This is a genomic window from Pseudophaeobacter sp. EL27, from assembly GCF_900313025.1.
GTDB lineage: Bacteria > Pseudomonadota > Alphaproteobacteria > Rhodobacterales > Rhodobacteraceae > Pseudophaeobacter.
On sequence record NZ_OMPQ01000005.1, the window covers coordinates 168951 to 223309 of the forward strand.

The 54359-nt window shown below is 59.9% G+C and carries 63 protein-coding genes (2 of these 63 cut by a window edge); 25 read left to right on the forward strand and 38 right to left on the reverse strand.

From position 1 onward, the window contains the following. Together ED661_RS03735 and ED661_RS03740 are read right to left on the reverse strand one after the other, a co-directional pair. Positions 1 to 99, reverse strand: partial view of a metallophosphoesterase gene (locus ED661_RS03735; protein ID WP_122072605.1) — the 5' end (the start) only. It extends 501 nt beyond the left edge of the window; the window shows 99 of its 600 coding nt (coding positions 1-99); its start codon is at positions 97 to 99; its stop codon lies off the left edge, out of view. A 13-nt stretch (positions 100 to 112) separates the two neighbouring features. Then, the gene (locus ED661_RS03740) at positions 113 to 913 is read right to left on the reverse strand and encodes a uracil-DNA glycosylase family protein (protein ID WP_122072606.1); all 801 of its coding nucleotides are present in this window, start codon (positions 911 to 913) and stop codon (positions 113 to 115) included. 129 nt (positions 914 to 1042) lie between these two features. On the opposite strand from ED661_RS03740, the gene ED661_RS03745 reads away from it, so the two are divergent. Genes ED661_RS03745 through plsY form a run of 5 tightly spaced genes read left to right on the forward strand, consistent with a single transcriptional unit; the run spans position 1043 to position 4843 of the window. Then, positions 1043 to 1993 (forward strand): aspartate carbamoyltransferase catalytic subunit, encoded by a 951-nt coding sequence (locus ED661_RS03745; protein WP_174214159.1) that lies wholly within the window; start codon positions 1043 to 1045, stop codon positions 1991 to 1993. Positions 1994 to 1997: 4 nt separating this feature from the next. Next, complete coding sequence (locus ED661_RS03750) at positions 1998 to 2534, forward strand: hypothetical protein (RefSeq protein WP_122072607.1); 537 nt, start codon at positions 1998 to 2000, stop codon at positions 2532 to 2534. 1 nt (position 2535) lies between these two features. Next, positions 2536 to 2931 (forward strand): hypothetical protein, encoded by a 396-nt coding sequence (locus ED661_RS03755; RefSeq protein WP_122072698.1) that lies wholly within the window; start codon positions 2536 to 2538, stop codon positions 2929 to 2931. Further along, positions 2928 to 4238, forward strand: coding sequence for a dihydroorotase (gene pyrC / locus ED661_RS03760; RefSeq protein ID WP_122072608.1), 1311 nt, complete (start codon positions 2928 to 2930; stop codon positions 4236 to 4238). Before ED661_RS03755 ends, pyrC begins: the two co-directional genes overlap by 4 nt. Continuing rightward, complete coding sequence (gene plsY, locus ED661_RS03765; protein WP_122072609.1) at positions 4238 to 4843, forward strand: glycerol-3-phosphate 1-O-acyltransferase PlsY; 606 nt, start codon at positions 4238 to 4240, stop codon at positions 4841 to 4843. The genes pyrC and plsY overlap by 1 nt, the downstream gene beginning before the upstream one ends. Positions 4844 to 4891: 48 nt before the next feature. Here plsY and ED661_RS03770 read toward each other — a convergent pair whose 3' ends face one another. After that, complete coding sequence (locus ED661_RS03770; protein ID WP_122072610.1) at positions 4892 to 5242, reverse strand: hypothetical protein; 351 nt, start codon at positions 5240 to 5242, stop codon at positions 4892 to 4894. A 273-nt stretch (positions 5243 to 5515) separates the two neighbouring features. On the opposite strand from ED661_RS03770, the gene ED661_RS03775 reads away from it, so the two are divergent. Continuing rightward, positions 5516 to 5989: a YHS domain-containing (seleno)protein gene (locus ED661_RS03775; protein ID WP_122072611.1), complete on the forward strand. Its 474-nt coding sequence runs from the start codon at positions 5516 to 5518 to the stop codon at positions 5987 to 5989. A gap of 83 nt (positions 5990 to 6072) precedes the next feature. On the opposite strand, the gene ED661_RS03780 is transcribed toward ED661_RS03775, so the two are convergent. After that, on the reverse strand, positions 6073 to 6330 hold the full coding sequence (locus tag ED661_RS03780; protein ID WP_054459811.1) for a hypothetical protein: 258 nt from the start codon (positions 6328 to 6330) through the stop codon (positions 6073 to 6075). A gap of 126 nt (positions 6331 to 6456) precedes the next feature. Here ED661_RS03780 and ED661_RS03785 point away from each other — a divergent pair, with 126 nt between their 5' ends. The 4 genes from ED661_RS03785 to ED661_RS03800 are packed head-to-tail and all read left to right on the forward strand — an operon-like array spanning position 6457 to position 8722. Beyond that, on the forward strand, positions 6457 to 6993 hold the full coding sequence (locus tag ED661_RS03785) for a GbsR/MarR family transcriptional regulator (protein ID WP_122072612.1): 537 nt from the start codon (positions 6457 to 6459) through the stop codon (positions 6991 to 6993). A 53-nt stretch (positions 6994 to 7046) separates the two neighbouring features. Beyond that, positions 7047 to 7487, forward strand: coding sequence for a hypothetical protein (locus ED661_RS03790; RefSeq protein ID WP_122072613.1), 441 nt, complete (start codon positions 7047 to 7049; stop codon positions 7485 to 7487). A 17-nt stretch (positions 7488 to 7504) separates the two neighbouring features. Further along, entirely contained in the window at positions 7505 to 7879 is a 375-nt protein-coding gene (locus tag ED661_RS03795; protein WP_122072614.1) for a hypothetical protein, read from the forward strand. A 24-nt stretch (positions 7880 to 7903) separates the two neighbouring features. Then, a complete protein-coding gene (locus ED661_RS03800; protein ID WP_122072615.1) occupies positions 7904 to 8722 on the forward strand; it encodes a fatty acid desaturase in 819 nt (272 codons plus the stop codon). A 123-nt stretch (positions 8723 to 8845) separates the two neighbouring features. On the opposite strand, the gene ED661_RS03805 is transcribed toward ED661_RS03800, so the two are convergent. From ED661_RS03805 to ED661_RS03830, 6 genes are all read right to left on the reverse strand, one after another. Then, positions 8846 to 9313: a DUF2269 domain-containing protein gene (locus ED661_RS03805; protein WP_122072616.1), complete on the reverse strand. Its 468-nt coding sequence runs from the start codon at positions 9311 to 9313 to the stop codon at positions 8846 to 8848. Continuing rightward, the gene (locus tag ED661_RS03810) at positions 9310 to 10611 is read right to left on the reverse strand and encodes an SDR family oxidoreductase (RefSeq protein WP_122072617.1); all 1302 of its coding nucleotides are present in this window, start codon (positions 10609 to 10611) and stop codon (positions 9310 to 9312) included. Before ED661_RS03810 ends, ED661_RS03805 begins: the two co-directional genes overlap by 4 nt. A gap of 283 nt (positions 10612 to 10894) precedes the next feature. After that, on the reverse strand, positions 10895 to 12265 hold the full coding sequence (locus tag ED661_RS03815; protein WP_122072618.1) for a glutamate--cysteine ligase: 1371 nt from the start codon (positions 12263 to 12265) through the stop codon (positions 10895 to 10897). Positions 12266 to 12344: 79 nt separating this feature from the next. Further along, positions 12345 to 12872: a hypothetical protein gene (locus tag ED661_RS03820; RefSeq protein ID WP_122072619.1), complete on the reverse strand. Its 528-nt coding sequence runs from the start codon at positions 12870 to 12872 to the stop codon at positions 12345 to 12347. 14 nt (positions 12873 to 12886) lie between these two features. Next, positions 12887 to 13753 carry a GNAT family N-acetyltransferase gene (locus ED661_RS03825; RefSeq protein WP_122072620.1) on the reverse strand — a complete coding sequence of 289 codons (867 nt, stop codon included), beginning with the start codon at positions 13751 to 13753 and terminating at the stop codon, positions 12887 to 12889. Between the two features lie 2 nt (positions 13754 to 13755). Beyond that, positions 13756 to 14481, reverse strand: a complete 726-nt coding sequence (locus ED661_RS03830; protein ID WP_122072621.1) for a 16S rRNA (uracil(1498)-N(3))-methyltransferase — start codon at positions 14479 to 14481, stop codon at positions 13756 to 13758. 12 nt (positions 14482 to 14493) lie between these two features. On the opposite strand from ED661_RS03830, the gene ubiA reads away from it, so the two are divergent. The 3 genes from ubiA to ED661_RS03845 are packed head-to-tail and all read left to right on the forward strand — an operon-like array spanning position 14494 to position 17753. Then, positions 14494 to 15456: a 4-hydroxybenzoate octaprenyltransferase gene (gene ubiA, locus ED661_RS03835; RefSeq protein ID WP_122072622.1), complete on the forward strand. Its 963-nt coding sequence runs from the start codon at positions 14494 to 14496 to the stop codon at positions 15454 to 15456. A gap of 60 nt (positions 15457 to 15516) precedes the next feature. After that, positions 15517 to 17439, forward strand: coding sequence for an OmpA family protein (locus ED661_RS03840; protein ID WP_122072623.1), 1923 nt, complete (start codon positions 15517 to 15519; stop codon positions 17437 to 17439). Next, positions 17436 to 17753, forward strand: a complete 318-nt coding sequence (locus ED661_RS03845; protein WP_009809708.1) for a hypothetical protein — start codon at positions 17436 to 17438, stop codon at positions 17751 to 17753. The genes ED661_RS03840 and ED661_RS03845 overlap by 4 nt, the downstream gene beginning before the upstream one ends. Before the next feature lie 70 nt (positions 17754 to 17823). Here the strand turns inward: ED661_RS03845 and ED661_RS03850 are convergent, their stop codons facing one another. The 13 genes from ED661_RS03850 to ED661_RS03910 all read right to left on the reverse strand — a co-directional run bounded on the left by ED661_RS03850 (position 17824) and on the right by ED661_RS03910 (position 29277). Next, complete coding sequence (locus ED661_RS03850; protein WP_122072624.1) at positions 17824 to 18693, reverse strand: hypothetical protein; 870 nt, start codon at positions 18691 to 18693, stop codon at positions 17824 to 17826. Positions 18694 to 18994: 301 nt separating this feature from the next. After that, positions 18995 to 19441, reverse strand: coding sequence for a molybdenum cofactor biosynthesis protein MoaE (locus tag ED661_RS03855; RefSeq protein ID WP_122072625.1), 447 nt, complete (start codon positions 19439 to 19441; stop codon positions 18995 to 18997). A gap of 4 nt (positions 19442 to 19445) precedes the next feature. Beyond that, positions 19446 to 19691, reverse strand: a complete 246-nt coding sequence (gene moaD / locus ED661_RS03860; protein WP_122072626.1) for a molybdopterin converting factor subunit 1 — start codon at positions 19689 to 19691, stop codon at positions 19446 to 19448. Continuing rightward, the gene (pgsA, locus tag ED661_RS03865) at positions 19691 to 20362 is read right to left on the reverse strand and encodes a CDP-diacylglycerol--glycerol-3-phosphate 3-phosphatidyltransferase (protein WP_122072627.1); all 672 of its coding nucleotides are present in this window, start codon (positions 20360 to 20362) and stop codon (positions 19691 to 19693) included. The genes moaD and pgsA overlap by 1 nt, the downstream gene beginning before the upstream one ends. Before the next feature lie 272 nt (positions 20363 to 20634). After that, positions 20635 to 22578, reverse strand: a complete 1944-nt coding sequence (gene uvrC, locus ED661_RS03870; protein ID WP_254054762.1) for an excinuclease ABC subunit UvrC — start codon at positions 22576 to 22578, stop codon at positions 20635 to 20637. 302 nt (positions 22579 to 22880) lie between these two features. Further along, complete coding sequence (locus tag ED661_RS03875; protein WP_122072628.1) at positions 22881 to 23657, reverse strand: SDR family oxidoreductase; 777 nt, start codon at positions 23655 to 23657, stop codon at positions 22881 to 22883. A gap of 40 nt (positions 23658 to 23697) precedes the next feature. After that, complete coding sequence (locus ED661_RS03880; protein ID WP_122072629.1) at positions 23698 to 24657, reverse strand: calcium/sodium antiporter; 960 nt, start codon at positions 24655 to 24657, stop codon at positions 23698 to 23700. Next, the gene (locus tag ED661_RS22065) at positions 24654 to 24848 is read right to left on the reverse strand and encodes a hypothetical protein (RefSeq protein ID WP_122072630.1); all 195 of its coding nucleotides are present in this window, start codon (positions 24846 to 24848) and stop codon (positions 24654 to 24656) included. The genes ED661_RS03880 and ED661_RS22065 overlap by 4 nt, the downstream gene beginning before the upstream one ends. Then, positions 24829 to 25626 carry a S49 family peptidase gene (locus tag ED661_RS03890; RefSeq protein WP_122072700.1) on the reverse strand — a complete coding sequence of 266 codons (798 nt, stop codon included), beginning with the start codon at positions 25624 to 25626 and terminating at the stop codon, positions 24829 to 24831. Before ED661_RS03890 ends, ED661_RS22065 begins: the two co-directional genes overlap by 20 nt. Before the next feature lie 180 nt (positions 25627 to 25806). After that, positions 25807 to 26568 carry an ABC transporter permease gene (locus tag ED661_RS03895; RefSeq protein WP_122072631.1) on the reverse strand — a complete coding sequence of 254 codons (762 nt, stop codon included), beginning with the start codon at positions 26566 to 26568 and terminating at the stop codon, positions 25807 to 25809. Then, entirely contained in the window at positions 26565 to 27494 is a 930-nt protein-coding gene (locus ED661_RS03900; protein ID WP_122072632.1) for an ABC transporter ATP-binding protein, read from the reverse strand. The genes ED661_RS03895 and ED661_RS03900 overlap by 4 nt, the downstream gene beginning before the upstream one ends. A 150-nt stretch (positions 27495 to 27644) precedes the next feature. Further along, positions 27645 to 28166: a CoxG family protein gene (locus ED661_RS03905; RefSeq protein WP_122072633.1), complete on the reverse strand. Its 522-nt coding sequence runs from the start codon at positions 28164 to 28166 to the stop codon at positions 27645 to 27647. Positions 28167 to 28323: 157 nt separating this feature from the next. Further along, positions 28324 to 29277 carry an alpha/beta hydrolase gene (locus tag ED661_RS03910; RefSeq protein ID WP_122072634.1) on the reverse strand — a complete coding sequence of 318 codons (954 nt, stop codon included), beginning with the start codon at positions 29275 to 29277 and terminating at the stop codon, positions 28324 to 28326. Between the two features lie 147 nt (positions 29278 to 29424). Between ED661_RS03910 and ED661_RS03915 the strand changes: the two genes are divergently transcribed. Then, positions 29425 to 29931 carry a helix-turn-helix domain-containing protein gene (locus ED661_RS03915; RefSeq protein WP_122072635.1) on the forward strand — a complete coding sequence of 169 codons (507 nt, stop codon included), beginning with the start codon at positions 29425 to 29427 and terminating at the stop codon, positions 29929 to 29931. An 86-nt stretch (positions 29932 to 30017) separates the two neighbouring features. Here the strand turns inward: ED661_RS03915 and ED661_RS03920 are convergent, their stop codons facing one another. Next, positions 30018 to 30878: a crotonase/enoyl-CoA hydratase family protein gene (locus tag ED661_RS03920; protein WP_122072636.1), complete on the reverse strand. Its 861-nt coding sequence runs from the start codon at positions 30876 to 30878 to the stop codon at positions 30018 to 30020. Positions 30879 to 30977: 99 nt separating this feature from the next. Further along, entirely contained in the window at positions 30978 to 32159 is a 1182-nt protein-coding gene (gene pobA / locus ED661_RS03925) for a 4-hydroxybenzoate 3-monooxygenase (RefSeq protein WP_122072637.1), read from the reverse strand. 117 nt (positions 32160 to 32276) lie between these two features. Here pobA and ED661_RS03930 point away from each other — a divergent pair, with 117 nt between their 5' ends. Then, on the forward strand, positions 32277 to 33134 hold the full coding sequence (locus tag ED661_RS03930; protein ID WP_122072638.1) for a helix-turn-helix domain-containing protein: 858 nt from the start codon (positions 32277 to 32279) through the stop codon (positions 33132 to 33134). On the opposite strand, the gene ED661_RS03935 is transcribed toward ED661_RS03930, so the two are convergent. Beyond that, entirely contained in the window at positions 33131 to 33769 is a 639-nt protein-coding gene (locus tag ED661_RS03935) for a TetR/AcrR family transcriptional regulator (protein WP_122072639.1), read from the reverse strand. The two genes, ED661_RS03930 and ED661_RS03935, sit on opposite strands and share 4 nt — an antisense overlap. A 209-nt stretch (positions 33770 to 33978) precedes the next feature. Between ED661_RS03935 and ED661_RS03940 the strand changes: the two genes are divergently transcribed. The 6 genes from ED661_RS03940 to ED661_RS03965 all read left to right on the forward strand — a co-directional run bounded on the left by ED661_RS03940 (position 33979) and on the right by ED661_RS03965 (position 39375). Next, the gene (locus tag ED661_RS03940) at positions 33979 to 35163 is read left to right on the forward strand and encodes a lipid-transfer protein (protein ID WP_122072640.1); all 1185 of its coding nucleotides are present in this window, start codon (positions 33979 to 33981) and stop codon (positions 35161 to 35163) included. A gap of 12 nt (positions 35164 to 35175) precedes the next feature. Beyond that, entirely contained in the window at positions 35176 to 35622 is a 447-nt protein-coding gene (locus tag ED661_RS03945; RefSeq protein ID WP_122072641.1) for a MaoC family dehydratase N-terminal domain-containing protein, read from the forward strand. After that, positions 35619 to 36041, forward strand: a complete 423-nt coding sequence (locus tag ED661_RS03950) for a MaoC family dehydratase (RefSeq protein WP_122072642.1) — start codon at positions 35619 to 35621, stop codon at positions 36039 to 36041. The genes ED661_RS03945 and ED661_RS03950 overlap by 4 nt, the downstream gene beginning before the upstream one ends. A gap of 127 nt (positions 36042 to 36168) precedes the next feature. Further along, complete coding sequence (locus tag ED661_RS03955) at positions 36169 to 36993, forward strand: SDR family NAD(P)-dependent oxidoreductase (protein ID WP_122072643.1); 825 nt, start codon at positions 36169 to 36171, stop codon at positions 36991 to 36993. A 127-nt stretch (positions 36994 to 37120) separates the two neighbouring features. Beyond that, positions 37121 to 38212, forward strand: coding sequence for a CaiB/BaiF CoA-transferase family protein (locus ED661_RS03960; protein WP_122072644.1), 1092 nt, complete (start codon positions 37121 to 37123; stop codon positions 38210 to 38212). Positions 38213 to 38217: 5 nt separating this feature from the next. Next, on the forward strand, positions 38218 to 39375 hold the full coding sequence (locus ED661_RS03965) for an acyl-CoA dehydrogenase family protein (protein WP_122072645.1): 1158 nt from the start codon (positions 38218 to 38220) through the stop codon (positions 39373 to 39375). A 77-nt stretch (positions 39376 to 39452) separates the two neighbouring features. On the opposite strand, the gene ED661_RS21830 is transcribed toward ED661_RS03965, so the two are convergent. The 3 genes from ED661_RS21830 to hemE form a co-directional block, all read right to left on the reverse strand. Continuing rightward, positions 39453 to 39617, reverse strand: a complete 165-nt coding sequence (locus tag ED661_RS21830) for a hypothetical protein (RefSeq protein WP_162930023.1) — start codon at positions 39615 to 39617, stop codon at positions 39453 to 39455. 165 nt (positions 39618 to 39782) lie between these two features. Beyond that, the gene (locus ED661_RS03970; protein ID WP_122072646.1) at positions 39783 to 40310 is read right to left on the reverse strand and encodes a GNAT family N-acetyltransferase; all 528 of its coding nucleotides are present in this window, start codon (positions 40308 to 40310) and stop codon (positions 39783 to 39785) included. Further along, positions 40303 to 41337: a uroporphyrinogen decarboxylase gene (gene hemE / locus ED661_RS03975; RefSeq protein ID WP_122072647.1), complete on the reverse strand. Its 1035-nt coding sequence runs from the start codon at positions 41335 to 41337 to the stop codon at positions 40303 to 40305. Before hemE ends, ED661_RS03970 begins: the two co-directional genes overlap by 8 nt. Before the next feature lie 121 nt (positions 41338 to 41458). Between hemE and hemC the strand changes: the two genes are divergently transcribed. Further along, on the forward strand, positions 41459 to 42418 hold the full coding sequence (hemC, locus tag ED661_RS03980; protein ID WP_122072648.1) for a hydroxymethylbilane synthase: 960 nt from the start codon (positions 41459 to 41461) through the stop codon (positions 42416 to 42418). 60 nt (positions 42419 to 42478) lie between these two features. On the opposite strand, the gene ED661_RS03985 is transcribed toward hemC, so the two are convergent. From ED661_RS03985 to clpS, 5 genes are all read right to left on the reverse strand, one after another. Beyond that, positions 42479 to 43294 carry a GH25 family lysozyme gene (locus ED661_RS03985; protein WP_122072649.1) on the reverse strand — a complete coding sequence of 272 codons (816 nt, stop codon included), beginning with the start codon at positions 43292 to 43294 and terminating at the stop codon, positions 42479 to 42481. 144 nt (positions 43295 to 43438) lie between these two features. After that, the gene (gene hemF, locus ED661_RS03990) at positions 43439 to 44332 is read right to left on the reverse strand and encodes an oxygen-dependent coproporphyrinogen oxidase (RefSeq protein WP_122072650.1); all 894 of its coding nucleotides are present in this window, start codon (positions 44330 to 44332) and stop codon (positions 43439 to 43441) included. Positions 44333 to 44367: 35 nt separating this feature from the next. After that, on the reverse strand, positions 44368 to 45171 hold the full coding sequence (locus ED661_RS03995; protein WP_122072651.1) for an SDR family NAD(P)-dependent oxidoreductase: 804 nt from the start codon (positions 45169 to 45171) through the stop codon (positions 44368 to 44370). 95 nt (positions 45172 to 45266) lie between these two features. Then, positions 45267 to 46268: a class I SAM-dependent methyltransferase gene (locus ED661_RS04000; RefSeq protein WP_122072652.1), complete on the reverse strand. Its 1002-nt coding sequence runs from the start codon at positions 46266 to 46268 to the stop codon at positions 45267 to 45269. Positions 46269 to 46292: 24 nt separating this feature from the next. Beyond that, the gene (gene clpS, locus ED661_RS04005) at positions 46293 to 46637 is read right to left on the reverse strand and encodes an ATP-dependent Clp protease adapter ClpS (RefSeq protein ID WP_122072701.1); all 345 of its coding nucleotides are present in this window, start codon (positions 46635 to 46637) and stop codon (positions 46293 to 46295) included. Between the two features lie 99 nt (positions 46638 to 46736). On the opposite strand from clpS, the gene ED661_RS04010 reads away from it, so the two are divergent. The 3 genes from ED661_RS04010 (at position 46737) to ED661_RS04020 (ending at position 49871) form a co-directional block, all read left to right on the forward strand. Beyond that, positions 46737 to 47468, forward strand: a complete 732-nt coding sequence (locus tag ED661_RS04010) for an HAD family hydrolase (RefSeq protein WP_122072653.1) — start codon at positions 46737 to 46739, stop codon at positions 47466 to 47468. Between the two features lie 63 nt (positions 47469 to 47531). Beyond that, on the forward strand, positions 47532 to 47858 hold the full coding sequence (locus ED661_RS04015) for a hypothetical protein (protein ID WP_122072654.1): 327 nt from the start codon (positions 47532 to 47534) through the stop codon (positions 47856 to 47858). Positions 47859 to 48218: 360 nt separating this feature from the next. Beyond that, complete coding sequence (locus ED661_RS04020) at positions 48219 to 49871, forward strand: D-alanyl-D-alanine carboxypeptidase family protein (protein WP_122072655.1); 1653 nt, start codon at positions 48219 to 48221, stop codon at positions 49869 to 49871. Positions 49872 to 50425: 554 nt separating this feature from the next. Here the strand turns inward: ED661_RS04020 and ccoS are convergent. The 4 genes in view from ccoS to ccoG are tightly spaced (at most 33 nt apart) and all read right to left on the reverse strand, a layout consistent with a single transcriptional unit that may run on beyond the window. Next, the gene (gene ccoS, locus ED661_RS04025; protein ID WP_009809750.1) at positions 50426 to 50584 is read right to left on the reverse strand and encodes a cbb3-type cytochrome oxidase assembly protein CcoS; all 159 of its coding nucleotides are present in this window, start codon (positions 50582 to 50584) and stop codon (positions 50426 to 50428) included. Positions 50585 to 50617: 33 nt separating this feature from the next. Continuing rightward, complete coding sequence (locus tag ED661_RS04030; protein ID WP_122072656.1) at positions 50618 to 52798, reverse strand: heavy metal translocating P-type ATPase; 2181 nt, start codon at positions 52796 to 52798, stop codon at positions 50618 to 50620. Between the two features lie 6 nt (positions 52799 to 52804). Continuing rightward, a complete protein-coding gene (locus ED661_RS04035) occupies positions 52805 to 53269 on the reverse strand; it encodes a FixH family protein (protein WP_122072657.1) in 465 nt (154 codons plus the stop codon). A 2-nt stretch (positions 53270 to 53271) separates the two neighbouring features. Continuing rightward, positions 53272 to 54359, reverse strand: the 3' portion of a protein-coding gene (gene ccoG, locus ED661_RS04040) for a cytochrome c oxidase accessory protein CcoG (protein WP_122072658.1). It continues 358 nt past the right edge of the window; 1088 of the gene's 1446 nt are visible here — the last part of the coding sequence; its start codon lies beyond the right edge, outside the window — the gene reads right to left on this strand; its stop codon occupies positions 53272 to 53274.

Below are 54359 nucleotides of genomic sequence, written 5' to 3' on the forward strand. Positions count from 1 at the left end.
CCCGGCGCCAATCACCAGATCCGCCTGGGCACTGGCCGCAACCAGCTCTGCCGCGTGGGGGGCGCTGAGATGCAGATCAGAAAAAGCCATGATTTTCATCTGTGAAAGACCCCTAGTTTGCTGCGCCCAGCCGTGCCTTCAACTCCAGCAGATCCGCCCAGGCGGCGCGCTTTTGCTCGGGCAGGCGCAGCAGATAGGCCGGGTGGAACATCGGCAACACGGGCTTGCCCCAGGCCTCTGCCCAGGTGCCGCGCAGCCTTGTGATGCCGCGCTTGCCCAGCACCGCCTGACAGCTAATATTGCCCATCAGCACCAGGATCTCCGGCTGGGCCAGTTCCACGTGACGCTCCAGAAAGGGCAGCATCATGTCGATCTCTTCCGGGCTGGGATCGCGGTTTTGCTGCGGCCGCCAGGGCAGCACATTGGTAATATAGACGTTTTTGTCCCGTCCCAGATCAATGGCCTCGAGCATGCGGTCCAGCAATTGCCCCGCCGCGCCCACAAAGGGTTTGCCCTGCTGATCTTCTTCGCGCCCCGGTGCCTCGCCGATCACCATCACCCGTGCGCCCGGCTGGCCATCGCCAAAGACCAGATTGCGGGCGCCCATTTTCAGCTCGCAATGGCGGTATTCTGCCAGGGCGGCCCGCAATGACGGCAGCGCTGTGGCAGCAGCAGCGGCCTTGCGGGCCTCGGCCACCGGATCAACGGGCTTGGGTTTGGGAGGAATGGGCGGCGGCGTGCCCGGCTTCTGACCAGCGGCCTGCCCCGGCTGTTGCGCCTGACCTGCCTTTGGCGCAGGCGCGGCCAGCTCGTAGCGGTTGACCGGCTCTTCACACAGGGCCTCGGTGGCGCCAAGTTCCACCTGCCACTCCAACAGCGCTTTTGCGCTCCAATAATCAATTGCCGATTCCATGGCCTAAGCTACCGCGCCGCGCGGGTAAGCGAAACACCTCTAATTCAGGCCCTTTTGACGCCCCTTGCACGCCTTGCCCGCCGGGGCCAAGCTGCCTATAAGATGCGCCAAACAGAGCGGAGCCGCCCCATGTCTTTCGACCATCGTCACCTGCTTGGCATCGAGACCCTCAAACCGCATGAGATCACCGCGATTCTGGATCTCGCCGACAGCTATGTGGAGCTGAACCGCCGCCCCGAGAAACACTCGGATGCCTTGGCGGGGCTCACCCAGATTAACATGTTTTTTGAAAACTCCACCCGGACCCAGGCGAGTTTCGAGATTGCCGGCAAGCGCCTTGGGGCCGATGTGATGAATATGGCCATGCAGGCCTCATCGATCAAAAAGGGCGAGACCCTGATTGATACCGCCATGACCCTGAACGCCATGCACCCCGACCTGCTGGTGGTGCGCCACCCCCATTCCGGCGCGGTGGATCTGCTGGCACAAAAGGTCAACTGCGCGGTGCTGAACGCCGGCGACGGCAAACACGAGCACCCGACCCAAGCGCTGCTGGATGCCCTGACCATCCGCCGGGCCAAGGGGCGGCTGCACCGGCTGAATATCGCCATCTGCGGCGATGTCGCCCACTCCCGCGTGGCGCGCTCCAACCTGATCCTGCTGGGCAAGATGGAAAACCGCATCCGCCTGATCGGCCCGCCCACCTTGGTGCCCGGTCAGTTCGCAGAATTTGGCGCCGAGATCTATGATGACATGCGCGAAGGGCTGAAAGACGTCGATGTGGTGATGATGCTACGCCTGCAAAAAGAACGTATGGACGGCGGCTTTATCCCCTCTGAGCGCGAGTATTTCCACCGCTACGGGCTGGATGCCGACAAGCTCTCTTATGCCAAGGAAGACGCCATTGTCATGCACCCCGGTCCGATGAATCGCGGGGTTGAGATCGACGGCACCCTGGCGGATGATATCAACCGCTCGGTCATTCAGGAACAGGTGGAAATGGGCGTTGCCGTGCGCATGGCGGCGATGGATCTTTTGGCGCAGAACCTCCGCCAGAGCCGCAGCGCGCAGGCCAGCTGATCGCATGACGGATGTCCTCGAAATCCCAGCCGGAGAGCGCGGCGTGATCCGGATCTTTGATCTGGACATGGCCCCCGAGCAGGCGCGTTTCCTGCGCGAACCCGGTGCCTTGGCGCAGGTGCTTGGGATAGGCGAGATCGACCTGGATCACGTAGAGATCTTTCCCGTCTCGGATCTCGAAGAGCTGGGGCTGGCGGGCTATCTGACCCAGGGTTGCGGCATTGCGGAAGCAGAAATTGCCCCGGATCGCGCCCCCCTGTCAGCGCTGGAAGGCCATGTGCTGTTGCTGCGCTCACGCGCCTTTGGGGGGCAAGCCGCGCGGCTGACGCCGGCCAGCCAGATCACGCATATTGCCAACTATGGCGAAAAGCCGATCAACTGGAGCGCCCCTCTGCAGGCCACTCCTGAAAGCAGCAAGCTCTATACCGGGCCCAAGCTCTCTCCGCGCGCGGCCCGCCACGCGGCCCGTCGCATCGGCGCTGCGCTTTTTGCCGTGGTGATGAGCCTCATTGCCCTCCTCCTATATGTACTGGTGTTCTGAGATGGATGTGATCGAGTTCAACCCCAACCGCAGCGCCTATATCACCGCCCATGCCTGGATGGCCGCGATTGCCATGGTGGCCGGGATGGTTATCCTTTGGGCCCTGGGCAACCCGCATGTCTGGACCGGTGCCATCGGCGGGCTGGGCGCCATTGTTTTACGCGGCTGGTACATGATGAGCGAAGAACTGGCTGTGGTCTGGCGTATTGAGTACGGTGTGCTGACCGGCCCAGCTGAGCGCCGGGTGCCGCTGAACCAGATCGAGGCGGTCAAGACCATGGGGTCCTACGTGCAGGTGATCACCAAGGGTGGAGACAAGCATCTGATCAAGTACCAATCCTCACCCAACACCACTGTTGCTGCCCTCAATCACGCCATCGAAAGGCCTGTTGCATGACCCTTTTGTTCACCAATGCCCGCCTGATTGACCCCGAAGCCGGCACCGATAGCCCAGGTGCCCTGCTGGTTCAGGACGGTATGATTGCCGAGACCCTGCCCGCGGGTACGGAGCCCGCGCAACTGTTTCGTGCGCGAAACATTGATGCAGAGACGGTCGAGGTCGTGGACTGCGATGGCAATTGTCTGGCACCCGGCATTGTCGATATCGGCGTCAAGGTCTGCGAGCCGGGCGAGCGCCACAAGGAGAGCTACAAGACTGCGGGTCTCGCCGCTGCCGCTGGTGGTGTGACCACCATCGTCACCCGCCCCGATACCACGCCGAGCATCGACAGTCCGGAAACCCTGGAGTTTGTCACCCGCCGCGCCCAGGCGGATGCACCCGTGCATGTGCTGCCCATGGCCGCTCTGACCAAGGGGCGCGAAGGGCGCGAGATGACCGAGATCGGTTTTCTGATGGATGCCGGCGCGGTGGCCTTTTCTGATTGCGACCATGTGGTCAGCAATACCAAGGTGTTCTCCCGCGCCCTGACCTATGCGCGCAGCTGTGGTGCGCTGGTGATTGCCCATCCACAAGAGCCGCTGCTAAGCGCTGGCGCTGCGGCCACCTCTGGTAAGTTTGCGGCGCTTCGGGGCCTGCCTGCGGTCTCACCCATGGCGGAACGGATGGGGCTGGACCGTGACATTGCGCTGCTGGAGATGACCGGGGCCAGATATCACGCCGATCAGATCACCACCGCCCGTGCCCTGCCCGCGCTGGAGCGGGCCAAGGCCAATGGGCTGGACATCACTGCCGGCACCTCGATCCATCATTTGACCCTGAACGAGCTGGACGTGGCCGACTACCGTACCTTCTTTAAGGTGAAACCACCGCTGCGCTCTGAAGAAGACCGTCTGGCGGTAGCCGAAGCAGTGCGTTCTGGGCTGATCGACACGATCTCTTCGATGCACACGCCGCAGGATGAAGAAAGCAAACGTCTGCCCTTTGAGGAAGCCGCGGCGGGCGCCGTGGCGCTGGAAACCCTGCTGCCAGCCGCGATGCGGCTTTACCATGGTGAGCTCATGGATCTGCCGACACTGTTTCGTGCCATGGCGCTCAACCCGGCAAAACGGCTGGGGTTGGAGAGCGGTCGGCTCAGCACCGGAGCCCCAGCGGATCTGATCCTGTTTGACCCAGACATGCCCTTTGTGATGGATCGTTTCCAACTGAAGTCGAAATCGCAAAATACCCCCTATGACGGGCAGCGCATGCAGGGCAGAGTGCTGGCAACCTATGTCACCGGTACGCCGGTATACCGGAGAGACTGATGCCCCTGATTGAAAGCGCCGCTGCCATCCTGCTTTTGTGGGCCGTGATTGGCTACCTGCTGGGATCGATCCCCTTTGGCCTGCTGCTGACCCGCGCTCTGGGGCTGGGCAACCTGCGCGAAATTGGCTCGGGCAATATCGGCACCACCAATGTGCTGCGCACCGGCAGCAAGGCCGCCGCGGCGGCGACATTGATCTTGGATGGCGGCAAGGGCGCGGCGGCGGTGCTATTGGCGCGTTCTCTGGCCGGCGAAGACGCCGCGCAACTGGCCGGGCTGATGGCCTTCCTTGGCCATTGTTTCCCGGTCTGGCTGAAGTTCAAGGGCGGCAAGGGGGTTGCAACCTTCCTTGGGCTGATGCTGGCGCTGGCCTGGCCGGTTGGGATTGCCTGCTGTCTGACCTGGGTGGCCACCGCCGCCGTCAGCCGGATCTCTTCGCTGAGCGCCCTGGTTGCCGCGCTGGCCGCGCCGCTCTGGGCCTATCTTCTGGGCTATCCCGCAGTGATCCTGTTGCCAATCCTCTTGGCGGCGATTGTGTTCTGGCGCCACAGTGCCAATATCAGCCGCCTGCTGGCAGGTACTGAGCCCCGTATTGGCCAAAAATGACTACAAGGGGCTGCGCCTGCCCCTTACCCACTGATCCGGGCTGCATCATTAGGGAATGAGTCGCTCCAAGCCCCGGCCATTGGCCCAGGTTCCGTGCAGCTCTCCGCTGGGCATGCGCACATAGACCACCGGATAGGTGTCGCCCCAATCCACCCAGATCACATCGCCACTGCGGGTCCCCTTGCCCGCGTAGCTTTGACTGCCGACCTGCCAGTTGACCGCGATCACCCCCTTGTTGTCACGGATCTGCACCTTGCCGCTGTAGCTGCTGCCATCCGGATTCCGCCCCTCTGCCCGGTAGTGCCCCGCAACGCTTTGGGCCGCGACAGGGCCGGCTGCCATGAGGGTCGAGGCGATCAATCCAGAGATCAACACCCGCCGGGATAAAAAACTATTCATCGGGAATTCCTCCTATGCAATGGATCTACTGTGCCCCGACTTGCCGGATATGTCAGCAAAATATGGACCTCTTGATATTGTGATGGCCTAAGTCTGCGCATCCACGCACAGTCCTTCTGGACATTTGCGCAATCAAAAACAGTTTGATTGAACGTGATCACCCCCCTCTCCACATGGGTTCCATGACAGCCAGACAGGCCATCATACAAATCGCAAATATGCCGGTCAGCCCGCTAATGCAGCCACTGACCGGACAGGAAAAGGAACGATCCGATGAACGCATTTAAATCCCTGCTGAGCGGCGTGGCACTTTCGGTTGCAATGGCAACTTCGGCATTGGCCGCAGGCGTTGAGCTCAACGCATCCTCCACCGGTCTTGCAATGCAGGGCTACGACCCCGTCGCATATTTCACCGACGGCGCCCCCGCCAAGGGCAGCTATAAAATCACAACTGTTTTTAATGACGCGACCTACCGCTTTGCCTCCGAAGAGCACAAAGCGCAGTTTGAGGCCAACCCAGAAGCATATCTGCCCGCCTACGGCGGCTACTGCGCCTTTGGCACCGCCATGGGCTTTAAATTCGACGGTGACCCAACATACTGGAAAATCGTTGACAACACACTGTACCTGAACCTGTCCAAGGACATCCAGGAACGCTGGGAAGGTAACATCCCGGGCTTCGTTCAGGACGCCAACGGCCACTGGGAAAACATCGCAGATGTAGAGCCCGCAGCCCTGCAGCAGTAAGCCAGACACAGGCTTTTCCTGTACTGGTATGAACATGAAACCGGCGGAGCCAACAGGCTTCGCCGGTTTTCGTTTTGATTGATCTAGCGTCTGGCCAGTTCCTCGATGGCCTCAGCCGTACGCTTGGTATTGTGATAGACCCCCAAAAACAGATACATCATCCCGCCCATGAGAATGGCGTAGATCGAGCCGATGACAAACACGGCCAGAGCCGGCAGCAAACCACCATTTGGTGCAGGCGCCAAAAAGGCCCCGGCGGTACCCGCCAACACCCCAATGCAGAGCAGGATCACAAAGACACCCACCAGCTTATCAAAAAGACCTATGAACAGATCGCGCATTTCAAACTCCCTGATTGTAAATGCCAACAACTGTGCAGGTTCTGACAGGGTCTAATCAAGGAAAACTCTTGACGCGACTCACAATTCATGAATTTCTGTCATTACAGAAAAGTCAGGACTTTCGAAATGAACCTCACTCCCGCCATGCAGAACTTCATCCTCCACTGGGGCGAGATGGGCTCCAAATGGGGGGTCAACCGCTCGGTGGCGCAGATCCACGCGCTGCTGCATATCTCCACTGATGCGATGACGGCGGATGAGATCTGCGAGACACTCAATCTGGCCCGGTCCAATGTTTCCAACGGGTTGAAAGAGCTGCAATCCCAAGGGCTGGTCAAGGCCTCAAGACAGCTCGGCGATCGACGTGATCACTTCACCTCGATCCGCGACATGTTCGACCTAGTGGATGCGGTGATCAAAGCCCGTCGCGAACGCGAGTTCGCCCCGACCCTGCGTGCCTTGGATGAGGTGATGAAAGAGGCAGAAGGCGATGACACCCCCAAACGCACCAGGGACCGCATGGACGAGACCCTGCGGGTTATGCAGATGTTTGATGATTGGTATGTTGATTTCTCGCGCCTGCCCCGCTCGGTACATCTGGCGGTTCTGAAACTGGGCGCCAAGCTGGTGCGGTTTTTGCCCGGCGGCAAGTCATCGGGATAAAACAGAACAGACGACCATCTTAGGCAAAAAAAATTTGCGAGGTAATTTCTCAAATGACAGAAATAACTGAATATAATGTGTCACCCTTTTATCCCCCCGTCTCGACAAGGCGACACCTGATTGATCCAACCGCCTTTGGACTGGCCATGGTCGGTGGCCCCATCATCACAGGAATCGCAGGAGCGCCTCTTTTGCTCATCCCTTCCTTTGCGACCCTGTTCGGAGGGCCGATCTACCTATTGGCCGGGGTCCCCGTGATGCTTTTTCATCTAAGGCGTCACCGCCCAAAACCTGCTGGCTGGGCCCTGCTCGCATTGGCAACCTTTCTGGCTCTCTTCACCTCAGTCACTCTCATCGCTTGGGCGAAAAATGGGAACTTAAATGGCATCAGCGCAATCCTGATCTTTGGCAGCGTCTTTGCGCCGATCTGGGGCTCCGTGAGCGGTGCGATCTATCACCGCCTGGAACGCGACTTTTTCAAACAAACACTCTGACTGCGAAAGGAAACCACATGTTACTTGAAATCTCACTCTACCTGGGCCTCGGCCTGCTCATGCTTCTCTCAATGGCCCTGATGATCCTCAAAATTGGGAGCCTGCTGGGAGACTGCCCCCGCACCGGACGCGCTGCTAAGGCAGCAGCCGTTACCATCGCCACAGGCTACGCCATGGTGGGATTGGGCGGTGTGGTCCTGATCGGTGCGGCAATCCCTCTGCTTGAAGACGGTCTTCTTGCCCTGCTCCCGGCACTCGGCCTGGTGGCGATCTGCCTAGGCCTAGGGCTTTCCCATGCTGTGGCGACCCTGCGCGCCGTTGTGCGCGAGGCGGTGCAAGGGGCTCAACCCCTTCTGCCCACTGAAAAGAGCAAATCAGCGCGCCCCGCCTAAAGCCACTCTGGAAAGGAGCAAGACATGTGCCCGCCCCGCGTCAAAGAAGAGGCACCCCGAAATGTGAACTGGCAGGATCTGCTGCCAGTCACCCGCCGCCAGCGCTGGGGTGAGCTGACCCTACCGCTGCCCTGGCTGGCGCTCTCCTGGGGGCTTTATGCCTCACCCTTTTGGCCTGCCGGGGCACTCGCCAGCTTCATGTTCTTCCTCTGCGCGCTGCGGCTGAACCATGAGGCAATCCATGGCAATCTCGGCCTGCCCCGGCGCCTGGACTTCGCCCTGTTGCACCTGCTCAGCGCACTGATGATGGGCTGCAACTGCTCCATCGCCTGGAGCCATATGCAGCACCATCGTCACGCCATGGGCCCCGGCGATATTGAGGGGCATTGCGGTGATATGAGTGCAGCAGAGGTCTTGCTGTACGGTCCCCGGTTTCCTTTCGATCTGATCCATCATTGCTGGCGCGGTGGCGGGCACAAATGGCGGCGGCGCATGTTCTACGATGGGCTGGGCCTCACGCTCACCCTCGGCCTAGTCTTTCTTAGTGGTTGGACCTTCTTGCTGCTGCATCTGGCCGCCATGGTGCTGGCGCAATGCCTCACCGCCTTCTTTGCCGTCTGGATCACCCATCAGGGCACCGCAGATACCGGTCTTGCTGGGCGCAGCCAGCGCGGTCTGTTTGCCCGGCTGGCCTATCTGATGTTTTATCACCGCGAACATCATCTCTTCCCCAGGGTTCCGGTCAGCCGCCTGCCGGAATTGGCCGCACGCCTAGATGCGCAGGTTCCCGGCTATTGCGAGGCGCGCCAACCGGTGCTGCCCTGGTTGGACCCCGCGCGCTAAGCCGCCAAAAGACCTATCCAACCGCAAAGCGCCGCAAGGAAAACAGCGCGCCTCAGCAGCTGGTACATTCCGGATTTTGGGACATGGGAAAGGCCTCACCGAATAGAAGGTCGAAGCCCTTGGTCAGAACGTCGGTTTGGTCAGCATCAGCCAAACAATGGCCAACACCGCCCCAAAAGCGGGAAACCCAAAGGCGAACCACCAACGATAAAACCTATGGTATTTTGCGGGGAGGGTTTTTTCAGCATCCCGAGCGGCGATGGCGAGATTGCGCATCTGAATTTGCATCCAGACAACAGGCAGCCAAAACGCCCCAACAAATACATAGAGAGCGAGAGACAGGGCGACCCAGCCCTCAAAGAGCGGCCAGCCGACTTCGCGGGCCAGAAAATAGCCCGTGATCGGCTGGATGATCGCAGCAGAGGCCGTAAAAACTGTATCCGCGAGCACAACAATGCCAGCAACATGCGCGATGAGTTTGGGGTCCTTGCTGAGATTGGACATAACCATGAAAAAGGCTATGCCCGCCCCGGTTCCCAATAAAACGGTCGCGCCAAGAATATGCAAAAATAGCAGGGCTTCGTAGGTCATCTGTCTTCCATCATCAGCCATACCAAGGCGGCAAGTGTCATCCCCGGCAAAACCTTGACCATCGGCCCAAGGGGATCTGCCCAGAGATCGGGGGCGGCAATAAGGCTGCCTATCAGATAGGCGCTCGACAGTCCGAGCATTCCGAGCGCAGCAGGCTTGGTCCAGCGTCTCCACAAAATTCCGATGCCCAAAATCATATCTGCCACAGCGCCGCCAAACACGGTCGGGGCAATCACCCATGAGGGCGCCGCGCGCTCCGCCAGAACCGACATGGCGCGCGCCGGATCGATGAGGGTTATCAGGCCGGATAGGAGCCAGAATATGGCCAGTGTCCCGATAGCCAGGGGAAGCGCGAGGTAAGCTCGGGAAAAAAGCCGCTCTTGGCGCGTCGCTGGCAAGAGCGCCAATGTATCATCCAGCGATCGACAAGGACACCCTCCGGCGTTCTTCCACGTGTCCGGGTCACCGCGAACGCCATCCGCAAGTCTTGTAATGGCTGTCGTTCGTAGCGCTGAACGCCACCCGAGGTATCCTAATAGATCGGCAATTTTCCCCATGGCAGTCACAAGGGAGCCTGGAAGGGTCGGGCAGGCAACCGGATCCGCCCACCCCTGCCATCTGCGCACCTTTGCCAGCAGATCCGGAAAACTATGGGCGTCCTGTTCGGTAATATCTGCAATGGTACCGGAGTGTATTCGCCCCTGTGCAGATGCGACAACCGCATCGGCAACATCCCCAACATAAACCGTCTGGATCTGCGCCTTCGGGAAAACACGTGGCTGGATCAACGGCAGCGCCGAGGCCGCGCGAAGAAGGGCGGTTCCCCCATAGGCCTCTGGCGACAACACCAGTGTAGGGCGCAGGATGACCCAGTTCTTAGCGCGCGAAGAAAGGATCCTCTCCCCGCGCGCTTTTGTCCGAAAGAAGGCGGTTGATGCCGTCTCGGAAACACCGGCTGCGGAAATCTGAACGATCCGAACCGGCAACCTTGCAGCCGCCTCAACCAGGCGCGCCACAGCTGTCACATGGATTGCTTCGAGATCGTCCTTTGCGCCATCCTGAAGCGCGCCCGAGGCGTTCACAACGACATCTACACCATCGAGCATCGCCAACCATTCATCGGTTGTGATGCTTGGAATGTCGCGGATAACCCATTCGACAGGCAAGCCCACCGCGTTGGCCGAACGCATCGATCGCCCGAGGCCAGAGACCTCAAAACCTGCCTTGGCAAGAGCCCGCATGCAGGCGAGCCCAATCAAGCCATATCCTCCAAGAACAATCGCTTTGGGCACTCTCATTCCTTTTCCGTGCATCAATTGCACATGACCTGGGTTCCTGAAGAAATCTGGCACTGCTTTGTTAGAATTGGCCAGAAACGGGAAAACCGAAAGACAAACTTTAAAGTTTCCAACTGTGTGGCTTCGGGACTTAACGCCCAGAACCAGCCTATATGTGCATCCACAAATTAACGATAAAAATCAAACGCCTGCCGAGAGGACCCACGGCAGGCGTTGCTTTTGTATCTGAAAACCCAGGGTGCGCCACTCAACCGCGCCCCCTTTTGCCTGTCAGATTTGATCTTCAGTAGCTGTAGTCGCCGTAGATCCGGGTCAAATCGCCATTCCAGTCACCATGATAGCGCTCCAGCAATTCATCAGCGGGCACCTTGCCACTGTCGAGGCTGTCTTTCAGCGCATTGAGGAAATGAGTCTCATCCGGCACCAGACCACCGGCTCCGGGACGGGCACGGTTTTTCAGGCCCGCATCGGAAATTGCCACCACTTCGCGGGCCAGATCGTGCATCTTGATGCCATTCACCTCTGCCTGCAGCCCCTCGCGGGAGGCGGCAACACGCAGGCCTTCGCGGGTCTCGGCATCCCAGCCTTTGACCAGATCCCAGGCCGCATCCAGCGCGGTTTGATCGTAAGTCAGCCCAACCCAGAAGGCCGGCAGCGCACAAAGGCGCCGCCAGGGGCCGCCATCCGCGCCGCGCATCTCCATGTATTTCTTGATCCGCGCTTCCGGGAAGGCGGTGGTCAGGTGATCCGCCCAATCCGACATGGTTGGGGTTTCGCCGGGCAGTGCTGGCAGTTTTCCCTGCAGGAAATCGCGGAAGGACATGCCCAGCGCGTTGATATATTCGCCGTCGCGATAGACAAAATACATCGGCACATCGAGCGCATATTGCACGTAAGCCTCAAAGCCAAAGCCCTCGTCAAAGACAAAGGGCAGCATGCCGGTGCGGCTGTCATCCAGATGCCGCCAGATCTTGCTGCGCCAGCTTTTGTGGCCGTTGGGTTTGCCTTCAAAGAAGGGCGAATTGGCAAAGAGCGCTGTCGCCACCGGCTGCAGCGCCAGGGCGACGCGCAGTTTCTGCACCATGTCGGCCTCGGAGCCAAAGTCGATATTGACCTGAACGGTGGTGGTGCGGCGCATCATGTCCCGCCCCATGGTGCCAACCTTGGCCATATAGTCGTTCATCAGGCGGTAACGCCCCTTGGGCATCAGAGGCATCTCGTCATGGGACCAGATCGGGGCGGCGCCCAGACCGATAAAGCCCACGCCAATCTTGTCAGAGATATCCTTGACCTCGCGCAGGTGATTGTTCACCTCATCGCAGGTCTCGTGAATGGTCTCCAGCGGAGCACCAGACAGCTCCAGCGCGCCGCCCGGTTCCAGGCTGACATTGGCGCCGTCCTTTTCCAGACCAATCAGATTGCCGCCCTCAGTGACCGGCGACCAACCATAGGTATCGCGCAGCCCTTCAAGAACCGCCACAATCGAGCGCTCGCCCTCAAAGGGCAACGGCTTGAGCGTATCTTTGCAATAGCCGAATTTTTCGTGCTCGGTGCCGATGCGCCAGGCATCACGTGGCTTGCAGCCGCTGGCCAGATATTCGGCCAAATCTTCATGGCGCTCAATGGGTCCGCCGCCGGACTGGGGAATGGACATGCCGGGCACTCCGTCCTGTAGGGTTATCGTGGGTAGAGTTATCTTGGGAAATTAGTGGTGAGCGGAATCGCCACCAGTGTCAATGCAGCCTGTGCAGCGGCGGGCGGCTAGAGCTGCGTTCCCAGATCACGACCTGGTGAGGGCCGGCACGGCGCAGCTCGCTCAGCATCCGCTCGGTCTTCAGTCCCGGCAGGGCGGCAAAGACATCAAACAATGCCTCATGGCCCGCAGCAGTGACCGGAATTTCCAAAGGCGGCTGCCCCTCTTGTTCCAGCACCCAATGGGGCGGTTTGGCGGTGTGATCCAGCCGCAGACGTTGCAGCTCGGAGGCGGCAACCGCGCCGCCTGTGAGGGGGCCGAAATAGGCGATCTGACCCTCATCCACCTGCACCACCCCGGGACCTCCGGCACCAAGGCGAAAGCGCAGCCTCTGGGCGCCAATCACTGCAATCACCAGCCCGACAACAATCAGCGCCCAGCCGGTGACTTCGGTCACTCCAAAAGAGGTAAAGGCCCAGTTCAGCCCCACCAGCAGCATCAGCGCGGCAACAATCAGCTCGCGCCAGCGCCACAGCGCCACACGGGCCTCGGGACGAATGAAACTCATGGTGTCTCTCCCAATCAGGTCTCTCCCAATGTGATACCTGGATCAAAATTTACAATCCGGTAGCCGCCAATAGGTGCAAATCCAATCGCCTCATAGGCGCGCGCGGCGGCTGGATTGGCGGCAAACAGGATTGCCTCCGTCACGCCCGCCTCTTGTGCCTCGGCCAGATGCAGGGCTACGGCGCGCCGTGCATATCCCTGCCCCCGCATATCGGGCGGCGTATAAACCCCGCCAACCTGAACGATTGCAGGCAAAGCCGCGTTAAAGTTGGTCATTGCCAGGACTGTGCCATCCAGCTCCAACACCCGCAAACGATCCGCCGCGAGCAGCTCTTGCAGGCTCGCCAGCGCCCTGTCGCGATTCTCCACTGTGTCACGCGCACCGAGGATCTCCACCTCAGAGGCCAGGCGCCACTGCGCCAGAAGCGGCAGATCCTGTGCGTCTGCCGGGCGCAGCTGGCCTAGACCTGCAGAAAGGGTGAGGTCGCCAAGGCGGAGATGATAATGCGGTTCCACCTCATCCATCACCGCGTTGTGGCAGGGGAGGTCAAGCGCGGCAACCAGATGGTCGGCCTGATCCACCGCCCCATTGAGCCCCAACAGTTTGCGGCCATAAAGAGCTTTGCGGATCGCCGGATACTGCGCAGGTGTCAAAGCCGGAGCTTCAAAGACCACATAACCTGCCGCAGCATAGCCAATCACCCCGGTGATCTCGCCCGCCGTTTCGCTGAGCCAGAGCACCATGCTCTTGGGGTAATCATTGCCCTGATCTCTCCCAAGGCCAAAATCGCGCAGGTTGCCGGACAGAAACATTGATGTTGCCACCCGTGGCGCCAGAAAAGCCTCGATAGCGGGCAGATCGGCCGTGGTTGCGCGGTGCATCGTCACCAGTCTCCCATTGCCTGCTGCCACAGGGTCATAGCAGCGACAGCAGCGGTATCGGCGCGCAGGATACGGGGGCCAAGGCTGACCACATGGGCCTGCTCCATCGCGTGCAGGCGTTTGCGTTCCCTGTCGGAAAACCCGCCCTCGGGGCCGATGACAATGGCCCAGGGTGCTGCACTGTGGGATTGTGCAGCTAGTTGCAGCGCATTACCCACCTCGGCCTCGTCGCAGAACATCAGCTGACGCTCGGCGGGCCAGTGGTCCAGGAGCTGCGACAGTTTTTGCAAATCACCGACCTCGGGCACATAGGTGCCGCCGCATTGCTCGGCCGCCTCGACAGCATGGGCCTGCAGACGATCCTGCCGGATGCGTTCGGAATTGGTGTAATCCGTGCCCACGGGCAGAATGCGGGCGGCGCCCATCTCGGCGGCTTTCTCAACAATGAAGTCGGTGCGGGCCTTCTTGATCGGCGCAAAGATCAGCCACAGATCCGGCGGCATCTGCAAGGGCTTGCTCTGTTCAATACAGGTCAGGGTGCCGCCGCGCTTGCCTGCCTCGGTGATCTCGGCCTGCCACTCGCCGTCGCGCCCGTTGAACAGCGCCACCGCTCCGCCCAGGCGCTGCCGCATCACCCCAAAGAGGTAATGCGCCTGCGCCTTCTCCAGAGGAATGGATTGCCCTGCACCCAAAGGGTGCTCTACATACAGTCTGATTTTTGCACTCATGAGGCCCTACATATGCAAGGTGACGCGCCAAAACCAGATGGTCAGGTCGCAGATGCGGTCAAAGACAACTGGGTTGACCGATATGCACCAGAATGGAGCCGCCCCTACCTGCGGCTCAGCCGCGCCGATCGCCCCATTGGTACCTGGCTGTTGCTGATCCCCTGCTGGTGGGGGCTGGCACTGGCAATCCTCTGGGATGGCACCCCACGCTGGGAAGATGCCTGGATCGCAATTGCCTGCGCCATGGGCGCCTGGTTGATGCGCGGCGCGGGCTGTACCTGGAACGACATCACTGATCGCAATTTTGACGGCGCGGTTGAGCGCACCCGCTCGCGGCCGATCCCTTCGGGCCAGGTCACGGTGAAGGGCGCGGTGATCTGGATGGTGCTGCAGGCGCTGATTTCCTTTGGCATCCTGCTGACATTCAATCGCATGGCAATCTCAATGGGGATCCTGGCGCTGTTTCCGGTGGCGATCTATCCCTTTGCCAAGCGGTTCACCTGGTGGCCGCAGGTGTTTCTGGGCCTCGCCTTCAACTGGGGGGCGCTCTGGGCCTGGACCGCCCATAGCGACGCGCTGCACTGGCCTGCTGTGGCGCTCTATTTTGCCGGCATCAGCTGGACACTGTTTTACGACACCATCTATGCCCATCAGGATACCGAGGACGACGCCCTGATTGGGGTGAAATCCACCGCACGGTTGTTTGGCAGCAATACCCCAACCTGGCTGCGGCGCTTTATTGTCGGCACTGTCAGCCTGATGGCTTTTGCCATTATTCTGGCGCTGGATCTCGAGGACAACTACTGGGCCTTGGGTCTGGCGCTGCTCGGCCCCTGGGCCATGGGCTGGCATATGACCTGGCAATTGCGGATCTTTGACGCCGAAAACAATCAACGCCTGTTGCAGCTGTTTCGGCTCAACCGGGATACCGGCTTGATTCCGCTTATTTTCTTCGTTCTGGCCGCCTTCCTTTGATTGAAACACCGGGCGCGGATCTATACACAAGACGCAGTTTTTCCAAGGAATAGCCCCTTTATGCGCCTGTCTTCGCTTTTGATCCCGACCCTGACCTTTGCAGCGGCTGCCGGTATCAGTCTGATTGCGGCCAGTTTTGCAGTGACAGCAGTGGAGCAAAACAGCGAAACCGCGCTGCGCCGTGCCCTGGACGAAGGCGGCATGGGCTGGGCCGAAGTGACCTCTGACGGGCTGCGGGTGACCATGCAGGGCACCGCCCCGGATGAGGCCACCCGCTTTGCCGCGCTTTCCCTGGCTGGTGGCGTGGTTGATGCGACCCGGGTGATTGACGAAATGTCAGTGCCGCCGTCAAAAGGCATCGCGCCGCCTCGGTTTTCGGCAGAGATCCTGCGCAATCACAGCGGCATCTCCATCATCGGCCTGATCCCGGCCACTTCCTCGCGGGCGGATCTGGTGAACCAGCTGAACGGTCTGGATGCGGCAGGACAGGTCGCGGATCTGTTGGAAACCGCGCGATATCCGGAGCCAAAGGGCTGGTCGGTGGCGCTGCGCTATGCCATCGCCGCGCTGGACCTGTTGCCACGCGCCAAGATTTCGGTGGATGCACAAACCATCAAGATCACCACCATGGCGGATTCTGCCGCTGCCAAAAACCAGTTGCAGGCCCAGCTGACCCGCATGGCACCGCCGGAACTGCATCTGGTGCTCGACATCACCGCCGCCCGCCCGGTGATCAGCCCCTTTACGCTCAGGTTCCTGATTGGGGAAAGCGGTGCGCGCTTTGATGCTTGCTCTGCCGAAAGCTCCGAGAGCCGCGCCGCAATCCTCAGCGCTGCCCGCGCCGCCGGTCTGGAGGGGGAAGTGGACTGTGTCATTGGCATGGGGGTGCCCTCCCCCAACTGGTCCCGCGCCAGCGCGCTGAGCATTGCCAGCCTGGCGGCCCTGGGACAGGGCACTGTCACCATCGCCAATGCCGATATCACCCTGGTTGCCGCCGAGGGCACAGCGCCCGATCTGTTTGACAAGGTGGTGGGAGAGCTGGAAAACGCCCTGCCTGAGGTCTTTGCCCTGCATGCAGTGCTGCCAATGCCCGCCAGCGACAGCGCCGCTGGCCCGCCCGAATTCACCGCCACACTCAGCCCTGAGGGGCAGGTTCAACTGCGCGGACGGATCAACGATGCGATGTCACGCGATATCGCCAGCAGCTACGCAAAGGCCCGGTTTGGTGCCGATCAGGTGCATACTGCAACCCGCGTGGTGCCGGATCTGCCCGCCGACTGGCCGGTACGGGTTCTGGCCGGGCTGGAGGCCCTGTCCCATCTCAAACGTGGATCGGTTACCGTCACCCCGGACAACCTGCAACTACGCGGCATGAGCCACCAGGAAGACACCCTGGCCGAGGTTTCCGGCTTTCTTGCGGCCAAACTGGGTGAAGCAGAAAGCTACGAGCTGGCCCTGACCTATGAAGAACCCCCAGCCCCCAAGGATCAGCCGCTGAGCACTGAGCTTTGCGCCGCCCAGCTGGCAGGGGCCCAGGCCAGCTCTGGCAAGATCAGCTTTGAACCCGGCTCTGCCACTGTGGCAGGGGGCAGCAGCGTGGTGCTGGATCACATCGCCCTGATCCTAGAGAGATGCGGGCCAATCCGGCTGGAAATTCAGGGCCATACCGACAGTCAGGGCCGCGAGGGCATGAACCAGACGCTCAGCCAGTCGCGGGCGCAGTCGATCCTCAATGAGCTGCGCGCCCGCCGCATTCGCACCACGGCCTTTATCGCCACCGGCTATGGCGAAAGCCAACCCATCGCGTCTAATGATAGCGAGGATGGCCGCGAGGCCAATCGGCGGATTGAGTTCCGTCTGATCCTCCCCGAAACCACATCTGAGGGCGAGACCACCCTCGAAGAGGCCGCCGAGGCTGCGCAGAATGCTGCCGCAGGCTCAGAGGCCGCAACCAGCACCGAACAGGAGACTTCAGGACAATGAACAGAGCAGAGTTCATCCTCACCACCGCCATCATCCTGTTTGCCGCCTTTGCCATGGGATGGTTTGCCAATTGGCTGGTGCATCGCTTTACCCGAGTACGCCAAAGCGATGTGGCCGATCTGGACCGGATGAGCCAGGAACTGCATGAGGCCGAAGAAACCCGGGATCAGGCAATTACCTATCTGCAGCAGCGTGAGGCCGAGTTGAGCAATCAGTTGACCCAGACCGAAGCAGAGCTCAGCGCCGCCATGGATGGGCTGCGTGATGCCCGCCGCGAAGCAGAAGAGCTCCGCAGCTACCTGCAGCAGGACTGATCCTGCAGATCAGCTTTGTCATCTCTGGACCGACCGACATGAGTTTTGGAAGGGGGGGGCTCCCGCGCCCTCAGGATGGCACAACCACCCTGAAAGGCCTTGGGCCCGGCACCGCGCTGCGCGCGCTGCTGTAGCGCCTCACATTCATCCCTCCCCCTTGGGCAAGCTTGGGAGAGCAAAGGTTTTGCACCGAGGCAATAAACCTGTCGGGATGCTCAATCCGGTCAAATCGCAGGTGTCTTGGTGACCAGTTGAAATACTGGCGCCCCGCAGCGCCTTCTACAGTCAGGACACCGTGGAAATACCAGCCGGAACTGTCCTTGGAGCCAGAAACTCTGGTGTAAAACGAAAACCCACGCAGATCCCAAAGCGTTTCCACTTTCCGCGAGGGCCCATGTTGCGCGATGCAATAGGGCGCACCTGCAGCAACTGCTCTGGCCTGAAATAGAACAGCAGGGACAGACAGCAAAGACCAGATAGCCAAGAGACTCGACAGTCCCACTCCCACAGCTGCCAGTCTTGCGGCTCTTGCCGACAACCACTTCGGTGTCATGCAGAGCAGGCTCGCCACAACGGCCAGCGTCAGACCACCACCATGCAGCGCCGATAACAGCCCCGCCCCAGGAGGGGCGAAGGCTACGCCTAGCAGGGTCAGACAAACCCCAACCCCACAGAGCGCTACTGCCAAAACCCGGATCCAGACTGGCGAAACTGTGGTTTTCAACCCTGCACCAAGGCAGACAAACACCATTGGCGAAGCCGGCGCAAACCAAACAGCCAAGGCCAGAACGCCGATCACCGTAGAACTTGTCGAAACCAGACTTGTGTCCAAAGGCTGGATGAAACCTGCAAGGATCAGTGCCGCAAAAGCTGCAAGCAGGTGTTTTGTCTTACCAAAGACTATCGTTTCCCAGTCTGATTGGCTGGGCAGAAAACCCAACTTGAAAGAACTGTTTGCCTTTAAAAGCCTTGGCGAAGCCAAGCAAACCGGCAAGCCTTGCCATAGGATGCTTTCGGCTAAATGCTACTGATTTGCAGGGGGCCAGACCATTGCACCCCTATTCCCCGCCAGAGGTCAAGAACACTGCGCCCGGCGCAACGCCCCAGGCTCAGCGCAGAGCGCTGAGCCTGGCCCAACTGAGCAGGCACATTCTTTGAATGTTGCCGAAACAGGCGGGAGCCCCACCTTGCTGTTGGAAAGGAACGGTTCATAGGCCCTGGTCTGGCGCTGTTGCACGGTACTACCAGCGCTCTAAAGCGGTCTCGTCATCTGCCTTGGCAGAAACCCAGTCGGCCTGACCATCGGACAGGATTTCTTTCTTCCAGAAAGGCGCGCGGGATTTCAGATAATCCATCAGGTATTCAGCCGCCTCAAAGGCGTGCTTGCGATGGCGCGACGCCGTTGCCACCATCATGATCCGCTCACCCGGCGCCAGGCGACCATAGCGGTGAATGACCAGAACATCCGCCAGCGCCCAGCGTGTCTTGGCCTCCGCGGCGATCGCCTCCAGCGCCTTTTGGGTCATCGCCGGGTAGTGTTCGATCTCCATGGCAACCAGACCACCACCATCCGCGTCGCGCACCACGCCGGTAAAGGTCACAATTGCTCCGGCGCCCTCAACCCCAGCCGCAAAAGCATCGCTCTCGGCACCAAGATCAAAGCCCTCTTCCTGCACCCGTACCTGCATCGCCTCAGCCCCCGGTCATCGGCGGAAAGAAGGCCACTTCGCGCACCCCCGCAAGCCCGGCATCAAAATCTGATAGCTCCTGATCCAGCGCCACCCGCAGGGCGGAAAGATCCGCAAAGGCCGCCGCATAGCGCTCTTCCCGCGCCGCCAGTTCGCTCACCAGATCCGCAACCGTAGCGGCGCTGGTATCAACCTGTTCCCGCGGCACCCCAATGCGTTCACGCACCCAAGCAAAATAGACAACATCCATCAGTTGCTCTCCTTCAGATGTGGCAGCGCCTTGCGCATGTAATCCGCCCCGGTGATCAGGGTCAGAGCCGCAGCAATCCATAACAACCACAGCCCGACCCGTCCGGTCCAGACCATGCCCTCCAGCTTCCAGCGCAGTCCATTCAGGTCTTCCACCTGCCCCGACAGAATATCAGCGACCAGCGCCTGGTCCATCCCAAGAGAGGACATCACCAGATAGTGTTCAAAGACACCCTGGGAGAACAGCGTGGCAATCGCCACCATCTGAGCCGTGGTCTTCCACTTGGCCAGTTGTGTCACCTTCAATGTGCCCGCCGTATCGCCCAGGAACTCCCGCAGCCCCGAGACAAAAACCTCGCGAAACAGGATCACCGTGGTGGGAAGCACCAGCCAGGGGGTCCAATGCTCATCCGCATAGCCCACCAGAATCATCAAAGCGACAACCACCATAGCCTTATCGGCAATGGGATCCAGCATCGCCCCCATTTTAGTCTCCTGCCCCCAGGCCCGCGCCAGGTAGCCATCAAACCAATCGGTGATGGCCGCCCCGACAAAGAGGATCAGCGCAAACCAATCCGCCAGGGGACGGGCAAAATAGAGAAACATAACGGCGAGACCCGGTGCGGCCAGCAGGCGCACCACGGTCAGGATATTGGGCAGGGTCCATTTCATGCGTCGGACCCTACAATGCGTCTTTCAAACATAAAAGCCGCATAAGTCACTTTCCCCAAGGGAAAGCACGCGGAGGTGATTTCCCCACTACCTGACTGGGCCATGTTCCCCCCAACTTTACTCGTTCTTCGAGCCAATGAAGTCAGCGCAGCTCAACCCATGGCAAAGAATAAAGCCAACGGGAGGTCCGAGTTCTGACGGGCAATTGGTCTAGTGAAGATCCATCTGCCGCTCAAACTGCCTGCACGTCCAAAGGCAGCCCCTAATGATCCCTACCCTTTTTCGTGGAAAAAATCATAGATCGTCTCGGCCAGGGCACTGGAGATACCATCAACGGCTTTCAAATCCAGCAGATCAGCGCGGCTCACCGCCTTGGCACTGCCAAAATGTTTCAGCAAGGCGCGTTTACGGCCTGCGCCAACACCCGGAACATCATCCAGGGGGGTTGCACCAACGGCCTTGGCGCGCTTGGCCCGGTGAGTGCCAATAGCAAAGCGGTGCGCCTCATCCCGCATACGCTGGACAAAGTACAACACCGGATCGTTGCGCTGCAGCGCAAAGGCCTTTTCACCGAGCCGGTGGAATTCCTCCTTACCGTGGTCGCGGTCCACCCCTTTGGCGACGCCCACCATGGGAATATCCTCCACCCCGTGCTCCGCCATGATTTCCGCCACCGCCGAGACTTGCCCGGCGCCCCCGTCAATCAACAGCAAATCCGGCCAATGTCCCTTGTCGCGATCAGGGTCTTCTTTTTTGAGACGCGAGAAGCGCCGGTTCAGCACCTCTTTCATCATGCCAAAGTCATCGCCGGGAACCAGATCATCGCCCTTGATGTTGAACTTGCGATAGGCGTTTTTCATAAACCCTTCGGGACCCGCCACGATCATGCCGCCCACCGCATTGGTGCCCTGGATATGCGAGTTGTCGTAGACTTCGATCCGTTGTGGCGGACCTTTGAGGCCAAAGGCCTCGGCCAGACCTTTGAGCAGCTTATTCTGTGTCGCGCTTTCCGCCATCCGCCGTGCCAGGCTCTCGCGGGCATTGCGCACGGCCCCGGCTACCAGTTCGGTCTTTTCACCGCGCAGGGGAACCAGAATTTCCACCTTGCGCTCGGCCTTGCCGCTTAGCGCCTCTTCCATAAGATCAGTGTTTTCAATTGCATCCGACAGGATCAATTGCCGTGGTGGCTCTTTGTTGTCGTAGAACTGACCCAGGAAGGCCTCCATCACCTCCGCCGGGTTCATATCCGCATCCACACGGGGGTAGAAATCCTGATTGCCCCAGTTCTGATTGGCGCGAATAAAGAAGACCTGCACGCAGGCCTGGCCGCCCTCCATATGCAGGCCAATGATGTCGGCCTCGGCCACACCACGCGGGTTGATGCCCTGTACGGACTGCACCTGGGTCAATGCCTTGATGCGATCCCGCAGGGCGGCCGCGCGTTCAAACTCCATCGCCTCCGAGGCCTTCATCATCTCGGCTGCCAGCTCCTCCTGGATCTTGGTGGAGCGGCCAGCCAGAAAACGTTCGGCATCGCGTACAGAGAGATTGTATTCCTCTTCCGAGATCTCACCGGTGCAGGGCGCCGAACAGCGCTTGATCTGATACTGCAGGCAGGGGCGGGTACGGCTTTCAAACATGGCGTTGGAACAGTCGCGCAGCAAAAACGCCTTTTGCAGCTGATTGAGGGTCCGGTTCACCGCCCCAGCCCCGGCAAAGGGGCCAAAATAGCTGCCCTTTTGCTTGCGCGCGCCACGATGTTTCTTGAGCTGGGCAAAGGTATGATCCTTGGCCACCAGAATACTGGGGAAGCTCTTGTCATCGCGCAGCAGCACATTGTATTTGGGCTTCAGCTGCTTGATCAGGTTCTGCTCCAGCAGCAGCGCCTCGGTTTCGGTCCGGGTGGTGAGAAACATCATCCGCGTGGTCAGCGCGATCATCCTCTCGATCCGCGGCGAATTGCCGGGGCGCGTATAGTTTGACACCCGCGCCCGCAGGTTGCGCGCCTTGCCAACATAGAGCACCCTGCTTTCGCTATCGAGCATCCTGTAGACCCCCGGCGAGGCATCCAGGGTTTTGACATAGTCCTGAATCACCCCATAGCCCCGACGCGGCGCCTCCAAACTGGAGGCCCTGTCATCGGGCTGTTCTGGCGCCTGTTCCGGGGCCTGATCTGCGGGCTGTTCTGAGCTCTGTTCTGGCGTCTGATCTGTCATGCACCAGTGATATGATTCCCAGCGCTCGGCTGCAATGACTCTGCGGCGGGTTCAAGCCCTGAACAAATCCACCACCCCTGTGGATAAGCCTGAAGATATCTTTGGGCTATCCCTGCTTTTCCCTTATTTCACACGGTAATTTCACTATTGCTTAATTTTTAGGCACTTTTATAAGATGTTGAAACAAAACAAAACATTTCCAAACACCTGTCAAGTTTTTGAAAACAAAGACTCTTTTGTAACGGATCTGTGACGGAAGCACCAAAGGTGCACAACTTTCCCTGAGGTAATGCCTTCCGGGTTCAGCTGTGGCCCAAATTATCAGGCTCAGCCCGGCCCAGGTGCTCGCCGCTATCGACGCAGATCAACTGCCCTGTCACCGCACGCGCAGTCAACAAATAGCCGAGTGCAGCGGTGATATCCGCAGGGTCTACGCCCCGTTGCAAAAGGGTTGTGGCGCGCTGCCTGGCAAATTCTTCATCGCTTTGGTGAGCATTGGCCAGCGTCGGTCCCGGCCCAATCGCATTGACGCGGATCTTTGGTGCCAGCGCCTGCGCAGAGGTCTGTGTCAGGGTCCAAAGCGCCGATTTTGCCAGGGTATAGCTCATGAAGTCCGGCGTGAGGTTGCGCACCCGCTGATCAATCATATTGATCACCAGCCCCCAGGCCTGCGGCTCCCCTGCCCCGTCGACTGAGGCCGCAACAGATTGCGCCGCCATCGCCTGAGTCAGCAGGAAAGGGGCCCGCAGATTGCTGTCAAAGGCACGATTCCAGCTTGTTGTGGTGGCGCTCTCCAGCTCATCCGGTTCAAAAATCGAGGCATTGTTCACCAGGCAGGTGATAGTCCCGCCCAATTCCGAAACCGCACGTGGCAACAGCGCCTGGGTGGCCGCTGGTGACAGCAGATCCGCCTGCAGGGTGATCGCCTGGCGCCCCATGGCGCGGATCTCATCGGCAACCTCACCTGCCTCGTCGGCAGATTGGTCGTAATGCACCGCGACGTCATAGCCCTCCGCCGCCAGTTTGAGCGCCATGGCGCGGCCAAGCCGCTTGCCCGCTCCGGTTACCAATGCTCGCATTGCCAGATCCCTTTAGGCCGCCACAGGGCAGCTATCGCGGTTAAAAGAGCACCAGGAGATATCCGATGTAAAGCCCCGCCAACGCTATGCCCCAGAGCCGGTTGATATCCTTTTTCAGGAACACAAAGGGGAAGATCAGCAGCGAGGCCGCCAACATCACCCAGAGGTCAAAACGCAGGAATTCAGGATCAACTGTAATCGGCCCGATAAAGGTGGCGACACCAATAATGGCCAGAAGGTTGAACATGTTGGAACCAATGACATTGCCCAGCGCCACATCCGCCTGTTTGCGCAGGGTCGCCATGACTGTGGTGGCCAGCTCGGGCAAAGAGGTGCCAATAGCAACCAATGTCAGGCCAATGATCGGCTCGCTGATGTCATACATCCGGGCAATGATGGTGGCATTATCCACCAGTAGATCCGCCCCCAAGGGCAGGCCAATCAGGCCAAGCCCCAGATAGATGCCAATTTTCCAGACCGGCATGCTGGGGTCAGCTTCTTCCAGCCCGTCCAGCACCTCGTCTTCTTCTTCGCCGCCACAGCAGTTTTTGCGATGGGCCCGCGCATCACGAAAGGCGTCCGCCAAAAACAGCGCCAGGGCCGTCAGCAGGATCAGCCCGGACCAGATCGCCAGGGTGCCACACATTGCCAGACCAATGAACAGCACTGTGGCCATCAACATCAGCACGTAGCTTTTGCGGCTATCGCATTGGCTGGTGTGCAGGGTGGCGATAATCGCCGGGATGCCCAGCACCATAAGGATATTGGCGGTATTGGAGCCCACCACATTGCCCAGGGCAATGCCATCGGCATTATCCGCCACCGCATTGATCGCGATCAGCAGCTCTGGCGCCGAGGTGCCAAAGGCCACGATGGTCAGGCTGACGATCAGCGCAGGCACACCAAGGCGCAGCGACAGGTTCACAGCGCCACGCACCAGGGCGTCACCGGCCAAAAGCAGGATCACCAGACCCAAACCACACAGCAGCCACGGCATCATTTGCGCGGTCCTTTTAACTTGCAGCCGCAGGGGCCTTTGCCAATCTTGAACCGCCCACAGGACGGACAGCGCGCGGATTGCAGGCGTTTCTTCCCGGGAAAGGTAACCTTCCCGAACATGGCCAGCACCGCGATGACCACCAGAAATAGGGTGACGATCTTAAAAATCACTTCAGAGCCCAAAACGCGCATAGGCTGCGCGCTCCTCGATGCCCGCCGCGACATCCCGGGCCAGCTCAACACCAAACCGGCTGAGGAAGGGTTTTTTGACGCCGTAGCGCCGCAGCTTTACCTTGTCTCCAAAGCGCTCCATCAAGGCGGGCTTGATATGGCCGATGCCATCAATCAGCCCCAGCTCAATCGCCCGTTTGGCCAGCCAGATTTCGCCGGTGAACAGCTTGTGACTGCCATCGAGTTTTTCACCGCGCCGCTCGGTCACGTGGTCGATAAAATTCTCATGAATATCACCCAGAAGGCCCTTCAGCCGCGTGACATCCTCGGGATCTTCGGCCTGAAACGGGTCGAGCATGGATTTGCTCTCCCCTGCGGTATAGACCCGGCGCTCGACCCCGTGCCGGTTCAGCAGCTCCTGGGCACCAAAGCCCGCCGAGATCACCCCGATAGAGCCCACAATGGAGCTGGCATCGGCCCAGATCTCATCCGCGGAAACGGCCAGCCAATAGCCACCCGAGGCGGCGACATCCTCAACAAAGGCGAGAACAGGAATATCTTTTTCCTTTGCCAGCCGTCGGATACGCGCCCCAATCAGCGAGCTTTGTACCGGCGAGCCGCCCGGAGAGTTGATCTCCAGCGCAACCGCATCGGGTTTGCCCTTGCTAAAGGCAGCCTCAAGTACCGGGGCCAGCGAGGCATCATTCAGGGCACCACGCCCGGACATGCCAATGGCACCCGAGAGGCGCACAACAGAAACGAGGGGCGGTTTTTTCACAAAGGGTAAGCGCAGCATCATGGCGCCGATGTAGATGGCCGGGAGGGGTGAAACAAGGGAAGGGCCGTTACAAATTCCGTTGAGGCCAAAAACCAAAGGTCAACGTGTAAATATGCAACGCTCCCGGCGCGGGCCGGGAGGTTTTGCGCGAATAGCGGTCTTTGTGGTGGTTTTAACTGCCAAAATTCAGCTGGCTTGTGCTCAGGAGCGAATGCGCCAGCCGGTTTTGAAGATCCACCAGATCACCCCAAGACAGAGGGCCGTGAAGAGGCCAATTGCCATGAGGCTGGTCCCCACCGGAACATCCGAAGTGCCAAAGAAGGACCAGCGGAAGCCCGAAATCAGATAGACCACCGGGTTGAACAGGGTGATTTTCTGCCAGATCGGCGGCAGCATCGAGATCGAATAAAACGAGCCCCCCAGGAACACCAATGGCGTCACGATCAATAGTGGAACCAGTTGCAATTGCTCAAAATTCTTGGCCCAGATGCCGATGATAAACCCCATCAGCGCAAAGCTGAGGCAGGTCAACACCAGGAACAGAACCATGGCAACAGGATGGGCAATGGTGATATCCACAAACAGGGTTGAGGTCGCCAGAATGACAAAGCCGATAAACAGGGCCTTGGTCGCCGCCGCCCCGACATATCCCAGCACGATCTCCAGAAAATTCACTGGTGCCGACAAAAGCTCGTAAATGGTGCCGATGAATTTGGGGAAATAGATCCCAAAAGAGGCATTGGAGATGCTTTGGGTCATCACGCTGAGCATGATCAGACCGGGGACAATAAAGGCGCCATAGGCAATGCCGTCCACCTGATCGATGCGACTGCCAATGGCCGCGCCAAAGACCACAAAATACAGCGAGGTCGACAGGACAGGCGACAGGAAGCTCTGAAAAAGAGTACGGAAAAATCGTGCCATTTCAAAACGGTATATTGACCAAATAGCAGTCCAGTTCATGAGGTCTCTCCTGAAACAAGGCCAACAAAGATATCTTCAAGGCTGGACTGACGTGTCGAGACATCCGCCAGCACCAACCCAGCAGTCGCCACATCGTTCAACAGCGCGGTGATGCCGGTGCGCTCGGCCTTGGTGTCATAGGTATAGATCAAGGTCTCGCCCGTCTCACTCAGCTCCAGATCATGGGAGGCAAGGCTGGCGGGTATCTCCGTGATGGGTGCCGAGAGATGCACGCAGAGCTGCTTTTGCCCCAGCTGCGCCATCAGCTTGTCCTTGTCCTGGACCAAAAGGATCTGCCCATCGGCAATCACCCCGACCCGGTCGGCAATGGCTTCGGCTTCTTCGATGTAATGGGTCGTCAGAATGATGGTGACACCGCGGTCTTTCAGCTCCTGCACCACATCCCACATATCCTTGCGCAGCTCGACGTCAACGCCGGCAGTAGGCTCATCCAAGAACAGCACCCGCGGCTCATGCGCCAGCGCCTTGGCGATCAGCACCCGGCGCTTCATACCGCCAGAGAGCTCTTTGACCTGAGCGTTGCGTTTGTCCCAGAGCGACAGTTTCTTCAGGATATCTTCGATCAGCGGCTCGTTCTTGGGTTTGCCAAACAGCCCGCGCGAAAACCGGACCGAGTTGATCACCTTTTCAAAGGGTTCGAGGTTGATTTCTTGTGGTACCAGCCCAATCAAAGAGCGCGCGGCGCGGAAATCATCGAGGATGCAATGGCCACCAACCTTAACCGATCCAGAGGTGGGCGTGGTGATACCACAGACCGTCGAGATCAACGTGGTCTTGCCAGCGCCATTGGGCCCCAGTAGAGCAAGGATTTCACCTTCATCAATATCCAGCGACACACCTTTGAGCGCTTCAAAGCCACCCTCATAAGATTTGCGCAGATCGGAAATGGACAGGATCGCCGCCATGAGACCTCCGTTGATAGATCAATATGGCCGAGCCTAGCGAGGGCACAGACATATCGCCAGTGGTAGGGTGCGCAGACACATGTGCGCCTGCGCAGGGTCTTTCGGAATGTAGGCCTGTTACAGACCGCCGTCTGTTACTCGGATCACAGATCAGTTGCCGGTGATCTTCTTGAACCAGCCTTTTTTCTCGCCGGCCTCACCTTCGGCCTCTTCGCCTTCGGCATCCGGCTCTTCCGGGGCCAGGTGAGTTTGCAGATTGACAAAAAACTGATCGGCCATCTTTTTGGCGAAGCCATCAATGATCCGACTGCCCAGCTGGGCCAGCTTGCCGCCGACTTTGGCCTCAACCTCATAGGACAGCAATGTGCCTGTCTCAGAGGTCGCAAGGCTGACCACCGCGCCGCCCTTGGCAAACCCCGCAGCGCCGCCCTTGCCTTCGCCGGTGATGGTGAGCTTTTCGTTCTCGATCAGATCAGACAGGGTGACCTGCCCCTTGAAGGTGGCCTTCACCGGGCCGACCTTTTGCGTCACCGAAGCCTCAAAGCCCTCCTCGACGCTGCCACTAACCTCCTGCGCGCCCGGCACGCAGGCCTTCAGAACCTCGGGGTTCGAGAGGGCGGCATAGACCTCGGCCGGGGGGGCGGCAATCTCTTTGCTGTCACTCATCTTCATGGCGGGGCCTCCTTTGGGCTGGCAGCGAGACAAAGCAAGATCGCTGGGATCCACCTCTGCCTCGCTGCCACGTGGTTTGAACTCTTTCCCTAGACCTAGCCGACCCAGAGCCCCCCTGCCAAGATGCAAGCCGACAGCTGCCCTGATCACCGGGGATTTAACGCAGCGTTGGAAGGCCCAAATGATCAACCACGGCTGCGATCACACCCTCATCTCGCAGTATGCGGTTATGGCCAAGCCCATCTGTTACCTCCAGCCGCGCCACCTCCCAATCTCTCGCCAGTTCTTCGACCTCCATCAGTGGAATGATGCGATCGGCATTGTCGTGCAGGATCAGGGCCGGCAGCGACAGCCGGCGGATGAGCGTGCTTGCCTTGAGCGCCGAGAAGGGCAGGCCATAGCGAGCCTCCACCCGTTTTTGCGCCCGGTTTGCCACCTCTGGTGAAAACCCGAGTTGTGCGGCAAGGCGCCGAATGAAGCTTTCCAGATCCGGCGTCGGCGCCAAAAGCGCCAGTCGATCCGCCTGCATTCCCTTGGTTAGAGCCGCAATTGCTGCCGCTGCCCCATTGGAATGGGCAACCACACCCGCCAGAGGTCCAAGCCGGGCAGCGACCTCCCGGGTGACCTCCAGCATTTCCGGCAGCGAGCTGCGATTGCCTGCAGCCCCGCCATGTGCCGGGGCGTCAAAGGCAACAACCCGGTATCCGGCGGCCACCAGAGGCGCCGCAAAGCCGCCCATCTGTCCGGCGCGCCCGCCAAAGCCATGCACCAGCAACACAGTTGGCAGCGGCGCCTCGTCCCGCACGCCTGACAGCGGCTGCGTGCCGAGCCACTCATAAAGTGGCACCTGCTCACCGCTGGCCAGCCTCAACGGGGTGGCTGTCGCCTGCAACAGCCAGTCGCGCTCATGCCGGGGTAATTTCTGCCGCCCCGGACGGGTAAAGAAATAGGCAAACAAACGCGCCGCCAAACCGGGGCTAATTCTGCTGAGGCCAGATGTGATGAGCTGAAACCATTTGGGGGTTTTGCTGCGGGCGGATTGGGATTTGGTATGGGCTGCCGGGCCCACCACAGAGCTGACAGACTGGCGGGCGGGTGAAGTCGTGACCATCTTGCGGCCTCCTGAATTGTCGGTGCCATTCTACTTTGGCTTGGCGATGCATTCCCCTTGTGGGGTCGAATCAAAACTAAGTTCTTTTTTGGAACCTATTATCAGTTCCAATTGAGAACTCTGTCAATCCGTGTTAGGAATCAGCTCATGAAATGGCATGATCTCAATGGTGACACCTGCCCGCTCGCCCGCGCTATGGGCGTGGTCGGGGATCGATGGACATTGCTCATCCTGCGGGAATGTTTCCTTGGGGTGCGCCGATTTGACGGGTTCCAGAAGCGTCTGGGCGTGACCCGGCACCTGCTGGCGGAACGGCTGAAACGGCTGGAGGCCATGGGGGTGCTGGAACGGCGCCCCTATCAGGAACGCCCCCTGCGCCACGAATACCGGCTGACCGCCGCGGGGAAAGACTTTGCCCCGGTGCTATTGGCGATGCAGGACTGGGCGCAGCACAATCTGCCCAGCGAGGCCGCTGCCCCCTTTGCCTTTGTCACCCGCGACAGCGGCGCAGAGGTGGATCCGGTTCTGACCGACAGGCACACAGGACAGGAGTTGAATCACCGGACTGTTCTGATGGTCCCGGCAACTGCCGCAGCCTCCAAGGTGATAGAGACGAACCGCGCGGCATCGCGCAGCAGCACCGACAGCAGTTGACCTAAGGGTCGTGCCACGGAGCTTGAGTAAAAAAGGGGGCGCATCGCTGCCCCCCTTTCTGGTTTTGGGACTGTCGGGATCACCGCCTAACGGTTGCCCTTTGGGATTTCCTCGTTTGTGGTCCAGTCAAAGGTGCCCTCATCCCGTTCCCGCACGGCCTGCTTCCAGCCCATCTCTTCTGAGCGCGCCTTGAAATTCAGCCCCTCCGGCGAGTGCCGGGTGATACCGTCAAAGATTGTCGCCAAACGCTGTGTTTGCATCAGTCCGGTTTGCTCAATCGCCTGATTAATCACCATTTTCTGCATCGCCAGTTGATTGATCGGCACCGTTGACATCCGCGCCGCCATGGCCTCGACCGTGTCGTCCAGATCCGCCATGGGCACCGCCTGCATTACCAGCCCCATATCTGCGGCCTCGCGCCCCGAGATCTTATCGCCGGTGAACAACATCCGTTTGGCGCGCTCTGCCCCGAGACGGTAGACCCACATGGCCGTGGTTGGGCAGCCCCAGACCCGCGTCGGCATGTATCCAATCTGCGCTTCCTCAGCCATGATGGTCATATCGGCGCAAAGCGCGATGTCAGATCCACCCGCCACGGCAGCCCCATGCACCTTGCACAACACGGGCTTGACCGCCCGCCACAGCGACATGAAGTGCTGGGTGTTTTCCCACATAAAACGGTAGTCTTTGATCGGGTCCCAGGGCATCTCCTGTGTTGCAGCCCCTGACCCATTGCCCTCGGCATAAAAGGTCAGATCATAGCCGGCACAAAAAGCATCGCCCGCGCCCGAAAGCACCATGACATGCACACCCGGATCGGCATCCGCCTGCGTCACGGCGGCGGCCAGATCCCTGGGCAATTGATCGTTGATGGCATTCATGACCTCTGGCCGGTTGAGCGTAATCCGCGCAATCCGGCCAGTTTTCTCATAGGCAACTGTCGACATGTCTCTCTCCCTGATTTGTATTCAGGAAATCATGCCCCTTGCCATGCGGCCAGTCCCAATGGGCCGGGGTCTCCCCGACCTACGTGGCGTCAGATGGGTTTAGTAAGGCAGGCCCACATAGTTTTCCGCCATTGAGGCCTGCGCCGCCTCGGAGGAGAACAGGTAGTCCAGGTCTGCGCATTGCAGCCGCAGATCCGCTTCACTCATATCCGGGAAGCGATGCAATAAGTTGGTCATCCACCAGCTGAAACGCTCGGCCTTCCAGACCCGTGCCAGGGCTTTTTCCGAATAGCCCTCCAGACCGGTGCTGTCGCCCCGTTTGTAGTGGTCCAGGAAGCCGTGATAAAGATAGTAGATATCGGACGCCGCCGAGTTCAGCCCCTTGGCCCCGGTGGGCGGCACGATATGGGCGGCATCGCCGGCCAGGAACAGCTGACCATAGCGCATAGGCTCGGCCACAAAACTGCGCAGGGGCGCAATGGATTTCTCGATCGAGGCGCCGGTTTGCAACCCTTCGGCCACTTCCTTGGGCAGACGCGCCTTCAGCTCGGACCAGAAGGCCTCATCCGTCCAATTCTCTGCCTTGTCAGTCAGCGGCACCTGAATGTAGTAGCGGCTCAGCACCTGACTGCGCATGGAACAGAGCGCAAACCCGCGTTCATGGCGGGCATAGACCAGCTCGGGAGAGGCGGGCTTGGTCTCAGAGAGGACACCCAGCCAGCCAAAGGGATAGACCTTTTCATATTCGCGCAGCACATCGGCTGGGATCGATTTGCGGCTGACCCCGTGAAAACCATCGGCACCGATGATAAAGTCACAGTCGATACGGTGCTCAACCCCGTATTTTTCATAGGTAACAAAGGGGGTTTGCGATTTCAGGTCATGCGGCTGCACATTGTCAGCCTGATGAATGACCACGCCCCCCATGGCGTCACGTGCGGCGTAGAGATCGCGTGTCACCTCGGTCTGACCATAGACCATAACCGTTGCCCCATCGGCAGATGCCGCCAGATCGATGCGATCCATGCGGCCCTGATGGGCCAGATAGACACCATGATGCTCTTCGCCCTCGGTCTCCATACGCGCGGCGCAACCCGCTTCGCGCATCAGCTCCACAAAGCCGCGCTCCAGCACCCCGGCGCGAATACGCCCCAGAACATAGTCCCGCGTCTGGCGTTCCAACACGATGGTATCGATGCCCTGACGATGCAAAAGCTGCGACAAAAGAAGCCCCGAAGGACCACCGCCAATAATGGCAACTTGAGTGGTTGCTTGCGACATGAACACGCCTCCCGAATACGCTGGGCCTGATAGCTGCCCCTGATCTAGAGGCTAATATGCATGGCAGAGTTCACTTTGCGAATGGACTGACTGCGCAACGTCTTGTACAATTCACACATGAACCCCGCCTCGCATATCAGCAGCTACAACCTGTTTGGTGAAACCGCAGAACTGGCGGATGTGCTGCATGTTGAGACAATTCGCTCCCGCTCGGCCCTGCATGATTGGCGACTGAAGGCCCATCGCCACGCCCGGTTGCACCAGTTGCTGTTCCTGACAAATGGCAGTGGCCTGGCAGAGATCGACGGCAAATCGCAGCCCATTCCAACCGGCAGCCTGGTCAATATTCCGCGCGGCGTGGTGCATGGTTATGACTTTGCGCCGGAAACCCGCGGCTGGGTGGTGACGCTGACCTCTGATCTGCTGGATCACTGCATACAGGCCAGCGAAGGGGTGCGCGCACCGCTGGAACAGGCCGCAATCCTGCCGCTCCCTCCCGAGCTGGGTGCGCTGGCGGCGCACCTGTTTGATGAATACCACCGACAGGATTTTGCCCGCGCGCAGGTCTTGCGATCCCTTGCCGGCGCCCTGATCGCCCTGACCGCCCGCGCCATATTTGAAGCTGACAGCGCCAATCACCAAAGGGCGGGAAATCCACTGTTCACCCGTTTTGAGGAAATGATCGAACGGGATTTTCGCAAACGTCGCCCGCTGACTGATTATGCCCGGGAACTGGCGATTTCCCCGACCCACCTCAACCGGATCGCCCATCAATCCGCCGGCCAGGCCGCCTCGCAATTGATCAACGAACGCATGTTGCGAGAGGCGCGCCGGATGCTGATCTACACCAATCTGACCGCCGCAGAGATTGCCTATGATCTGGGGTTTTCCGATCCGGCACATTTTAGCCGGGTCTTTAGCAAAGGCACCGGCACCCCGCCAAAGCTGTTTCGCAAAAAGGTCAGCGAGGCCTAGACCAGCGCCTGAACCTCGCCAGATGGCGTGGTCATCCCGGCAAAGACGAGCTGCAGATATTGCTCTGCGATCTCCTCCTGCGGCACCGGGTTATCCACCCGATTCCAATGGGGGATCCAGTTCAGCGCCCCAAAGACCGCCGCCGATACCAGGCGCGGATCACAGGGCCGCAGGCTGCCCTCGGCAACGCCCTGCTTGATCAGGCTGCGCAGTTGGAAATCCACCTCAGCCTTGCTGTCCCGCAGCGCTTTGCGCCGTTCCGGCGACAGACTGTGTTCGCGCACCATGGCAATTGTGGCCCCCAGATCGGTGGAGACCCAGGCGCAATAGCCCCGGATCAGCAGTGTGATGCGGGCGATCACCGGCAGGCCGGGGTCTTGGCTCTGCGCCATGGTCTCCCCCAGAACCTCCAGCCCCTGCTGGTGGCAGCCAAAGAGAATGTCCTCTTTGCTTTGCACATAATAGTAGATGGTCCGCTTGGTGATATTGAGCGCCGCTGCGATATCCTCCAGCGAGGTCTGCTCGTAGCCGTGATCATTGAACAATCGTGCCCCGGCCTGCAAAACCGCTTGCCGTTTCGCCTCCCGCTGCGCATCGCGACTCGCGCCTGGTGTGGTCCAGCTCTTATTGCCCATTGTGCCGATCTGCCTTCAACAAATTCACCAATTCCCGCCGCCATCCTCGGCCTGCCCGACCTGATGCAGCCCATATGACGCCCGGTAATTACACCCATCAGTTACATGAAACTTGACCTCTTGCCCAGCCCCGGCAAAAAGTAACCAAGAAGTGTAAATCCGCCGACACGCAGCACCTGCGTCCAAAACTGCAGCAAGGAGAGAGACCAATGTCATCAGAGGTACTGGTTGCCGGAGTGGGCATGACCAAATTTGCCAAGCCCGGTCAAAACGCCCCCTATACCGAAATGGGCGCCGCCGCGCTGCGCGATGCGCTTGCCGATGCCGACTTGCCCTATGATGCGGTTCAGCAGGCCTATGCGGGCTATGTCTACGGCGATAGCACCTGCGGGCAGGCGGTGCTCTACAAGGTCGGCATGACCGGTATTCCGGTGATGAATGTGAACAACAACTGCTCCACCGGCTCAACCGCGCTGTTCATGGCGCGCCAGGCGGTGCAGTCCGGTGCCGTGGACGTGGCGCTGGCCCTTGGGTTCGAACATATGCAGCCCGGTGCGCTGACCTCGCATTGGACCGACCGCCCCAGCCCCTTTGATGCCTTTGACGCTGAGACCGACGACCTGGTGGGCCATCCCGAAATCCCGCTGGCGCTGCGCTACTTTGGTGGGGCCGGCAAATCCCACATGGAAAAACACGGCTCCTCCCTCACCGATCTGGCCCGTATCCGCGCCAAGGCCAGCCGCCATGCGGTGAACAACCCGCTGGCCCTGTTCCGCCAGGAGCTGACGCCTGAGGACGTACTGCAAAGCCCGATGATCTGGGAGGGCGTAATGACCCGGCTGATGGCCTGCCCGCCCACCTGTGGTGCCGCAGCAGCCATTATTGTCAGCGAGGACTACGCCAAAAAACACGGGCTGAACCAAGCAGTGCGCATCAGCGGTCAGGCCATGACCACAGATTATGCCTCCACATTTGAAGCCCATGACATGATGCAACTGGTGGGCTACGACATGACCGCCGCTGCTGTCAAACAGGTGCAGGAGCAGACCGGCATCTCCATCGATGACGTTGATGTGGTCGAGCTGCACGACTGTTTTGCCCATAATGAGATGATCACCTACGAGGGTCTGGGTCTCTGCCCCGAGGGGGGTGCCAGCAGGTTTATCACTGATGGCGACAATACCTATGGCGGCAAGTTTGTGACCAACCCCTCGGGCGGGCTGTTGTCCAAGGGCCATCCTCTGGGAGCCACGGGTCTGGCCCAGTGCTACGAGCTGACACGGCAATTGCGTGGCACGGCGGGGCCAACCCAGGTTGAGGGCGCACGCACTGCACTGCAGCACAACCTCGGTCTGGGTGGCGCCTGCGTTGTCACGCTGTACCAAGCCGCCTGAGGGGACTAGCGCATGATTGACAGATCCTTCATTGGCCGCAGCTTTCCATCGCTGACAACAGGGGTGGAGGCCGGCCGACTGCGGGCCTTTGCCCGTGCCACCGGCCAGCGCAACCCGATCTATTGGGACAGCGCCGCAGCTCAGGCTGCAGGCTACCGCGACATTCCCGCACCGCTGACCTTTGTCTTCACACTCGATCTGGAACGCGATGACCCCTTTTATTTCATCAATGAGATGAAAATCGAACTGGCCCATGTGCTGCACGGCGAGCAGAGTTTTACCTATGGGGTTCCAATCTGCGCCGGGGATGAGGTCACCCTGATCAGCAAGGTCGTGGATATCTACGACAAGAAGGGCGGCGCGATGGAGTTTGTCATCCTGGAAACCAGCGCGCAGAACCAGTTGGGCGAAGACCTGGGCTCCATGACCCGCACAATCGTTGTGAGGAACCCAAAATGAGCAGCGTTGAAAACACAGTGACTTTTGCCTCGGTTCAGGTAGGGGATGAGCTGCCTGCCATCCGCCAGCGCGCCATCAGCCGCACCACCCTGGCGCTCTTTGCCGGGGCCTCGGGCGATCACAACCCGATCCATATCGACATCGATTTTGCCAAAGCAGCGGGCATGCCGGATGTCTTTGCCCATGGCATGTTGAACATGGCCTATCTGGGCCATCTGCTGACCGCCTGGGTACCGCAGAGCGCCGTGCGCGAATTCTCCACTCGTTTTGTGGCCATCACCCAGATCCATGCGGTGGTGACCTGCACGGGCCGTGTGGTGGAGAAACGCGGGGGCAATCTGGTGGCACTGGAAATTGAGGCCGCCGATCAGAACGGCGAGGTAAAGCTGGCGGGCGAGGCGCTGGTCGAGCTGCCCTAGCACATAACGAGGGCAGCGCCCGATCCTGGGTGGGTGCAAAGCGCCCTCCCATGGGGAGGGTCGGGCGCTGCCCAGCGTTCCGCCGGACCGAACATTGCAATCGTCTTTGACATAGGACTTACACAAAATGACAAAACTCGCAGGCAAGACAGCCTATATCACCGGCGCCGGACGTGGCATTGGCCGCTCCATCGCGCTGAAACTGGCAGGCGACGGCGCCAATGTTGTGCTCAATGATCTCGACGTGGAGCCCGCACAGGCGGTTGTGAATGAGATCGAAGCCATGGGCGGCAAGGCCCTGGCCATTCCCGGCTCGGTTACCGCACCCGGCTTTGCCAATGATTTCATCCAGGCCGGGATCAACAAATTTGGTGGCATCGACATCATCGTCAACAATGCCGGCTACACCTGGGACAGCTTCATCGGAAAGATGAGTGACCAGCAGTTCGACGCGATGATCGACGTGCACCTGAAAGCCCCCTTCCAGATCCTGCGCGCTGCCGCTCCTTTCATTGCCGAACAAGCCGCCATCGAGGCCGCTGAGGGACGCGAAGTCTTCCGTAAGGTGGTGAATATCTCGTCTATTGCAGGCACTGGTGGTAATGCGGGTCAGGCCAACTATTCCTCGGCCAAGGCGGGGATTGTCGGCATGACCAAAACCATGGCCAAGGAATGGGGCCGCTACAAGGTCAACGTCAACGCCGTTGCCTTTGGCATGATCGCCACCCGCCTGACCGAGGCCACGGATGAGAAAAAATCCATCGAGGTCGAAGGCAACACCGTGGGTATCGGCATCCCTAAGAAGGTGGTCAAAGGCTTTGAGATGATGATCCCGATTGGACGCGCCGGCACGCCCGAAGAGGCCGCAGGCGGCGTCTACCTGTTCTGCATTCCCGAAAGCAACTACGTTTCCGGCCAGACGCTGATCGTTGGCGGCGGGCTGACGGCGTAATCCCAAGGGCAGTGCCCGACTGCGGGTGGGGGTAAAGCCCCCGCCCCTTTGCCGGAGGCAAACCTCCGGTTTGACGGGGGCGGTCGGGCACTGCCCGGCGTTCCACCGGGCCTAATAGGAGAACACAATGCTTAAAGGCACCCGTATCATCGAAGTAGAGGGCCTTGGCCCCGGCCCCTTTGCCGCCATGTGGCTGGCCGACATGGGCGCCGATGTGATCTGTGTCCACCGCAAGGGTGGCGGCGTCACACCGGGCATGCCGGAACGCTCGGTTCTGGATCGCGGTAAGCGCTCGATCGAGCTGGACCTGAAAGATCCCGAAGACATCAAGGCCTTCCTCGCGCTGGTCGCCACCGCCGACGGGTTGATCGAGGGCTTTCGCCCCGGCGTGATGGAACGGCTTGGCATCGGCCCCGAGGCGTGCCATGCGGTCAATCCCGATCTGGTCTTTGGCCGCATGACCGGCTGGGGCCAGGACAGCGCCCTGTCGGAAACCGCGGGCCATGATCTGAACTACATCTCGCTCTCCGGCGCGCTGTGGTATGCCTCCAATCCCGGCGATGCGCCGCTGTCCCCGGCCACCCTGGTCGGCGATATCGGCGGTGGTGCCATGTATCTGGTCGCTGGCATGCTGGCCGGGCTCTTGCGCGCTAAGACCAGCGGGGAGGGCACGGTGGTGGACGCGGCGATCTATGACGGATCGGCCCATATGATGAACCTCTTGATGAGCATCCGTCAGGCGGGTGGCTTTGGCGAGACCCGCGGGCAGAACCTGCTGGATGGTCCGCATTGGAGCCGGTCCTACGCCTGTGCTGATGGCGGCTATATGACCGTGCAATGCCTGGAGCCAAAATTCTATGCCCAGTTCCTGCAGTTAATGGCGCTGAGCGAGGATGCCGATTTCAAACGCCAGTTCGACAAGAGCCTCTGGCCCATACTGACCGGGCGTCTGGCCGGGATCTTTGCCAGTCACCCGCGCGCCCATTGGGCGGCGCTGTTTGACGGATCGGACGCCTGCGTCGCCCCGGTGCTGAGCCCCGATGAAGCCCTGACACATCCGATGAACGCGCGCGGCACCTGGGTTGAACATGACGGCACCCTGCAGGCGCGCCCTGCCCCCCGCTTTGATCACGCCTCCGCCTGGCAGCCTCAGCCCAGCCCGGAACGTGGGCAACACAGCAGCGAAATTCTGGCCGAACTTGGCCTCCATAAGGATTAACCCCAATGACTGCCCATATCTCCCCCTGGATGGATGACGAACTGACCATGCTGCAGGAGTCCCTGCGTGAGTTTTATGCCAAGGAAATGGTCCCCCATGAAGAACGTTGGCAAAAGCAGGGCCATATCGATCGGGAGTTCTGGAACAAGGCCGGCGAAATGGGCATCCTCTGCGCCAGCGTTCCCGAAGAATACGGCGGCATGGGCGGGGATTTTCGCCATGAGGCGGTGATTGCCACCGAGCAGTTCCGCGCCGCCGGCTTTTCCGGTTTTGGCAATTCCGTACATAGCCAGATCTGCGCCGGCTACATCCTCGACTATGGTTCAGAGGAGCAAAAACAGCGTTGGCTGCCCAAGATGGCCAGTGGTGAGATGGTCTGCGCCATAGCCATGACCGAACCAGGCACTGGCTCGGACTTGCAAAACATCAAGACCACTGCGCGGCTGGAGGGCAATGAATATGTGCTGAGTGGCTCCAAGACCTTCATCACCAATGGCCAGCAGGCCGATCTGATCATTGTGGTGGCCAAGACCGATACCAGCCTTGGCGCAAAAGGCATTTCCCTGATGATGGTGGAAACCGCCGAGGCAGAGGGCTTTGCCCGGGGCCGCAATCTGGAGAAACTGGGGTTGAAAAGCCAGGACACCTCCGAGCTGTTTTTTGACAATCTGCGCCTGCCGCCTGAGAACCTGCTGGGTGGCGTCGAGGGTCAGGGGTTTTATCAGCTGATGAAATCCCTACCGCAGGAACGGTTGGTGGTGGCCCTGGGCGGGGCGGCCGCAATGGAGAAGGCGCTGGAAGAAACCGTGGCCTATACCTCCGAGCGCCGCGCCTTTGGCAAGCCACTATTGGAGATGCAGAACACCCGCTTCAAGCTGGCCGAGGTGAAAACCATTGCCCATATTGCACGGGTGTTTCTGGACGACTGTGTGGCCAAACATCTGCGCGGCGAGCTGGATGCCACCACCGCCTCGATGGCAAAATGGTGGGTGACACAGATGCAATGCGACTGCATTGATGAATGCCTGCAGCTCTTTGGTGGCTATGGCTATATGTCGGAATACCCGATCTCGACCATGTATGCCGATGCAAGGGTGCAAAAGATTTACGGCGGCTCCAACGAGATCATGAAAGAGCTGATTGCCCGCAGCCTGACCGCCTGACCCTGACGAATTGCACATAGAAAAGCCCGCGCTACAGTGACCTGTTGCACGGGCTCTTTAGGGTCAGACGGGCCAGATCAGCCTTTGTTTTTCGCCTCAGTGGCGGCCTTCATCCGGGCCAGAAGCGCCGATTTATCCTGCGCTTTGCCATAGGGGTTTTTGCGACTGCCCTTGGCATTATGTTCGGCGTGGCGCGGTGTGTTGCCACCCTTGTTGGGATTGCCGGATTTTCCGTAGTCCATGGGGTTGGCCTCAAATCTGGGAATGCGAGTAAACGCTGTAGCGGCGCTGATGCACCAAAGTCCGGGTCTTTGCAAGGCTGACCGCAGTGTGGGGCGCTGCCCCCGCAGCCCCTTTGGGGCCGCTCCCCCGGAATATTTGAGGAAAGGTGAAAGTCCAGGGCAACCTCAGGGGCGGTAGGTCAGGACCTCATTTGGGTAGGATTGGTCCTGGACCTGAAAATGGGTGCGGCCGGTGATTTCAAACCCCATGCGCTGGTAGAAGCCAATCGCTGAGGTGTTTTCTGAATTGGTGGTCAGCCAGGGGTGTGAGGCGCCAAGGTCGGCACAGCGCTGGAGCCCCGCCTGCAACAGGGCCTGCCCCAATCCGCGCACCTGGTGGCGCGGTTGCACATAGAGAGTAGCGATCTCAACTGCACAGCCCGGCCCTGCTGGGGGCATTACCCCGTTGGAAATACGGATAAACCCATCGATGCCCTCAGCGTTTTGCGAGACAATGATGCTCTCACTGTCTCGTGCCAGATGCGCAGCCATGCGCTGCGGCGTGAGTTCGGCAATGACATAATCGGCAAAGAAGCCGTTGATGCCACGACGCAGATAGGTGCCCAGCCAGACCTCGATCGACAGGGCGGCCAGGCTCGACGCGTCCTCAGGACACGCCGGGCGCAGGGTGATGTCTGCAGCCTGTTCAACCACCGCGGACAGTGTCGATCATCAGCTGGACGTTGTCGGGGTCCGCATCCGGGGTAATGCCATGACCCAGATTGAAGATATGCGGGCCGTTCTTAAAGGCCTGAACGATAGCGCGGGTTTCTTTGACCAGTTCTTCTCCGCCAGTGACCATATGGCGCGAGGCCAGGTTGCCCTGTACGCAGCCATCGACCTGCAGGTTCTGCGCCGCCCAGAGCGGATCAACCGAATTGTCCAGTGCCAGACAGTCGATGCCGGTTTCCTTGGCAAAGCCGAGGTATTTATCACCAGCTTCGCGCGGGAAGCCAATGACTGGGATACCAGGGTGGCGCTCTTTCAGCGCAGCAGTGATCTGACGGCAGGGCTCCAGCGCATATTTGCGGAAATCCTCGCCTTTGAGCGAGCCCGCCCAGCTGTCAAAGATCTTCACCACTTCGGCGCCGCCCTCGATCTGTTTGGACAGATAATCAATGGTGGCCTCGGTGATACGGGCCAGAAGGGCCTCGAACAGGGGGCGGTTTTCCTGCTTCAGCGCATGAGCAGGCCCCTGATCCGGGGTGCCGCGACCCGCAATCATATAGGTGGCCACGGTCCAGGGGGCACCGGCAAAACCAATCAGCGTGGTCTCGGAGGGCAATTCGCGGGACAGGATTTTGACGGTCTCGTAGATCGGATTGAGGGTCTCGTGGATATCCGCGACCGGCCCCAGCTTGGCAAAATCAGCCTCGGTTGTGATGGTCGACAGGCGCGGCCCCTCGCCGGTGACAAACCACAGATCCGCGCCCAGCGCCTGGGGGATCAGCAGGATATCGGCAAAGAGGATCGCCGCATCAAAGCCATAGCGCCGGATCGGCTGCAGGGTGACCTCCGCCGCCAGTTCAGGATTGTAGCAGAGCTTCAGGAAATCCCCGGCCTGGGCGCGGGTGGCGCGATACTCGGGCAGGTAGCGGCCCGCCTGGCGCATCATCCAGATTGGCGGCACATCCTGCGTTTCCCCTGCCAATGCGCGCAGAATTTTCTTTTGTTCAGCCATGTCACCCTCGATTTTATCTGCTCGTTTACGTCGCCCATGAGGTCGGCCCAAAGCGGCAAATTGTCAAGGGTGGCCTGACCAGTGCTTGCAACGGCAAATCGCCGCTACTAAAGGTCATATCATGACACAGAACCTGCCCTCCCCCGCTTCTCCGCTGAAAATCGGCACCCGTGGATCGCCGCTGGCGCTGGCCCAGGCCTATGAGACCCGCCGCCGACTGGCGGAGGCATTTGATCTGCCGCATGAGGCATTCGAGATCGTGGTGATCAAAACCAGTGGTGACAATCAGGCACTGATTGCGGCGGACAAGCCGCTGAAGGAGCTGGGGGGCAAGGGGCTGTTCACCAAGGAGATCGAAGAGGATCTGTTGTCAGGGGCGATCGATATTGCGGTGCATTCCATGAAGGATATGCCCGTGGCCCAGCCGCACGGCCTGCTGCTGGAATGTTACCTGCCGCGCGAAGATGTGCGCGATGCCTTTGTCTCGCCCAAGTTTTCCCGCCTGCAGGATCTGGAAGCCGGGGCTGTGGTTGGCACCTCGTCACTGCGCCGCCGGGCACAATTGATGAACCGTCGCCCCGACCTGAATGTGGTCGAGTTTCGCGGCAATGTGCAGACCCGGCTGAAAAAGCTGAACGCGGGCGTGGCGGAATGCACCTTCCTGGCGATGGCTGGTCTGAACCGGCTGGCAATGGAAGATGTGCCCGCCACCGCGATTGAGACCGATGACATGCTGCCAGCGGTGGCTCAGGGCGCCATCGGGATTGAGCGGCGTGGCGATGACAGCAATACCGCCGCGATGCTCGAAGCGATCCATGACGTAACCACGGGCCAGCGCTTGGCGGCAGAGCGGGCCTTTCTGGCCGCGCTGGATGGCTCTTGTGAGACACCTATCGCGGGGCTGGCCGAACTGGATGGTGGCACATTGCGACTGCGCGGTGAGGTGCTGCGCCCTGATGGCTCCGAGGCCATCGCTGGGGACCAGACCTGTGCCATCGAAGACGGGGCAGCGCTGGGGCGCGATATTGCAGCAAGACTGCTGACCTCGGCTGGTTCCGGTTTTTTTGACTGGCGCCAGTAATACTATGCCGTGATGGCTGCCAATGGGTGTAGCCATCACGCGGGTTTTGCGACTTTGTCTTTATATCTGCCCTGACCAGCGCAGCCAGGTTTCGGGGCTGTCGTGGAAGACATTCAGGTCCACATTACCCGCAATCCCGGGCACCACACCGGTGCCAGTATACTGCCAAAGCCGCCAATGGGCGCCCGGGTAGACCTGACGTGGATGTCCGGCAACCGAGCGCAGCCAGAACTCAGTCCCGCGCAGCCGCCCAATGCCCGTCTCGCGGAAGAAATCAACCGTGGTGTAGATCACCGGACGCTGGCCGTAATGCGCCTCTAACAGAGCTAGAAACTTACGCGCCTCGGCCCGCACCACCCGGCCATCCGGGCGTTTGGTGCAGGTGCGCGAGCGCGGGTTCCATTCCATATCCAGGACCGGGGGCAATGCCTTTGGATCGCGTGGCACATGTTTGATGAACCAGCGGGCTTGCTCTGCTGCTGGGCGGCAGAAATAGAAATAGTGATAGGCGCCACGCGGCACCCCTGCACGCGGAGCCCCGCGCCAGTTTGCGATGAAACGCGGGTCGGCCACATCGCCGCCCTCGGTCGCCTTGATATAGGCAAAGGAGACACCCGATGCCCTGACCTGCGGCCAGGCGATCTCGCCCTGATAGCGGGACACATCAATACCGTGGATTGCATAGCTGTTGGGACCACGGCCACGCCATTCATGCGGGTCACTATCGCCAAAGCGCGGATATGTGGTGAGCTGCGCCAGCTGGGCCTCGGAGGGGCGTTGCGTCGGGGTGGCGCTCACCTCTGGGGAGGGCGGTGGTTTGGCGCCGCAACTCACCAGAGCCATGATTGCCAGAACACCTAAAACACTGCTGCGCATCGCAAAAACCTTAAACCAAAGACAAAAGAACCGGCTGCAAAGGCGCCGGTTCTTTCAATTTGTATCGAAGATGTCTGTTTTCCTAGTGCAAAGCTGCAACCACCGTGAAATGGGCGCAATTTCGCGCCCTTATGGCCCGCTGCCTCAGACCCATTTTGCCATGGGCGGCAGGCTCATCAGCACGGCATTGGCATCATGGCCGGTCTCGAGGCCGAACTTGGTGCCACGGTCATAGACCAGATTATATTCTGCATAGAGGCCACGATGCACCAGCTGCGCGTCTTTGTCGGCGTCTGAGAAATCCTGAACCCGGCGTTTGTCCACCAGCGGCAGATAGGCCGGCAAGAAAGCGCGGCCAATATCCTGTGTCAGGGCAAAATCCCTGGCCCAGTCGCCTGTGTTGTGGTCATCCATAAAGATGCCGCCAACGCCACGCGCCCGGTTGCGGTGGGGGATATAGAAATACTCATCCGCCCAGTCTTTGAGCCGGGGATAGAGATCAGCGCCATGGGGGTCGAGATGCGCCTTTTGGGTGGCATGAAAATGCGCTGTGTCCTCGTCATACTCGAGGCAGGGGTTGAGATCAGAGCCACCGCCAAACCACCAGGCATGCGGTGTCCAGAACATCCGGGTGTTCATATGCACGGCTGGCGCATGGGGGTTGCGCATATGCGCCACCAGCGAGATCCCCGAGGCCCAGAACCGCGGATCTTCCTTCATCCCCGGCAGGCCCTTGCGGGCGGCCATAGCGTTCTGCGCCCGCTCGCCCAGAGTGCCGTAGACCTCGGAAATGTTGACGCCGACCTTTTCAAACACCCGGCCACCGCGCATCACGCTCATCAATCCGCCGCCCGCATCTGATCCATCATCTGCTGCCCGCGTGGTCTTGGTGACCTCAAACCGTCCAGGGGCCAGATCCGCAAAGGGGCCGCTGTCATGACGGTCTTCCAGCGCCTCAAAGGCAGCGACGATCTCGTCGCGCAGGGTGCGGAACCAGGCAGCGGCCTGGGCTTTTTCTTCGATCATATCGGCGGTCATAAATGGGGTCTTTCGTTTTGATCAGCAGGGGCGCGCTAGTGGACGGGTGCTGCGACCGGATCCAGCAGGGTGCGGCCACCATCCAGGGTCATGATCTGCCCGGTCATGAAGCCCGAAGCATCCGAGGCCAGATACTGCGCCGCTTCGGTCAGCTCTGTCGGGGAGGCAATCCGGCCTAGAGGGGTGTGCTCTTCGATATCCTGACGGTAGCTGCGATTATCCTTCAGCGTCGACCGCATCGAGGCACTCATCACCGAGCCAAAGGCGATGGAATTCACCCGAATCCGGTGCGGCGACAAGGAGACAGACAGCGAGCGGGTCAGCTGATCCAGCGCCGCAGAGGCAACCGAATAGGCCATCAGTTCAGGGTGGGTCCGTCGCGCAGCAATGGAAGAGAGATTGACGATGGCCCCCAGTGGAGCACCCTCATCTTCGCCTTCGCCCTGTTTGATCATCCTGCGGGCTACCTGCTGCGACAGCCGCAACGTGGGCAGCAGGTTTTCCATCAAGAGCAGCTCTAGCGAATCGTCATTGGGGTCCAGCGGGTCACTTTGCACCACCTGGCGGGCGCCATTGACCAGAATATCGATGTCATCAAAGGCATCGATTGTCGCCGAAAGCAGATTAGCAATGGTCAGACGTTCGCGCAGATCCCCGGCGAAGTAGCGGATATTGCTCTCCTCGGCCTGCTCGCCCAGCTCACGCACCAGCGCCGCCTCATTGGTATCGGCAAACATCACATTGGCTCCGGCCGCCACAAACTGACGGCCAATGGCTAGGCCAATGCCCGACGAAGCACCGGTGACGATGGCGGTCTTGCCAGAGATGGAAAAGGACATGCGAGGCATACTCCTGAGGTTTGATTTGGCTGCGAGCCTACCCCCCGCTTCCGCTTTTGGAAACGACGAAATGAGAGGTATAGCGCGGGAAGATATCAGCCCTTGGCGCGGCGTGGACGCTGGGCATGCAAGACCTTGAAACGGTTGTCCCCCGCGACCTCATCCACCACTGCAAAACGCTCCCCGAGCAGGGTCTCATAGGGCAGGTGCCGGTTGGCCACCATCCACAGATGCCCCGAAGCCACCAGCATATTGGCCGCTGCCGAGATAAAGGCCTGACCCAGCTCAGGTTCCGATTTGCGTGCGCTGTGGAAAGGCGGGTTCATCACCACTGTGTTGATCTGTTCCGGCGCCTGCCACTTGCGCGCATCGGCCCAGTGGAACGCGGCCCGCGCATCCGCAACATTCTGCCGGGCACAGCCCAGCGCCACGTGATCGGCCTCGACCAGATGCAGGTGCTCGACGCCCGCGTGTTTCAGGAGCTGCGCGGAGAGATAGCCCCAGCCAGCACCAAGATCGGCAACCCGGCGGCCCAGTTTCTGAGGCAAGCACCCCGCCAACAGCGCCGAGGCCGGGTCGATCCCATCGGCAGAAAACACCCCCGGTGCAGTCACAAAGCCGTCGACCTTATCGCCCGGCTCCGGGATCCAATCTGTCAGCGCATTGTTTCCACCCTGGAACCAGAAAATCTTACCATGCGCCTTTGACACCGGTGACGAAGTCTCGGTGTGTTTACGCAGGTTCTTGAGCACCGAATCGATCCCGTCGGTCTTGGCCCCATCCACCAGCACCGGGCCTGTGGTCACGGTCTCGGCCTGGGCCACCAGCAAACGGGCCTCGGCCTTGGCGCGCGGCAGGAAAACCACGGCAGCCGCAAAGCGCTCGGGCTCTGGCAGATCCGCCAACCCAGGCAGGCAGGCAAAGCCGGCAGCCTCAAAGGATTCATAATCCGGGCGCAGCGGTTGCAGGATCAGAACGCGCTCTTTTGGCAGGGCAGACAGATCCAGACCGGCGCGCGGCGCAAAGACGGCAATGCGGCCTTCTTCGGGCATGGCACAGCCACCCGCATCAAGGGCCAGGGACAGGCGCAGGGACATAGCACATCCTTTTAGATGTTGATATTATTCTTCTTTTTCCATCGTGCATTGCAGCGGGTGCTGATGCCGATTGGCAAAATCCATCACCTGAGCCACCTTGGTCTCGGCGACTTCATGGGTAAAGACCCCAACCACAGCCAGACCTTTTTTGTGCACGGTGAGCATGATCTCGAACGATTGCGCATGGGTCATCGAGAAGAACCGCTCAAGCACCATCACGACAAATTCCATTGGCGTGTAGTCGTCATTGAGCAACAGCACCTTATAGCGCGGCGGGCGCTGCGTCTTAGGGCGCGTTTTTGTCAAAAGACCCAGATCGGTCTCGTCATCGTCCGAGAATTTGGACATCATCACAGGCAGCAGCGGCATCGGCTCAATGTTCCAGTCATGCATGGAAATCTATATCCCGCTTATATAGCGTAATGACTGCTCAGGAAAAGGGGCAGGACAAGGGATTGAAACAGTACCGTGACAGGCAATTTAACAACCATTGGCTTTGATGCTGACGACACGCTTTGGCATAACGAGCGGTTCTTTCGGGTGACCCAGGATCGTTTTGCCGAGCTTTTACAGGATCACACCCCCGATGATCTGGACCGCCCAGCCCTGGATCGGCGCATGTTGGCGGCGGAAAAACGCAATCTCGGGCGCTATGGCTACGGAGTCAAAGGCTTTACCCTGTCGATGATCGAAACCGCCATCGAAGTCACTGATCAACAGGTTCCTGCATCTGTCATCCAAGAGCTGATCGAGGCGGGCCAGATGATGCTCAGCTATCCGATTGAGCTGCTGCCCCATGCCCAGGACGCAGTAACGCAACTGGCGGGCAGCCACCGGGTGGTGCTGATCACCAAGGGGGATCTGCTGGATCAGGAACGAAAACTGGCGCAATCCGGTCTGGGGGAGATGTTTGACGCGGTCGAGATCGTCTCTGATAAGACCCCAGAGGTGTACCGTGAGATTTTTACCCGCCACGGGGAAGGCATTGAACGCGCCATGATGGTTGGCAATTCCATGCGTTCGGATGTGGTGCCGCCGATCACGGCAGGCGGCTGGGGAACCTATGTGCCCCATGGTGAGATCTGGGAGTTGGAACATGCCGAACCGCCAGAAGACAGCCCCCGCTACAATGCCATCAAGGATCTGAGCCAGCTGCCAGAGCTCGTTGCGCGGGTTGAGGAAAAACTGGTCAGGCGATAACCCAACACCCTAAAGACAGATCATAAAAGACCGCGCAAAAATATCATCAGGAGCAGACAGCCCATGCCACATGCAGAGATAAAATACTCCAGCGACCTGCAACTCGATAGCGCCGCAATTCTGGCAGAGATTGAGGCGATCATCCTGCAACACGATTCCGGTGCAGGCGCCTGCAAGGGGCGCGCCTACCCCACCAATGAGTATCATCACAGCCATGTCACCGTCAGCGTCAACCTGCTGGTGAAACCGCACCGTGATGCGGCATTCTCAGCCGCTCTGCTCAGCGCACTGGAGCAGGCGGTGAGTGCCAAGCTGCCGCGCCCCTGCGAGTTCTCATTTGGATTGCACTACTCCACGCCCCATTACGTGACTCGCAGACTCGAACCCTAGCAGCCCCAGGCAAAGAGAGGGAGGGCGGGGCCACCCCGGCCTCTTCTGCGCTGTGGATAAGAATCGCGGCGGCGTTGGCAAACAAACTTTTCACCTGTTGCCCAGAGGTCGCACAGAGGGCAATTCGCCTGCTGCTGCCCCAGGATTTGGCAGGGAAAAAGCCAGTGATTTTATTTACACTTCTTTAAGGTAACCCCGATTTAGGCGAGACTCGCCGCTGTGCCACTAAATCTGGGGGAAGCCCTTTCTCACCCCAGCTTACCCTCTGATCGCCAAGGTTTCTTCCAGCCACCTTCTATGCTACGATTTTTTCATAGCAGGCAAAAACGTCAGCCGGAAAACCGGCGGCAAGAGGCAAAAATGGCAGATATCGTGCAGATCAGGTGTATTCACCTGGTTCGCGGGCAGCGGGCATTCGCCCGGTCTGTACTGTGGATCATGGGTGTTCTTCTCTCTCTGGGATTGTGGCTGATTCCCCCGACTCAGGCGCAGGCGGCGGCCTATGCGGCGGTGGTGGTTGACGCCCGCACCGGCGAGGTGCTGCATTCGCGCAATGCGGATGCGCGGCTACATCCCGCCTCCCTGACCAAGATGATGACGCTCTACATCGCCTTTGAGGCGGTGCGAAACGGTGAAATCTCCCTCGACCAGAAGGTGCGCATCAGCAAAAATGCCGCCTCCGAGCCGCCCTCCAAGCTGGGTTTGAAGTCCGGCCAACGCATTGCCTTTCGCTATCTGATCCGCGCCGCCGCGGTGAAATCCGCCAATGATGCCGCCACCGCCATTGGTGAGGCCATTTCAGGGTCCGAGGCCGCCTTTGCCCGGCGTATGACCCGCACCGCCAAGGCGCTTGGCATGTCGCGCACCACCTTCAAGAACGCCCATGGGCTCACCGAGGCGGGGCATCTGTCCACCGCCCGTGACATGACCACCATGGGGCGTCACATCCTGTATGACTACCCAGAGTATTATCACCTGTTCAAACGCCCTTCGATTGATGCGGGGGTCAAAACCGTCCCCAATACCAATCGTCGCCTGCTGGCCAGCTACCGCGGCGCTGACGGGATCAAGACCGGCTATACCCGCGCCGCAGGGTCCAACCTTGTTGCCTCGGCCAAACGCGGCAATGAGCGCATCATCGCCACCGTTTTTGGCGGCAAATCCTCCACCTCACGCAATGCCAAGATTGTCGAGCTGCTGGATCTCGGCTTTCGCCGTGCGCCTTCGCGGGCCAGAGTACAGGCGCCCGGACGTCCGGCCTATGTTGGCAATCGTGGGCTGGGCGACACCACCCGAGTGGCCGGTGCCACCAGTGGCGGCGCAGGCAAGACGGTCCGCGTCAACGGGTTGGTGAAAACCAGCCTTCGCCCCCTGGCCCGTCCCACCCCAATTGTGGACCCGGATGTTATCGCCGAAGCCGTGCAGATCGCCACCGCGACCTTGCCAGACGACAACCCGGCACCAAGCACCGAGACGATCACAACCGCAGAACTGGGCGCCGAACTGAGCACGGAGCCGCCAGCGGATACTGGGACAAGCGCAGACACCGGGATCGACCCGAATATTCTGCAGGCCAGCATCACCGCCGCCATTGCCGAGGCCGAGGTGCTGCCGGCCTCTACCGGCGCAACGCCAGCCTCGCAGGCCGTCACAGCCGCTGCAGTGCAAACCGTGCCCTTTACCGGATTGCGGCCAATGGCCCGTCCCGTCAGGCTGGCCAATGCAACCGCCCCTGCCGAGCAGGTCCCGGTGGTGGTGACACGGCTTTCCACCTCGGGCGGGCGTTATTGGGGCATCAATGTCGGACGCTACACCAATGCCTATCAGGCGGAGAAAGTCCTGCTGCGCACCGCGCTTTCGGAGATGGAAACCCTCAACGGCACCCTACGTAAAGTGGCAAAATCCCGTCTGGGTTATGACGCCAATTTCCTAGGGATGACCAAGGAGCAGGCGGAGCTTGCCTGCCGTCGGTTGAACGCCCGCAACATCGCCTGCGACACGCTTGGCCCCTAGGCCTTGTGACATCAGATTAACCCCTGGCCGCACTTACCTCGTGACAGGCCGCAGCAAAAGGCCCCTTCCCGAAGGGGCCTTTTTTAGTATCTTCCAATGTCCGTTAGGAGCCCAAACTCACCTTGACGACCAGAAACATAAACGCTCTTTTCGCCGTATGGATGTATCAGCGATTTTTTAACAGGTCTATCAAGGCAAACTCAATGGAGCTGTTTGGCTCCTGGATACGCCAGAGAATAGACGTCAGTTCGAGCAAGCTAGTGATATCGACCCGAACAGCGCCCTATTTTCGAGTAAGTATTTCGATACCTCGGCTTCTGCATTGGTTGAAATAGTCTGGAGTATTCACGATCACTACCCTGAATTGACAAGCATCACCTTCGTCGGTGTCGTACTTAGCCCGTTTATCGCTGGTGAGCTGGAAGGTGAATATTTGGTTGAGGAAAGGAATGGTGGATTCATCTGCTTTCCCGCAAAGAGCGACTAAGTCCGCACAACGGCCCTTGACATATCTCAGCGGTTTTGCGGCCAATTCCTCCGTCTCAAATCGGCGTTCAGGGCTTGGGGTGGTCGTCCCATTCCTCGCTCAGGATACGGCGCGAATCCCCTTCGGGGTCGTCATACTGGTTTGAGCGCACCGTATAGACAAAGGCCGCCAAAGCGCCGCCGCCCAGCAACAGCGAAATGGGGATGAGATAGGCAAGAACGCTCATGGGCTAAGGCACTTTTGTCGGGCGCGGCGCGGGTTATTTCAGGCGCAGCGCATTGAGGGATACGGTGATCGAAGAGCTAGACATTGCCAGCGCCGCAATCAAGGGGGTTGCAAAGCCTGCAATGGCCAGCGGCACCGCGATCACGTTGTAGAGCGTGGCAATGCGGAAATTCTCGCGGATGCGTTTGGTGGCCTTTTCAGCGACCACACAGGCCTCGGCGATGGGTTCCAGATCCTGGCCCAGAAGTACGATATCCGAAGCCACACGGGCCGCATCCAAGGCAGAGGCCGGCGAGATCGAGACATGCGCCGCCGTCAGGGCTGCGGTGTCATTCAACCCATCCCCCACCATCAGAACCTTGCGGCCCTGATCCGACAGGCTCTGGATCCTTTCGGCCTTATCCTGGGGTAGCGCCTCGGCCAGCCACTTCTGGATGCCCAGACGCTGCGCCAAGTCCTCGACCGCGCCAGTGGTGTCTCCCGAGATCAGCAGGACCTCTTTGCCGGCAGCATGCAGCTGGGCCACAGCCTCAGCCGCGCCGGGGCGCAGTGCGTCGTGGAACAGGAAGCCGCGCGGCGCAGCACCCTCACCGGTATCCAGCCAAGCTGCCGTTTGACTGCCCTGGTCAGCACCCAACCAGGCGGCGCGGCCCAAACGAACGGTGCGGCCCATGTAGTGGCCGTGGGTGCCAAACCCGGGGCGCTCCTGCAGATCGGTGACCTCAGCCGGGGCAATGCCGGCGGCGCGGGCTGCGGCAGTCAGGGCACGTGACAGCGGATGCGAAGACCCCTCCGCCAGGGCCAGGGCGATTTCCAGCTCGGCACGGGAGAAGGCATCAAGGTTGTCCAGCTGCGGCGTTCCTGCGGTCAGGGTGCCGGTCTTGTCAAAGACCACGGTATCCACCCCGGCCAGACGCTCCAACGCGGTGGAGTGTTTGATCAGCATGCCCTTTTTGAACAAGCGCCCCGAGGCTGCTGTGGTCACCGCAGGCACTGCTAGGCCCAGCGCACAGGGGCAGGTGATGATCAAAACAGCCGCCGCAATATTCAACGCCATGCGCAGATCAAAAGTGTAGAGATACCAGCCGACAAAAGCCAAAGCTGAGAGAATATGAACGCCCGGCGCGTAGAGCTTGGCCGCGCTATCCGCCAGCGAGGTATAGCGCGAGCGACCGGATTCGGCGATCGCCACCAGATCCGCCATGCGGTGTAGCGAGGTATCCTCCCCCACCGCTTCTGCGCGCACCACCAGCGGGCCAGTCAGATTGACTTCTCCGGCTGAGACCTGAGTCCCTGGCGCGGCAAAGACCGGCAGGGTCTCGCCGGTGAGCAGGGAACGATCCAGCTCTGACTCGCCCGTGGCAATGACGCCATCAACCGGCATCCGCCCACCAGGGCGCACCAGAATCAGATCGCCGTAGGCCAAATCGGCCACCGCCACCTCGACCTCCACGTCGCCCTCTATGCGGATGGCGCGTGGCACTTCGAGTGCGGCAAGTTCTTCGGCCGCCGAACGCGCTACAGCGCGGGTGCGGTAATCAAGATAGCGCCCGGCCAGCAAAAAGAAGGTCAGCGTCAGGGCCGCATCAAAATAGGCATGCTCCCCCGACAGGCTGGTTTCCCAAAGGGATGTGACCAGCGCCAGCACCAGTGCCAGAACAATTGGCACATCCATATTGAGCCGTCCCACCCGCAGGGCGCTCCAAGCATTGGTAAAGAAGGGTTTGCCCGCAAAGATCACCGCCGGAAAGGCAATCGCCGCCGAAATCCAGTGGAACATATCACGGGTGGCGTCTGAGGCCCCGGACCAGACCGAGATCGACAAGAGCATCACATTCATTGAGGCAAAGCCGGCAACCGCCAGCCGCATCAATAAATCCCGCCCTGCCTTGTCGCTTTGAGTGGCGGCCAGGGTGGCCAGATCCAGCTCATGCGCCTCAAATCCCAGATCTTCGAGCAGCGGGATCAGATCATCGGCCCGCAGCTCTGGGTCGGCCTCGATCAGAGCACGTTTCAGGGTCAGGTTGACCCGTGCCGAATGAATGCCCGGATGGGCGTTCAGCCCGCGTTCAACCGTGGAAATGCAGGCCTGACAGTGGATTGTCGGCAAGGACAGCGCCAGACGCGCCTCAGTTGGGGCGGTCTCAACCGCCTCGTTCGGGGCGGCAACACAGCCGGGGCACACAGCCATTGCAGGGCGCATCTGGGCAGTCATATCGCTCTAGCCTCTTACGTGCAGGATCACCCGCTGGGAGAACTCTGTGCCATTCTTGGCCCGCGCCACCATGCGGATATTCCAGTTGCCTGGTCCCAGGTCAGCAGGCGCCACATAGGCGCTGCCGTTAAAGGTGAACTCGGGAATCTGGTCATCCTTCACGTGGGTTGCCCGCCCCAGAGTGGCACTCAACTTGGCCACTTCCACCGGGTTGCCATCGGCATCGGAGATCTCAAGCGTGACCTGATCCTCCTGCGCCGAGGCGTAGACCGACCAGCCAAGCGATTCCTGCGCATCGCGGCGCAGATCAAATTCCTGGCTGGCCACATAGGAGTTCTTCACCTCAAGCCCCGGAAAGGTTTTGACCGCATTATAGGCCAGCGCCAGATTGACGCTTATAATGACCCCGAAAGCGCCGCAAAAGATCATCAATACGTGGCGACCTGTAAGTTCACGCGTCCCCTTAGCCATGATCAGTTCCCTTTTCCGTTAAAGGTGGTGTCTTTGTAGGCCCGTTCCCCATTGGAGAGGTCTTCGACCCAGATTCTGACGGGTGTAGATTCCGCGTCCGAAGCCGCAGCCCCCTTAGGCGTCACGATATAGACCCGCTGAAGATAGGCGGTATCCGCTGGCACATCAACGGCGGCATAGGGCGTGCCTTCGAGCTGCACCCGCATGGCAGGATCCCCTTTGAGGGACAGTTTGAAGGGGCGGGCCTCACCATGTTTGTTGCGCAGGCGCACATCGTAGGTGTTACGTACCGAACCATCCGACAGGGTGACATAGGTCGGGTTGCGCACCGGAGCCACCGTCAGGTCGATATCGGAGCGAATGAACAGGGCAAAGACCAGGCCGAGGCCAACAAAGCTCCACATCGAAGTATACATGATGGTGCGCGGCCGCAGGATGTGCTTCCAGATGTTTTTTGGTGGTTGACCTGCACGCTCATGGGCCTCGTCCGACAGGGCCATATAGTCGATCAAACCGCGTGGCTTGCCGATCTTGGTCATCATGTCGTCGCAGGCATCAATACAAAGCGCACAGGTGATGCATTCCAGCTGCTGGCCATCCCGGATATCAATCCCAACCGGGCAGACATTGACGCAGGCCATGCAGTCGATGCAGTCGCCCTTTGGCGGATCAGAGATCTCGGCCTGGCCTTTTTTCTTGCTCAGTTTGCCGCGCGGCTCACCACGCCAATCGCGGTAGCCAACCACCAGCGTGTCTTCGTCCATCATTGCCGCCTGGATACGGGGCCAGGGGCATGCATAGATACAGATTTGCTCGCGGGCGATGCCGCCAAAAAAGAAGGTCGTCGCTGTCAGAACCAGCATGGTGGTATAGGCAATGGGATGCGCCTGACCGGTGACCAGATCCACCATCAGGGTGGGGGCATCGGCAAAATAGAACACCCAAGCGCCGCCGGTGGCCAGACCAATCAACATCCAAGACGCCCATTTGGTCAGGCGCAGGCGTGCCTTGCGAAAATCCATTTTCTTTTGCCGGTGCAGACGCAGCCGGGCATTTCGATCGCCCTCAATCCATCGCTCTACCAGAATGA

Coding starts and splice junctions, on each gene's coding strand:
- ubiA (WP_122072622.1), top strand. CDS start 14,494: ATGCAAGGTGACGCGCCAAAACCAGATGGTCAGGTCGCAGATGCGGTC.
- ED661_RS04015 (WP_122072654.1), top strand. CDS start 47,532: ATGCCACATGCAGAGATAAAATACTCCAGCGACCTGCAACTCGATAGC.
- ED661_RS03740 (WP_122072606.1), bottom strand. CDS start 913: ATGGAATCGGCAATTGATTATTGGAGCGCAAAAGCGCTGTTGGAGTGG.
- ED661_RS03780 (WP_054459811.1), bottom strand. CDS start 6,330: ATGCGCGATCTGTTCATAGGTCTTTTTGATAAGCTGGTGGGTGTCTTT.
- ED661_RS03880 (WP_122072629.1), bottom strand. CDS start 24,657: ATGATGCCGTGGCTGCTGTGTGGTTTGGGTCTGGTGATCCTGCTTTTG.
- moaD (WP_122072626.1), bottom strand. CDS start 19,691: ATGGATGTTGTCTATTTTGCTTGGGTGCGTGAACGCATTGGGGTGCCG.
- pgsA (WP_122072627.1), bottom strand. CDS start 20,362: ATGAAATGGACCCTGCCCAATATCCTGACCGTGGTGCGCCTGCTGGCC.
- ccoS (WP_009809750.1), bottom strand. CDS start 50,584: ATGAGCGTTCTTGCCTATCTCATCCCCATTTCGCTGTTGCTGGGCGGC.
- ED661_RS03815 (WP_122072618.1), bottom strand. CDS start 12,265: ATGTCCATTCCCCAGTCCGGCGGCGGACCCATTGAGCGCCATGAAGAT.
- pobA (WP_122072637.1), bottom strand. CDS start 32,159: ATGTCGCAAGCAACCACTCAAGTTGCCATTATTGGCGGTGGTCCTTCG.
- ED661_RS03795 (WP_122072614.1), top strand. CDS start 7,505: ATGTTACTTGAAATCTCACTCTACCTGGGCCTCGGCCTGCTCATGCTT.
- ED661_RS03745 (WP_174214159.1), top strand. CDS start 1,043: ATGTCTTTCGACCATCGTCACCTGCTTGGCATCGAGACCCTCAAACCG.
- ED661_RS03770 (WP_122072610.1), bottom strand. CDS start 5,242: ATGAATAGTTTTTTATCCCGGCGGGTGTTGATCTCTGGATTGATCGCC.
- ED661_RS04030 (WP_122072656.1), bottom strand. CDS start 52,798: ATGACTGCCCAGATGCGCCCTGCAATGGCTGTGTGCCCCGGCTGTGTT.
- ED661_RS03785 (WP_122072612.1), top strand. CDS start 6,457: ATGAACCTCACTCCCGCCATGCAGAACTTCATCCTCCACTGGGGCGAG.
- ED661_RS03905 (WP_122072633.1), bottom strand. CDS start 28,166: ATGAAGATGAGTGACAGCAAAGAGATTGCCGCCCCCCCGGCCGAGGTC.
- pyrC (WP_122072608.1), top strand. CDS start 2,928: ATGACCCTTTTGTTCACCAATGCCCGCCTGATTGACCCCGAAGCCGGC.
- ED661_RS22065 (WP_122072630.1), bottom strand. CDS start 24,848: ATGCGCGTTTTGGGCTCTGAAGTGATTTTTAAGATCGTCACCCTATTT.
- hemF (WP_122072650.1), bottom strand. CDS start 44,332: ATGACCGCCGATATGATCGAAGAAAAAGCCCAGGCCGCTGCCTGGTTC.
- ED661_RS03940 (WP_122072640.1), top strand. CDS start 33,979: ATGTCATCAGAGGTACTGGTTGCCGGAGTGGGCATGACCAAATTTGCC.
- ED661_RS03910 (WP_122072634.1), bottom strand. CDS start 29,277: ATGGTCACGACTTCACCCGCCCGCCAGTCTGTCAGCTCTGTGGTGGGC.
- ED661_RS21830 (WP_162930023.1), bottom strand. CDS start 39,617: ATGGACTACGGAAAATCCGGCAATCCCAACAAGGGTGGCAACACACCG.
- ED661_RS03750 (WP_122072607.1), top strand. CDS start 1,998: ATGACGGATGTCCTCGAAATCCCAGCCGGAGAGCGCGGCGTGATCCGG.
- ED661_RS03995 (WP_122072651.1), bottom strand. CDS start 45,171: ATGTCCTTTTCCATCTCTGGCAAGACCGCCATCGTCACCGGTGCTTCG.
- ED661_RS03830 (WP_122072621.1), bottom strand. CDS start 14,481: ATGAGTGCAAAAATCAGACTGTATGTAGAGCACCCTTTGGGTGCAGGG.
- hemE (WP_122072647.1), bottom strand. CDS start 41,337: ATGGCTGAACAAAAGAAAATTCTGCGCGCATTGGCAGGGGAAACGCAG.
- ED661_RS03950 (WP_122072642.1), top strand. CDS start 35,619: ATGAGCAGCGTTGAAAACACAGTGACTTTTGCCTCGGTTCAGGTAGGG.
- ED661_RS03875 (WP_122072628.1), bottom strand. CDS start 23,657: ATGCGAGCATTGGTAACCGGAGCGGGCAAGCGGCTTGGCCGCGCCATG.
- ED661_RS03955 (WP_122072643.1), top strand. CDS start 36,169: ATGACAAAACTCGCAGGCAAGACAGCCTATATCACCGGCGCCGGACGT.
- ED661_RS04035 (WP_122072657.1), bottom strand. CDS start 53,269: ATGGCTAAGGGGACGCGTGAACTTACAGGTCGCCACGTATTGATGATC.
- ED661_RS03790 (WP_122072613.1), top strand. CDS start 7,047: ATGACAGAAATAACTGAATATAATGTGTCACCCTTTTATCCCCCCGTC.
- ED661_RS03965 (WP_122072645.1), top strand. CDS start 38,218: ATGACTGCCCATATCTCCCCCTGGATGGATGACGAACTGACCATGCTG.
- ED661_RS03960 (WP_122072644.1), top strand. CDS start 37,121: ATGCTTAAAGGCACCCGTATCATCGAAGTAGAGGGCCTTGGCCCCGGC.
- ED661_RS03895 (WP_122072631.1), bottom strand. CDS start 26,568: ATGAACTGGACTGCTATTTGGTCAATATACCGTTTTGAAATGGCACGA.
- ED661_RS04020 (WP_122072655.1), top strand. CDS start 48,219: ATGGCAGATATCGTGCAGATCAGGTGTATTCACCTGGTTCGCGGGCAG.
- ED661_RS03820 (WP_122072619.1), bottom strand. CDS start 12,872: ATGAGTTTCATTCGTCCCGAGGCCCGTGTGGCGCTGTGGCGCTGGCGC.
- ED661_RS03755 (WP_122072698.1), top strand. CDS start 2,536: ATGGATGTGATCGAGTTCAACCCCAACCGCAGCGCCTATATCACCGCC.
- ED661_RS03805 (WP_122072616.1), bottom strand. CDS start 9,313: ATGACCTACGAAGCCCTGCTATTTTTGCATATTCTTGGCGCGACCGTT.
- ED661_RS03855 (WP_122072625.1), bottom strand. CDS start 19,441: ATGCAGGTACGGGTGCAGGAAGAGGGCTTTGATCTTGGTGCCGAGAGC.
- ED661_RS03775 (WP_122072611.1), top strand. CDS start 5,516: ATGAACGCATTTAAATCCCTGCTGAGCGGCGTGGCACTTTCGGTTGCA.
- hemC (WP_122072648.1), top strand. CDS start 41,459: ATGACACAGAACCTGCCCTCCCCCGCTTCTCCGCTGAAAATCGGCACC.
- ED661_RS03930 (WP_122072638.1), top strand. CDS start 32,277: ATGAACCCCGCCTCGCATATCAGCAGCTACAACCTGTTTGGTGAAACC.
- ED661_RS03935 (WP_122072639.1), bottom strand. CDS start 33,769: ATGGGCAATAAGAGCTGGACCACACCAGGCGCGAGTCGCGATGCGCAG.
- ED661_RS03825 (WP_122072620.1), bottom strand. CDS start 13,753: ATGCACCGCGCAACCACGGCCGATCTGCCCGCTATCGAGGCTTTTCTG.
- ED661_RS04000 (WP_122072652.1), bottom strand. CDS start 46,268: ATGTCCCTGCGCCTGTCCCTGGCCCTTGATGCGGGTGGCTGTGCCATG.
- ED661_RS03845 (WP_009809708.1), top strand. CDS start 17,436: ATGAACAGAGCAGAGTTCATCCTCACCACCGCCATCATCCTGTTTGCC.
- ED661_RS03945 (WP_122072641.1), top strand. CDS start 35,176: ATGATTGACAGATCCTTCATTGGCCGCAGCTTTCCATCGCTGACAACA.
- uvrC (WP_254054762.1), bottom strand. CDS start 22,578: ATGACAGATCAGACGCCAGAACAGAGCTCAGAACAGCCCGCAGATCAG.
- clpS (WP_122072701.1), bottom strand. CDS start 46,637: ATGCCGCTGCTGCCTGTGATGATGTCCAAATTCTCGGACGATGACGAG.
- ED661_RS03920 (WP_122072636.1), bottom strand. CDS start 30,878: ATGTCGACAGTTGCCTATGAGAAAACTGGCCGGATTGCGCGGATTACG.
- ED661_RS03800 (WP_122072615.1), top strand. CDS start 7,904: ATGTGCCCGCCCCGCGTCAAAGAAGAGGCACCCCGAAATGTGAACTGG.
- ED661_RS03915 (WP_122072635.1), top strand. CDS start 29,425: ATGAAATGGCATGATCTCAATGGTGACACCTGCCCGCTCGCCCGCGCT.
- plsY (WP_122072609.1), top strand. CDS start 4,238: ATGCCCCTGATTGAAAGCGCCGCTGCCATCCTGCTTTTGTGGGCCGTG.
- ED661_RS03840 (WP_122072623.1), top strand. CDS start 15,517: ATGCGCCTGTCTTCGCTTTTGATCCCGACCCTGACCTTTGCAGCGGCT.
- ED661_RS03810 (WP_122072617.1), bottom strand. CDS start 10,611: ATGAGAGTGCCCAAAGCGATTGTTCTTGGAGGATATGGCTTGATTGGG.
- ED661_RS03900 (WP_122072632.1), bottom strand. CDS start 27,494: ATGGCGGCGATCCTGTCCATTTCCGATCTGCGCAAATCTTATGAGGGT.
- ED661_RS03890 (WP_122072700.1), bottom strand. CDS start 25,626: ATGATGCTGCGCTTACCCTTTGTGAAAAAACCGCCCCTCGTTTCTGTT.
- ED661_RS03985 (WP_122072649.1), bottom strand. CDS start 43,294: ATGCGCAGCAGTGTTTTAGGTGTTCTGGCAATCATGGCTCTGGTGAGT.